Annotated in this window: 51 protein-coding genes (1 of these 51 running past the window's edge); 38 read left to right on the top strand and 13 right to left on the bottom strand. The window is 38.9% G+C overall.

Annotation, left to right across the window (positions count from 1 at the left end; translation table 11 throughout):
• From GJU39_RS11610 to GJU39_RS11590, 6 genes are all read right to left on the bottom strand, one after another.
• Window positions 1–359: the 5' portion of a YjjG family noncanonical pyrimidine nucleotidase gene (locus GJU39_RS11610; protein WP_154280966.1), read on the bottom strand. Its footprint begins 340 nt before the window's first position; the window shows 359 of its 699 coding nt (coding positions 1–359); the start codon lies at window positions 357–359; its stop codon lies beyond the left edge, outside the window.
• A gap of 33 nt (window positions 360–392) precedes the next feature.
• Entirely contained in the window at window positions 393–545 is a 153-nt protein-coding gene (locus GJU39_RS23890) for a hypothetical protein (protein WP_245227823.1), read from the bottom strand.
• A gap of 8 nt (window positions 546–553) precedes the next feature.
• Window positions 554–709, bottom strand: a complete 156-nt coding sequence (locus GJU39_RS23885; protein WP_245227822.1) for an arsenate reductase/protein-tyrosine-phosphatase family protein — start codon at window positions 707–709, stop codon at window positions 554–556.
• Between the two features lie 7 nt (window positions 710–716).
• A complete protein-coding gene (gene upp, locus GJU39_RS11600; RefSeq protein WP_154280965.1) occupies window positions 717–1,361 on the bottom strand; it encodes a uracil phosphoribosyltransferase in 645 nt (214 codons plus the stop codon).
• Between the two features lie 63 nt (window positions 1,362–1,424).
• Entirely contained in the window at window positions 1,425–2,705 is a 1,281-nt protein-coding gene (locus GJU39_RS11595) for a DUF7033 domain-containing protein (RefSeq protein ID WP_154280964.1), read from the bottom strand.
• A gap of 133 nt (window positions 2,706–2,838) precedes the next feature.
• On the bottom strand, window positions 2,839–3,345 hold the full coding sequence (locus GJU39_RS11590; RefSeq protein WP_154280963.1) for a DUF6702 family protein: 507 nt from the start codon (window positions 3,343–3,345) through the stop codon (window positions 2,839–2,841).
• 225 nt (window positions 3,346–3,570) lie between these two features.
• Between GJU39_RS11590 and GJU39_RS11585 the strand changes: the two genes are divergently transcribed.
• Both GJU39_RS11585 and GJU39_RS11580 read left to right on the top strand, forming a co-directional pair.
• Window positions 3,571–4,158, top strand: coding sequence for a HupE/UreJ family protein (locus GJU39_RS11585; RefSeq protein WP_154280962.1), 588 nt, complete (start codon window positions 3,571–3,573; stop codon window positions 4,156–4,158).
• A gap of 5 nt (window positions 4,159–4,163) precedes the next feature.
• Window positions 4,164–6,539: a M1 family metallopeptidase gene (locus GJU39_RS11580; RefSeq protein ID WP_154280961.1), complete on the top strand. Its 2,376-nt coding sequence runs from the start codon at window positions 4,164–4,166 to the stop codon at window positions 6,537–6,539.
• 193 nt (window positions 6,540–6,732) lie between these two features.
• On the opposite strand, the gene GJU39_RS11575 is transcribed toward GJU39_RS11580, so the two are convergent.
• Entirely contained in the window at window positions 6,733–7,725 is a 993-nt protein-coding gene (locus tag GJU39_RS11575; RefSeq protein WP_154280960.1) for a DUF4143 domain-containing protein, read from the bottom strand.
• Between the two features lie 296 nt (window positions 7,726–8,021).
• Between GJU39_RS11575 and uvrB the strand changes: the two genes are divergently transcribed.
• The 3 genes from uvrB (at window position 8,022) to GJU39_RS11560 (ending at window position 10,695) form a co-directional block, all read left to right on the top strand.
• Window positions 8,022–10,064 carry an excinuclease ABC subunit UvrB gene (gene uvrB / locus GJU39_RS11570; protein WP_154280959.1) on the top strand — a complete coding sequence of 681 codons (2,043 nt, stop codon included), beginning with the start codon at window positions 8,022–8,024 and terminating at the stop codon, window positions 10,062–10,064.
• Window positions 10,065–10,131: 67 nt separating this feature from the next.
• The gene (locus GJU39_RS11565; RefSeq protein ID WP_154280958.1) at window positions 10,132–10,329 is read left to right on the top strand and encodes a YwbE family protein; all 198 of its coding nucleotides are present in this window, start codon (window positions 10,132–10,134) and stop codon (window positions 10,327–10,329) included.
• Between the two features lie 114 nt (window positions 10,330–10,443).
• Window positions 10,444–10,695, top strand: coding sequence for a DUF4834 family protein (locus GJU39_RS11560; protein WP_154280957.1), 252 nt, complete (start codon window positions 10,444–10,446; stop codon window positions 10,693–10,695).
• Between the two features lie 36 nt (window positions 10,696–10,731).
• Here the strand turns inward: GJU39_RS11560 and GJU39_RS11555 are convergent, their stop codons facing one another.
• The 5 genes from GJU39_RS11555 to GJU39_RS11535 form a co-directional block, all read right to left on the bottom strand.
• Window positions 10,732–11,184 carry an SRPBCC family protein gene (locus GJU39_RS11555; RefSeq protein WP_154280956.1) on the bottom strand — a complete coding sequence of 151 codons (453 nt, stop codon included), beginning with the start codon at window positions 11,182–11,184 and terminating at the stop codon, window positions 10,732–10,734.
• 4 nt (window positions 11,185–11,188) lie between these two features.
• The gene (locus GJU39_RS11550) at window positions 11,189–12,115 is read right to left on the bottom strand and encodes a TIGR01777 family oxidoreductase (protein WP_154280955.1); all 927 of its coding nucleotides are present in this window, start codon (window positions 12,113–12,115) and stop codon (window positions 11,189–11,191) included.
• 4 nt (window positions 12,116–12,119) lie between these two features.
• Complete coding sequence (locus tag GJU39_RS11545; protein ID WP_154280954.1) at window positions 12,120–12,935, bottom strand: DUF393 domain-containing protein; 816 nt, start codon at window positions 12,933–12,935, stop codon at window positions 12,120–12,122.
• 127 nt (window positions 12,936–13,062) lie between these two features.
• Entirely contained in the window at window positions 13,063–13,569 is a 507-nt protein-coding gene (locus GJU39_RS11540) for a GbsR/MarR family transcriptional regulator (RefSeq protein ID WP_154280953.1), read from the bottom strand.
• Window positions 13,570–13,680: 111 nt separating this feature from the next.
• The gene (locus GJU39_RS11535) at window positions 13,681–14,775 is read right to left on the bottom strand and encodes an alginate lyase family protein (RefSeq protein WP_154280952.1); all 1,095 of its coding nucleotides are present in this window, start codon (window positions 14,773–14,775) and stop codon (window positions 13,681–13,683) included.
• A gap of 129 nt (window positions 14,776–14,904) precedes the next feature.
• On the opposite strand from GJU39_RS11535, the gene GJU39_RS11530 reads away from it, so the two are divergent.
• The 33 genes from GJU39_RS11530 to glyA all read left to right on the top strand — a co-directional run bounded on the left by GJU39_RS11530 (window position 14,905) and on the right by glyA (window position 55,631).
• Window positions 14,905–17,400: a YfhO family protein gene (locus GJU39_RS11530; protein ID WP_154280951.1), complete on the top strand. Its 2,496-nt coding sequence runs from the start codon at window positions 14,905–14,907 to the stop codon at window positions 17,398–17,400.
• Window positions 17,401–17,726: 326 nt separating this feature from the next.
• Window positions 17,727–18,581 carry a UDP-2,3-diacylglucosamine diphosphatase gene (locus GJU39_RS11525; RefSeq protein WP_154280950.1) on the top strand — a complete coding sequence of 285 codons (855 nt, stop codon included), beginning with the start codon at window positions 17,727–17,729 and terminating at the stop codon, window positions 18,579–18,581.
• Between the two features lie 21 nt (window positions 18,582–18,602).
• Window positions 18,603–19,592 (top strand): glycosyltransferase family protein, encoded by a 990-nt coding sequence (locus tag GJU39_RS11520; protein WP_154280949.1) that lies wholly within the window; start codon window positions 18,603–18,605, stop codon window positions 19,590–19,592.
• Window positions 19,593–19,847: 255 nt separating this feature from the next.
• The gene (locus tag GJU39_RS11515) at window positions 19,848–20,828 is read left to right on the top strand and encodes a DUF6427 family protein (protein WP_154280948.1); all 981 of its coding nucleotides are present in this window, start codon (window positions 19,848–19,850) and stop codon (window positions 20,826–20,828) included.
• 148 nt (window positions 20,829–20,976) lie between these two features.
• On the top strand, window positions 20,977–21,711 hold the full coding sequence (locus tag GJU39_RS11510) for a type III pantothenate kinase (protein WP_154280947.1): 735 nt from the start codon (window positions 20,977–20,979) through the stop codon (window positions 21,709–21,711).
• Between the two features lies 1 nt (window position 21,712).
• On the top strand, window positions 21,713–23,005 hold the full coding sequence (locus GJU39_RS11505; RefSeq protein ID WP_245227820.1) for a porin family protein: 1,293 nt from the start codon (window positions 21,713–21,715) through the stop codon (window positions 23,003–23,005).
• On the top strand, window positions 23,005–23,577 hold the full coding sequence (locus GJU39_RS11500; protein WP_154280945.1) for an LptA/OstA family protein: 573 nt from the start codon (window positions 23,005–23,007) through the stop codon (window positions 23,575–23,577). The genes GJU39_RS11505 and GJU39_RS11500 overlap by 1 nt, the downstream gene beginning before the upstream one ends.
• 326 nt (window positions 23,578–23,903) lie before the next feature.
• Window positions 23,904–25,988: a peptidylprolyl isomerase gene (locus tag GJU39_RS11495; RefSeq protein WP_154280944.1), complete on the top strand. Its 2,085-nt coding sequence runs from the start codon at window positions 23,904–23,906 to the stop codon at window positions 25,986–25,988.
• A gap of 66 nt (window positions 25,989–26,054) precedes the next feature.
• Window positions 26,055–26,570, top strand: coding sequence for a DUF2480 family protein (locus GJU39_RS11490; protein WP_154280943.1), 516 nt, complete (start codon window positions 26,055–26,057; stop codon window positions 26,568–26,570).
• A gap of 86 nt (window positions 26,571–26,656) precedes the next feature.
• Window positions 26,657–27,430: a DUF3108 domain-containing protein gene (locus GJU39_RS11485; RefSeq protein ID WP_154280942.1), complete on the top strand. Its 774-nt coding sequence runs from the start codon at window positions 26,657–26,659 to the stop codon at window positions 27,428–27,430.
• 2 nt (window positions 27,431–27,432) lie between these two features.
• Window positions 27,433–27,996, top strand: a complete 564-nt coding sequence (locus GJU39_RS11480; RefSeq protein WP_154281019.1) for a DUF3109 family protein — start codon at window positions 27,433–27,435, stop codon at window positions 27,994–27,996.
• A gap of 301 nt (window positions 27,997–28,297) precedes the next feature.
• A complete protein-coding gene (gene rfbB / locus GJU39_RS11475; protein ID WP_342448203.1) occupies window positions 28,298–29,350 on the top strand; it encodes a dTDP-glucose 4,6-dehydratase in 1,053 nt (350 codons plus the stop codon).
• Window positions 29,350–29,898 (top strand): dTDP-4-dehydrorhamnose 3,5-epimerase, encoded by a 549-nt coding sequence (gene rfbC / locus GJU39_RS11470; protein ID WP_154280940.1) that lies wholly within the window; start codon window positions 29,350–29,352, stop codon window positions 29,896–29,898. The genes rfbB and rfbC overlap by 1 nt, the downstream gene beginning before the upstream one ends.
• The gene (rfbD, locus tag GJU39_RS11465; protein WP_154280939.1) at window positions 29,891–30,745 is read left to right on the top strand and encodes a dTDP-4-dehydrorhamnose reductase; all 855 of its coding nucleotides are present in this window, start codon (window positions 29,891–29,893) and stop codon (window positions 30,743–30,745) included. Before rfbC ends, rfbD begins: the two co-directional genes overlap by 8 nt.
• A 120-nt stretch (window positions 30,746–30,865) precedes the next feature.
• Entirely contained in the window at window positions 30,866–31,726 is an 861-nt protein-coding gene (rfbA, locus tag GJU39_RS11460; RefSeq protein WP_154280938.1) for a glucose-1-phosphate thymidylyltransferase RfbA, read from the top strand.
• 160 nt (window positions 31,727–31,886) lie between these two features.
• The gene (locus GJU39_RS11455) at window positions 31,887–33,170 is read left to right on the top strand and encodes a nucleotide sugar dehydrogenase (protein WP_154280937.1); all 1,284 of its coding nucleotides are present in this window, start codon (window positions 31,887–31,889) and stop codon (window positions 33,168–33,170) included.
• Between the two features lie 278 nt (window positions 33,171–33,448).
• Window positions 33,449–34,585, top strand: coding sequence for a GDP-mannose 4,6-dehydratase (gene gmd, locus GJU39_RS11450; RefSeq protein ID WP_154280936.1), 1,137 nt, complete (start codon window positions 33,449–33,451; stop codon window positions 34,583–34,585).
• Window positions 34,586–34,790: 205 nt separating this feature from the next.
• A complete protein-coding gene (locus GJU39_RS11445; RefSeq protein WP_245227818.1) occupies window positions 34,791–35,588 on the top strand; it encodes a tyrosine-protein phosphatase in 798 nt (265 codons plus the stop codon).
• 184 nt (window positions 35,589–35,772) lie between these two features.
• On the top strand, window positions 35,773–38,286 hold the full coding sequence (locus GJU39_RS11440; RefSeq protein ID WP_154280935.1) for an SLBB domain-containing protein: 2,514 nt from the start codon (window positions 35,773–35,775) through the stop codon (window positions 38,284–38,286).
• A 3-nt stretch (window positions 38,287–38,289) separates the two neighbouring features.
• Window positions 38,290–39,354 carry a GumC domain-containing protein gene (locus GJU39_RS11435; protein WP_154280934.1) on the top strand — a complete coding sequence of 355 codons (1,065 nt, stop codon included), beginning with the start codon at window positions 38,290–38,292 and terminating at the stop codon, window positions 39,352–39,354.
• Between the two features lie 3 nt (window positions 39,355–39,357).
• Window positions 39,358–40,806: a flippase gene (locus GJU39_RS11430; protein WP_154280933.1), complete on the top strand. Its 1,449-nt coding sequence runs from the start codon at window positions 39,358–39,360 to the stop codon at window positions 40,804–40,806.
• The gene (locus GJU39_RS11425; protein ID WP_154280932.1) at window positions 40,806–41,627 is read left to right on the top strand and encodes a DUF5672 family protein; all 822 of its coding nucleotides are present in this window, start codon (window positions 40,806–40,808) and stop codon (window positions 41,625–41,627) included. Before GJU39_RS11430 ends, GJU39_RS11425 begins: the two co-directional genes overlap by 1 nt.
• Before the next feature lie 31 nt (window positions 41,628–41,658).
• Window positions 41,659–42,636, top strand: coding sequence for a glycosyltransferase (locus GJU39_RS11420; RefSeq protein WP_154280931.1), 978 nt, complete (start codon window positions 41,659–41,661; stop codon window positions 42,634–42,636).
• A complete protein-coding gene (locus GJU39_RS11415; RefSeq protein ID WP_154280930.1) occupies window positions 42,585–43,574 on the top strand; it encodes a glycosyltransferase family 2 protein in 990 nt (329 codons plus the stop codon). The genes GJU39_RS11420 and GJU39_RS11415 overlap by 52 nt, the downstream gene beginning before the upstream one ends.
• Complete coding sequence (locus GJU39_RS11410; RefSeq protein WP_154280929.1) at window positions 43,575–44,876, top strand: O-antigen polymerase; 1,302 nt, start codon at window positions 43,575–43,577, stop codon at window positions 44,874–44,876.
• A 1-nt stretch (window position 44,877) separates the two neighbouring features.
• Window positions 44,878–45,864, top strand: a complete 987-nt coding sequence (locus tag GJU39_RS11405) for a glycosyltransferase family 2 protein (protein WP_154280928.1) — start codon at window positions 44,878–44,880, stop codon at window positions 45,862–45,864.
• Window positions 45,861–46,904 carry a glycosyltransferase family 4 protein gene (locus tag GJU39_RS11400; protein ID WP_154280927.1) on the top strand — a complete coding sequence of 348 codons (1,044 nt, stop codon included), beginning with the start codon at window positions 45,861–45,863 and terminating at the stop codon, window positions 46,902–46,904. Before GJU39_RS11405 ends, GJU39_RS11400 begins: the two co-directional genes overlap by 4 nt.
• Window positions 46,904–47,653: a glycosyltransferase family 2 protein gene (locus GJU39_RS11395; RefSeq protein ID WP_154280926.1), complete on the top strand. Its 750-nt coding sequence runs from the start codon at window positions 46,904–46,906 to the stop codon at window positions 47,651–47,653. The genes GJU39_RS11400 and GJU39_RS11395 overlap by 1 nt, the downstream gene beginning before the upstream one ends.
• On the top strand, window positions 47,650–48,537 hold the full coding sequence (locus GJU39_RS11390; protein ID WP_154280925.1) for an NAD-dependent epimerase/dehydratase family protein: 888 nt from the start codon (window positions 47,650–47,652) through the stop codon (window positions 48,535–48,537). The genes GJU39_RS11395 and GJU39_RS11390 overlap by 4 nt, the downstream gene beginning before the upstream one ends.
• Window positions 48,534–49,517 (top strand): MraY family glycosyltransferase, encoded by a 984-nt coding sequence (locus GJU39_RS11385; RefSeq protein ID WP_209437632.1) that lies wholly within the window; start codon window positions 48,534–48,536, stop codon window positions 49,515–49,517. The genes GJU39_RS11390 and GJU39_RS11385 overlap by 4 nt, the downstream gene beginning before the upstream one ends.
• Before the next feature lie 8 nt (window positions 49,518–49,525).
• Window positions 49,526–51,469: a polysaccharide biosynthesis protein gene (locus GJU39_RS11380; protein ID WP_342448202.1), complete on the top strand. Its 1,944-nt coding sequence runs from the start codon at window positions 49,526–49,528 to the stop codon at window positions 51,467–51,469.
• Window positions 51,456–53,087 (top strand): gliding motility protein RemB, encoded by a 1,632-nt coding sequence (locus tag GJU39_RS11375; RefSeq protein WP_154280924.1) that lies wholly within the window; start codon window positions 51,456–51,458, stop codon window positions 53,085–53,087. Before GJU39_RS11380 ends, GJU39_RS11375 begins: the two co-directional genes overlap by 14 nt.
• A 1,272-nt stretch (window positions 53,088–54,359) precedes the next feature.
• Window positions 54,360–55,631, top strand: a complete 1,272-nt coding sequence (gene glyA, locus GJU39_RS11370; RefSeq protein WP_154280923.1) for a serine hydroxymethyltransferase — start codon at window positions 54,360–54,362, stop codon at window positions 55,629–55,631.
• A 541-nt stretch (window positions 55,632–56,172) separates the two neighbouring features.
• Here glyA and GJU39_RS11365 read toward each other — a convergent pair.
• Window positions 56,173–56,871, bottom strand: coding sequence for a ComF family protein (locus tag GJU39_RS11365; protein ID WP_154280922.1), 699 nt, complete (start codon window positions 56,869–56,871; stop codon window positions 56,173–56,175).
• Window positions 56,872–57,671 lie beyond the last annotated feature (800 nt).

Here is a 57,671-nt window from a genome sequence, read left to right as displayed (position 1 = left end):
AGATAAGCCAAAACATGTTCTGCGTCTTCAAACAAATTGGTTTTGGTTGGTGAGATTGATACATAATCATCTTCGAACTGATGTGGAACCACATCAGGGCTAATGCCCAATTGGATAAATGTTTTGCTAAATCGTTCAGCCCGGAGGAAATCTTTTGTAATTTTTCCCAGGTGGTAATCGGCCCAAAGCTGATGGTTATTCTCGGTATAAGCAATGATAAAATCAGAACAGGAATGAAGACCTAAACCTTTCAGGTTGTAAGTCTCGTATAACTCATTCAGCGTTTCTTCTGCATTGCGATCAAAATCCCAAATGGTATGATCCAGATCAAAGAAGATGTGTTTTTTATGTTGATGCATGTTTGCTGGCAAAGGTAGGGGTTATCGGTTGCTTTACAGAAAATCTGAAACTTTTGTGGTTAGTTCTTCAATTAACGCTTCATCCATATACTGATATTCATCAGGAATGTTAAGCACAATTATTTCTGCGTGATTATTTTCATGACTAAACTTTTCTATAATTCTTTGCTTATGTTTCTTCTCCATCACGAAAATTAATCAGCCCAGGTAAGGTGTTTTGCAGAAAGTTTTATTCTTGCTGAGGGTTCGGTTCCTGCAGATCGAACCTGATGGATGGGATGATTTTTAAAAATGCTCTCGGCAGTAGCACTTCGCCATTTGTTCCGGCTACAAACAAAAAGAATATTCATTTACGGGTTAAACTTTTTCACCGTAAGCCAAATCACCGGCATCGCCGAGCCCGGGAACGATATAAGATTTGCTGGTCATTTCTTCATCTATTGCGCCAAGCCATAATTTTGCTTTTGGCAAATTGGCACGCACATGTGCTACGCCCTCTGCACTGGCAATGGCAGCTACAATATGTAATTCGGAAATGTTGTAGCGATTTATCAGTTCCTTACAACACATTACCATACTTTGCCCGGTGGCTAACATCGGGTCGGCCATAATTAAAATTCGTCCGTCAAGGTCTGGCGTTGATATATAATCCATTTGGATAATAAAGTCTCCACCTTTTTCCAGTTTCCTGAAAGCAGAAATAAAACAACACGTTGCCTGATCAAAAATATTGAGCAAACCTTGCTGCAACGGTAAACCAGCCCTTAAAATAGTGGCCAATACCGGCTGTTGTGCCAATACCTCGCAGTTAGATACCCCTAATGGTGTAGTTACTTCCTTGCTTACATAAGCGAGAGATTTACTAATTTCGTAAGCGAAAAATTCTCCAACACGCTCCAGGTTTTTTCGAAAACGCATCGAATCTTTCTGGGTATTTTCATCCCGAAGTTCGGCTATGAAGGTATTGGCTATTGATTTGGTTTTACTTAGATCAAAAATCATGATGTTATTTATCTGTTTAAGGCTAATTAACTGATGGTAAATCTACCAATTTCCTATAAAAGGTTAATTGGAAATTTGGCTTCCCCCGTATTCCAGCATTTGTTTAAAAGCGGTATTTAACTTTTTATACTTCAAATGTGTAGATAGGGTTCTCAATTTCCAGCTACTTACAAGCGTACCTTTTACCACTTTTACCGAATCTATAAAATGTGCTATTAATTCATTAATATCTTGAATATTTAACGGTTCGAGTGCAGAATCGGTGAAGCAGTATGACTTTACACTTAAAGGAGTTACCTTTTCCAGTTGCAGGTCGTACCAGCTAAATGCTGTGCAGGTACCTGCTCTAAAACCCGGCGTTTCAGCATAACCCATAGAATAATCTGAAGTTATGGCACTGTTGAGCAGGTTAAGGTAACAAAGTGGAAACTTCAGTACTTCAAGTTGCTGGCTGTTTAGATTAACCTGTTCGGGAAGTATTTTTTTGAGCTTTGAAAGTCCTGCCTTAACATGACTGATTTTCTGTTTGTCGCTGGCACAAGGTCTTAATAAGCCAACTGGTGCTGCTGTCAGGATTTTAGAGATGCCCGTAATGCCAATATAATCATCGGGTATTTCCGGAAAACCAACAAAGTAAACCGGGCTAATTTTCTTAAGGTTAAAATAGGTAGCAACGCCTTGTAATACCTGCTCAATGTTAATGTCAAGGCCGGTAAGGCGATCAAAACCAGCACTTATAAAATTATTCTCCTTGCTTACAATCGTATTAAAAAAGAACTTGGCTTTATTGGTAAAACCAGTTGGGATTTGCGCAGGAACATCAAAATTAACTGTAGGCTGTTGCGCGAAATTTTTCTCATAAAACTTAAATTGCGGATATTTAGTAAGGATAATATTTCTTAAAATAAGTGCCCATTCATCTATAATAGGGCGATCAAGAATTTTCCATTTATACTGATAACTTTTACTTGCTTTAAAATCTTCCTGCGTTTTCTGTTGATGAAGATACTCTTCGTACCTGCTTACTATAAAAAAAGAAGCGGCAAAAACATCGAAAGGGAGCAGGGAATTTTGAACGGGAAAAGGCACCTGATATTCTCCAAAGGAAGTTATTTTAATTTTTGTTTCTTCGAGCTTATTTGAAAAGAGCAATGCTGAACTTTTAAAAAAGAGTTCATTCCCGAGTGGAACATCACCATAGCTTATTTTAGCCTGCTTACTTTCCAAAAAAAACTGACTATTTCCAGTAAATTCAACCTCAGCCTTGAGGATATCCCTAAATATAAAATTGAAAATATATTTTATCCTGGGGGTTAAAATTGCAGAGAAAACGATTAAATGCATACTTATTTAAACAATTTGGCAATGTATAACTAAGATTATTAATAGTATTCTCACTGGGATGAACATCAGGTTAGCGAGATATTATATGTTAACGGTATTTAACACCAATTTAATATTAATACAATGTACCTTTTTAAAAGTTTGTTGTGAACGTCTTATCAGGAAAAAGAATCTTGGTACTATTGCGTTTTTTCCCATTCGTTACGTGGATGATGCTCATTTGATCATCAAACAGATCATATAAAATGGTGTTCGTAACTTCAGCAGTTTTCATTGTACTAACCTGATCCACTTCCAAATAGATATTGGTGGCTTCATGATCAATTTCAAAACCCACATACTGCAAAGTAACAGCCTTGCCATTCACTTTAACCTGAAGGTGGCTGGTAAGGTATTTCTTTACAATTTCATCCATTTCGGGTTTCATAGATGGCTTGGAAAGATCTGTTTTTCGTTTGTATAGCTTAGCCAGAATGGATTCAAAATCATCAGTGAAAATCCTGCAGCTTACTTCAACTGATTTTTCTTTCGCATTGAAACTCAGTTCTGCTGTACTTACGTGCAGCGGATGCCGAACTGTAGCCGGGAGACTTAAGTAAACCAGGCATAGTACCGGAAGAAGAAACTTTAGTTTATGCATATGTTAATTTAATCTTTATAAATAATTGAAATCAAAGCTACGATATTAATGCCTTTTTTTAATTGTAGAAGCGTAGAAGTAGTCGGTTGGAATGATTTTTACCCTTAATTAGTAACAAGTTTGGTATTTAGGCAGGTGTTTTTAATATAATGTTACATTTCTACACTAAAAAAATTAATTTTATGCCGTTAAAACATAAAGCTTCTATAGATAACCTACTTATCCATGCCTTTACAAGATTTTGTCTTTTATTTTAAGTTAGGTTGGGAACACATTATAAGTCTTGATGCTTTAGATCACCAGCTTTTTATCTTAGCACTGATTGCAATTTATAGTTATACCAATATCAAACAGGTTTTAATCCTCGTTACCGCTTTCACCATTGGCCATTCTGCCACTTTATTGCTTAGTGTTTTAGATGTTATCAGATTTGATAGTGACTGGGTAGAGTTTTTAATTCCTTGTACCATTGTGATTACTGCGGTGAGTAACCTGTTCAGGACGGATTTTGACATGAAATCGGTAAGGATAAATTATTTTCTTGCCCTGGGTTTTGGGTTGATTCATGGAATGGGCTTCGCCAATTCTATTAGAATGATGTTGGCTAAGGATCAAAATATGGGCTGGGGTTTATTTGGTTTCAATGTAGGTTTAGAAGCCGGACAGATTTTTATGGTGTTAATCGTTTTGATCATTACTTTTCTTACTTTTAACTACACAAACATAAAACGAATTAGCTGGGTTCTATTTATATCAGCAGCCGTATTTAGCCTGGCTTTAAAAATGGCTTTAGAGCGAATTCCCTTCAATTAAAAAGCATGATTAATAAACTATTTACATTATCTGGCCTGCTGCTGTTTTCCGGTAGTTTGGCTATGGCTCAAAACACTCAGAATAACCCGGGTAGCAACCACGGGAATAAGTTTGAGCAATTGGGAACTATTTTGCCAACCCCAAATGAGCAACGTACGGCAAGTGGCGCACCGGGGGTGAAATACTGGCAGCAGCGTGCTGATTATAACATTAAGTGTGAACTGGATGAGAAAAACCTGCTTTTAAAAAGAGCCGAAACCATCACTTATACCAACAACTCCCCGGATCCGTTAACTTATATCTGGTTACAGCTTGATGAAAATGAGCACAGCACAAGTAAAAGTGCCAATTATCAGGATGCGACCAAAATGGCAGCCGTTGGAACTACGCAAAGCCTGGATCAACTAAGTGCAAAAGAAGATAACGGGAATGGGATCAATATCTCCAAACTTACCGATGCGCTTGGAAAAAACTTAAAGTATACAGTAAATAAAACCATGATGCGGGTAGATTTACCAGTGGCTTTAAAAACTGGTCAGAAGTTTATCTTCAATATCGACTGGACCTACAAAATTACAGATAGAATGAGTGTTGGCGGTCGTGGAGGATATGAATTCTTCCCGGCTGATGGAAACTATTTATTTACGATGACCCAGTGGTATCCGCGTCTCTGTGTTTATAGCGATTTTCAGGGTTGGCAGAATCATCAGTTTACAGGCAGGGGAGAATTTGCCTTAACTTTTGGCGATTTCAAAGTACAAATGACGGTTCCTGCAGATCACTTAGTGGGTTCAACAGGCGAGTGTATAAATTATAGTGCCGTGTTAACGCCTGCACAACTTAGCAGATACAATTCTGCTAAAACAGCCACTGCCCCTGTAGAAATTCAAACTTTGGCAGAAGCTAAAATTGCAGAAACAAAAAAATCAACAGCTAAAAAAACATGGGTATTCAATGCCAATAATGTGCGTGATTTCGCCTGGACTTCCTCACGGAAGTTTATCTGGGATGCCATGCCACAAAAAATTCAGGCCAATAACAATACCGTAATGTGTATGAGTTTTTATGGCAAAGAAGCTTATAATTTGTATAGTAAATTCTCTACAAGGGCTGTTGCACATACAATAAAAACATATTCTGATTTTACCATCCCTTATCCATATCCTGTGGCGCAAAGCATTGAAGCTGCAAACGGAATGGAATATCCGATGATCTGTTTTAACTACGGCCGTACTGATGCAGATGGAACGTATAGCGAAAGCACAAAAAACGGAATGTTGGGTGTAATAATCCATGAGGTTGGACACAACTTCTTCCCAATGATTGTAAACAGTGACGAACGCCAGTGGACCTGGATGGATGAAGGCTTAAATTCTTTTGTTGAATATTTAACCGAAGAACTTTGGGACAACAAATTTCCTAGTAAAAAAGGCCCTGCCTATACTATTGTTGATTACATGAAATTACCGAAAGATGAATTGGAACCTATTATGACCAATTCTGAAAATATTGCCCGTTTCGGTCCAAATGCTTACTCTAAACCTGCAACTGGTTTGAATATCCTTCGCGAAACCATTATGGGACGAGAATTATTTGATTATGCCTTTAAAGAATATTCAAGAAGATGGGCATTTAAACATCCGGAGCCTGCAGATTTATTCCGCACAATGGAAGATGCCAGTGGCGAAGATTTAGATTGGTTTTGGAGAGGCTGGTTTTATGGAACAGACCCTTGCGATATCTCTTTGGATAGTGTGAAATTTGCAAAAGCAGATTTTCCCAAAGAAGTTCCGGCAGCAAGATCGAGAATGCTTAAAATTGATAAGCCTGCTGTAAATGCCTTTGAAGATATTTCGAAAATTAGAAATAAAGAAGAAAAGAAAGGTAACTTCTATGTGGATAAAAATGCAGCAGCGCAAGATTTTTATTATAAGTATGACAGAGGTTTGGTAAACGTTGATACTACGCTTACCAGTAAAGTAGAAACAGCATTGCCTTTCGAACCCGTGCAAGAAGCGGAACAGGATAAGTATAAAGACAAATTTTTATATGAATTGAGTTTTAGTAACAAAGGTGGTTTGGTGATGCCGATTATTGTGGAGTTTACTTATAAAGATGGAACAAAGGAGATTGACCGTATTCCGGCTCAGATTTGGAGACATAATGAGTTGAAAACAGCCAAATTCTATGTAAAAGATAAAGAAGTAGAATCAATTCTGGTAGATCCGCTTCGTGAAACCGCTGATATCGACACGGCAAATAATAGCTGGGGTGGAAAGGTAAAAGAAAGTAAATTCAGAACTTTCAAAGCAAAAACCGGAGGTGCGGTTCGTGGCCAGTCGGTTGGCTCAAACCCAATGAAGGTTGCTGCGGGCAAGTAATAATTTATAGATCTAATTTTTTGTTAAATCCTCATTGAGTAAATCAATGAGGATTTTTGTTATAAAATTTTTGGTAAGATTACAGAGAGAAAATGCTTAATATTAGTTACTATTATTCCATTTGTTGTTTTGTAGGTTTCACTTTTAGGCGTGATGATGTATTGATGTAAAGGTTCAAGATATTGCGTGCAATTCACAACCCTTTGGAAACTGTTGGTGCATTAGACAGCTTAATTTCTATACATGCTATTGGTTTAACCCCTTGCACAATTACCAAATCACATTCTGCTCCTGTTTGCGTGCGATAAAAAAATAATTCGGTTTGTGCCGTTTTGAGTTGGGCAATTTGTTCAATTACATAGCCTTCCCAGGATGCACCTATTGCCGGGTGACCGTATAAGCTGTCGTAATCCTGAATATTTAATAACCGGTGTAAAATTCCGGTATCGCGTACATAGGTTTTAGGAGATTTTACCAGTCGTTTCTTTGCGTTCACATACCAGGGCTGCAAGCGCCTGATGAGGTAACCACCTTCCAGAAAATCAAGGTATCTGTTAACAGTTGGGGCACTTACACTTAACGATCTTGCGAAAGATTCTCCGTTAAAGAGATTTCCATTTAAATGCGCCAGCATACTCCAGAAATTTCTTAATAATTTAGGTGCTAACTCCACACCAAACATTTTTGCTAAATCCCGCTCTACATAACTTACAATAAAATCATCTATCCATTCTTTACTTGATTGATCGTTTTCTGATAAAAGTGACTCCGGAAATCCACCCCTAAACCAATGTTGCTCAAATGTTATTTCGTCAGGTAGTTCTGTTAAACCAATCGGACTAAGTTCATTATAAGAAATTCTGCCTGCTAAGGTTTCAGAGATGCCTTTTACTAATTCCGGCGAAGCCGACCCAAGAAGTATAAATCTGCCCGGGGTTCTTTTAGCATCAATTAATGGTCGCAATAAGGAAAATAATTCCGGGAGCAATTGTACTTCGTCAATAATCACAGTTTGATCCTGTAGGTTCTCTAAAAAAGTATAAGCATCTTCAAGCTTTGCGAGGTCTCTGGATTTTCCATATCCAGATAAATGTAATGTTCTTCCAGTTGCCTGGCTATCGTTGTTTTGCCAACCTGCCTGGGCCTTAATATGGCTATTGCCGGCGATTTTTTTAAACGAATGCACAATTGGGCAGCTAAATTTCTGATGATTAACATGTCACAAATACATACATTAACCTAGTAAATCGAAAGTTTAACTTTCGATTTACTAGGTTAATGTATGTTTAAGGTTTGTTAGAGCGCTTTTCGTATTTGAAGTATCCTGTAATTTAAGAATTTAAATGAGGGCTTGGTTTAAGAAATTTACCATATTACGTACTGATCAGGATGGTCTATGCTTTTTTATTAAGCCTCAGAAGGCAACTTTCCTGACTTTCTGCTGTTTAGTCTTTACAGTCGAAAACCGTATATTTGATATCCATGAAATTTAAGATCACATCAGAATATAAACCCACAGGAGATCAGCCTGGTGCCATAAAACAGTTGGTTGATGGTGTAAATGCTAACGAACATTATCAAACATTATTGGGGGTTACGGGATCTGGAAAAACCTTTACTGTTGCCAACGTAATTGAGCAAACACAAAAGCCAACACTCATCTTAAGTCACAATAAAACCCTTGCAGCACAGCTTTACGGTGAATTTAAAAATTTCTTTCCGGAAAATTCTGTTAATTATTTCGTTTCCTATTACGATTATTATCAACCGGAAGCCTTCATTGCATCAAGCAATACCTATATAGAAAAAGATTTAAGCATTAACGAAGAAATTGAAAAGCTTCGTTTGCGGACCACTTCATCTCTAATGAGTGGAAGACGAGATATCATTGTGGTTTCTTCTATCTCCTGCATTTATGGTATGGGAAATCCTGAAGATTTCTCCAAAATGGTTTTTCGTTTTGCTGTAGGCTTAAGAATCTCCAGAAATGCCTTTTTACATAGTCTGGTAGAGATTTTGTATTCAAGAACCACAACTGAATTTAAGCGTGGAACCTTTAGGGTGAAGGGCGATACCGTAGATATTTTCCCGGCTTATCTTGATCATGCTTATCGCATTTCTTTTTTTGGCGATGATATCGAAGAACTTTCTGCAATTGATCCGGTTTCTGGAAAAACGATTGAGAAACTCGAGAATATGGCTGTCTATCCAGCCAATCTTTTCGTTACGCCAAAAGATCGTTTTACTCAATCCATCTGGGGCATACAGGAAGAACTGGAGATTAGAAAAAACCAGCTCATTGCAGATAGACATTTGTTAGAAGCAAAGCGTTTAGAAGAACGTACTAATTTCGATATCGAGATGATGAAGGAGTTAGGCTATTGTTCCGGGATTGAAAATTATTCGCGTTTCTTTGATGGCAGAACACCTGGAATGCGCCCTTTCTGTCTTCTAGATTATTTTCCGGAAGATTATTTAATGGTGATTGATGAAAGCCATGTAACGGTTCCGCAAATCAGGGCCATGTATGGTGGCGATAGGTCAAGAAAATTATCATTGGTAGAATACGGTTTCCGTTTACCAGCTGCGCTGGATAACAGGCCGCTCAATTTCAATGAGTTCGAAGCACTGGCGCCGCAAACCATTTATGTAAGCGCAACGCCTGCAGAATATGAATTGGAAAAATCGGAAGGCGTAGTGGTTGAGCAGGTAATCCGCCCAACTGGTTTATTAGATCCGGTAATTGAAATCAGGCCGGCCATTAATCAGGTGGATGATCTTTTAGATGAAATTGACATCACCATTAAAGATGGCGGACGTATTTTGGTAACCACTTTAACCAAAAGAATGGCTGAAGAACTTACAAAATACCTTGACAGGCTAAACATTAAAACAAGATACATTCACTCAGAAATTAAAACGTTAGAACGTGTTGAAATTCTTCGTGGTCTGCGTTTAGGAGAGTTTGATGTACTGGTTGGCATTAACTTGTTGCGTGAGGGACTGGATTTGCCAGAAGTTACTTTAGTGGCTATTTTGGATGCCGATAAGGAGGGTTTCCTTCGTTCCGAAAAATCATTAATTCAAACCATTGGACGGGCGGCCCGTAATGATAAGGGTAGGGTAATTATGTATGCAGACGGAATAACAGATAGCATGGAAAAAACCATATCAGAAACCAATCGCCGCCGGGATATTCAGATTGCCTATAACCTGGAGCATGGTATCACACCGAAAACAGTAGGGAAATCTCGTGAAGCAATTTTGGAACAAACTTCTGTTTTAGACTTCTCACAAAAAGCAAGCGATAATAAAGCCAGGGCGTATGTAGAAAATGCCGAGATCAGTATAGCAGCCGATCCGATTGTTCAATATATGGGTAAAGGCGAGTTGCAGAAAGCAATAGACACCACCAAAAAAGATATGCAAAAAGCGGCAAAAGATATGGATTTCTTACAAGCTGCCAAGCTTAGAGATGAAATGTTCGCACTGGAGAAAATGTTCGCGGAGAAGTTTGGGAAATAAATAATATCAGGATAAATTTCTAATTTCTGGTAAAATGTAGAAATTTGCCAGGCACAATTACAGTATAATGAACGGACAAAACAGAAAAGATATTTATGCAGGATTAGAAGTAGGGATAATTTTAAAAAAAGATCAGCGGTCTGGAAATATTACCTACGGTATAGTAAAAGATTTGCTTACTTCGTCAGCTTTTCACTCGCGCGGAATAAAGGTGCGACTGGACGATGGACAAGTTGGCCGGGTGGCAGAGATTGTAGAAGATTAAAACTATATTCTGCTTACTTACGTTAATTATTTGTAATCAGAATGCAATCAAAGACGTAAAAAGTAACAAAATAAAATCTCATACGTCTATATTTGTAACAACAGTAATTAAAGAATGGGAATAATTAAATTCATTTTCATAGCAATATTGGTGCTTTGGCTTATCAGAATGTTGATTAAGTTAATATTACCTATGCTATTCAGTAACCTGGCAAGCAAAATGCAACAGCAGGCAAGCGGCCAGGCACAGCAGCAGCAAAGACGATCTAAACCAGAAGGTTCAGTATCGATAGATTACATGCCACCAAAACAAACGGGTAAAACTGATAAACTTGGCGATTTTGTAGACTACGAAGAAGTAAAATAATAGGAAGCCCTGAGCAATGTCTCGGGGTTTTTTCGTTTAGCATTTTTCGGCTTCAGCCTTAATCGTTTGGTTGCGTTCTATTAAAAGCTTTTTCATATACTTTTCCAGAATCAGCCAGGTTATGAATCTACCTAATATACCTGCCGGAGCAACAAATTCAAAGATATCTGTCATTTCCGTTTCAGTACCAGAAATTTTAAACAGGTGCTGGTGATGGAGTTTCTTAAACGGTCCGCTTACCATTTCATCAACGAAAAACTCAGGATATTTCATCTTCGTTATCCTTACCTTCATGGTGAAATCCATTTTAAAATGTTTGGCCTTCCAGGTTACGGTTTCATCATAAGTAATTAATCCAGACTGTCTGCCGGCAATAGCTTCTTCTCCCGATGATTGCATGGATTGCAGGTGTAAATCAATGTTTCTGGAAAGATCAAAGCATATTTCTATCGGTGCAGTAATAAATGTTTTTAAAACTATGATCGCCATCTTTTTAAATCCTTAAACTTAAAATATCGTGTACGGCTTCCTCTATTTTACCATACTGGAATTGAAAACCATTATCCAGTAGAATGGCAGGCTTAACCCATCTGCTTTTTAAAATAAGTTCAGTTTCTGTGCCGATAATTTTTGCACCTATGGCAAGTAACCAGGTGGGCGTAGGCAGGCCAAATGGAATTCCATAACCTTTTCTAATGGTTTGCATCAATACCTCATTAGTAACTGCATTTGGAGCTGTACAATTTATTACGCCATTTATCTCTTCATGATTGAGCAGCCATTCAATGGTATGAATCGCATCTTGCTCATGTACCCAATTTACATATTGTTTCCCGTCTCCCTGTCTCCCACCCAGGCCAAACTTAACCAGGTTTAAGAGCCTCGGGAAAGCACCGTCTGCCCTGCCCAATACAATGCCCATCCTTAAGGCAATCTTTCTGGTTTTAGGCAACTCATTTTCAAAAAAGCTATCCTCCCATGCTTTACAAACATCTATTGAAAAGCCATATCCAATATCACCGGTATATTCATCCTGAGCATGATCTTCCGCATGGCGATAAATGGTGGCAGAAGTCATATTAATCCATAATTTCGGAGGTACAATTAAACCTTCGATCGCCTTTCCAAGCAAGCGGGTAGGTACAACTCGTGAATTAATGATCTCTTCCTGGTTTTTAGGAGTGTAGCGACAGTTTACATTTTTGCCACAAAGGTTAATCAGCAAATCTGCATTTTCAAGTTCGCTAACCCAGTTATCCGCTGTTTTTCCATCCCAGGCAATGGTTCTTATATTACCATTTTGTGCTTTCTGTTTTCTGGCTAATATAATTACCTCTTTCGCCCGACTACTGAAATGTTTTGCCAACAAGCTGCCCAGATATCCGTTTCCTCCGGCCAGAATAATTTTTTGATCAGTCATAATATTAAATGCTAAAGATTAAAGCTAAAACAAGCAGACGGTAAATAGCCCAGGTAATGGTCATTAACCAGCCCAATTGCAACAATCTGGTTCTGCGTATATGTTCCAAAAACATAAGTCCGGCCACCATTAAAAAGTAAAGAATATATATAACCGGATGAAGATTAATCATATTATTCACAATCAACGCCACAATAAGTAAAATAGATCCGGCAAATGAGATCGTCATCATGTTTCCGAGATAGTCCCATAGTTTGTCTCTTTTATAGTAGAAAATAATTACTCCCTGAAAGATCATCTGACCGCTACAAATCAAGTATTCCCTGTACGCGCCGCCTAACGGAACATATCTAGTGAGCAAATGGGCATAAACCGTAAGAATGTAAGCGGTAACCAACCCGGTAAACAAGAGGTAAGCAATGCGATAAGTTAATTTAAATGTTGGCTGAATCCTGCCTGGTTTTGCTTTTGCTGGAATAATCACTTTCCGGTTGTAAGATATAAAAGCATAAACTTTAGCCATAAAATAGAGAAATGGCTTAAAGGCAAATAACGGTGCGAATACCGGCATTGCATTTCCTATTATTTTGAAAAGACTTTTGATGCCATAAGTCACTTCACCATTTTCTGTATTTACCATAGCAATTTCATTTGCCGCGCGTTGCCGATCTATTAGCGGACAAATTTGTGGAGGAATTTGTTGATAAGGTTCGCGGCCGTTTTCTGGCAACATGCCTGTGCTAACCAATGCCTTAGTATATAACAGGCACATTGGGCACTCTTCATCAAATAAAATTACATGGTTTTGAAGCATTTTCATTTTTTTAGTATTTATACTTTCAGTAATAAATGAAAGTTACGGTTAAAAAATAAAGCCATATAAAGTATAAGGCTCAAGGTTTAAGTTGATAATGGGTCTTTATACTAGACAACCATATGCTTGCTCCTTATTTGAAAACTTTTAAAATAGATCCCCAAAACCAGTTTTCTTCTGCTTTGAGCATGGTTTCGAGTGTTTTATCTACATTGTTGGCCAGTTTATTAATATCTGCAATCGATTTTTTGAAAGTAATCAATTCAGGGTCCTTCTCATTTCCGGTAACGGCTGATAATTCGTTTAATACTTTTAATACAGGCTCTAGCTCTCTTTTCTTACGTTCTTTAGCAACCTGACGGGCAATGTTCCAAACATCTTTATCAGCAAAAAAGTATTCTTTGCGTTCACCAGCTTTATGTTGTTTTTCTATCAGGCCCCAGCCAATTAAGTCTCTTAAGGTCATATTTGCATTTCCTCTCGAAATGCTTAAATTTTCCATAATTTCCTCAGTGGTTAGGGCTTCTGGCGAGATCAATAACAAAGCATGCACCTGCGCCATGGTTCGGTTAATTCCCCATTCTGAACCAATTTTTCCCCAGGCTTCAATAAATTTTAATTTTGCTGCTGCTAATTCCATAAACAAATATAATTATTTTTTTAAACTTTCAAAAATTATTGAAAGTTTATTTATTTTGTTTTGTGTATTTTAATTAGGTTACGAATAGGCAATGACAATTTGCTGAAATAACTAATTTGAAGAATACCGTTTTTCGTTTTTAATTTGATCGGCAACGCCTAAAATATTATCGCTCCCTTTAAGTCCTTTATATATTTCCGCTAACGAAGGATCAAAATATACGGCCGTTTTTAAAAGTGGCAGGGCAAGCTTCGGATCAAACATTGTTCCCGGTGCAAAACCCGGCTCATTATTTTTGGCCCGTTCACGGTCGAACTTTACAGTAGTGTTTACGTACTCCTCGTGTTGTTTCTCCCCTTTTACATACGGCAAAAGCCAGTCTACAGACTTCTTAATGGAAGAACCTTTTGAAGATTGATAAGTATAGAAGTTATTGCCTTCGCCACGGTTGATCATGATGGCAAGCTTAAGTAAAGGTTCCAGATCATAGAGGTGATAATGCATGGCGTCTCTTTGCTTAAAATCCAAACTTGTACCGTCGGGATATAAATTAATGTTGATGTGACTTTTAAGATTTTCAATAGCCCAGGTGATGAACTCACGGTTATTCAACACATAGCCAATTTCACCAACTTCTTTTAACCGGTGGGCATTCCAGTTATTAATTGCGGTACCTTTTCCAGGTTTCATCCGCTTGCTATTTATTTCTGCCAGGGCTGTTTCGGTTAACCAATTGTTGATCATTCTTTGTTCAGCAATAGGAATTTCCGTTTTGATCAGGTCGTAAGCTTCGATGGCCTTATCCAGGTTGGTGTCGTCTATCGGATCTCCATTTGAGTGATTGATTTTCGCCCATGCACTTAAAAATTTTACACATTTGTTAAGAAAAATTTGATCATTGGTCAACCTGTATTGTATCGCCAAAGCAAACATTTTATTCATATCTGCCAAAGCCAGCTTTGTTTTTTCTTTTCTGGGATCTCCTTTCAGCAGACCCTCTGTGCGGATAGTGTCAATAGGATTTGGAAGATCATTCAGGTAAACAGAAACAGATTTTTGAAAGGCCAGATAGGCTTTTTTTGCAGGTGGGCTATTTTCGATTTCCACTTTTAGCGCTTTGATTTCTCCTTCATTTAAACTAACAATTTGAGCTTTAGTTATCGAATAGGGAATCAATAGCAGTAGTGCGAAAACAAACTTTCTCATAATAAACGGGTTGAATTAGGCTTTGTATTATGCAAAACTAATTTTTATTCTGCTCACATTTAATTTATTCCTTTTTTATACCGCCCAATTTTTTATTTTTGACATTCGTTTAAACTTAAACAAACCTTAATGAATAACTGGTTTAATAAAAATGGTGTCCACCTGGCCATTATAGCAATTTTTGTAGTCATTACATTTGCCTACTTCAGTCCTGTTTTACAGGGTAAAGCACCACAGCAGGGCGATGTTTTGCAGGCGAAAGCGATGCAGAAAGAAATCATGGATGTAAAAGAGGCCACTGGTAAAGGTCCGCTATGGACAAATCAGATGTTCGGAGGGATGCCGGCCTATCAAATTTGGGTTCAATATCCATTAAACATTACAACCTATGGTATCGATATCATTAAGGGGGTATTTCCTGATCCTGTTGGAACGGTAATTCTATATTTACTAGGTGCCTATCTGCTTTTTTGCGTACTTAAAATTAATCCCTGGCTTGCAGCAGCCGGCGCAATAGCTTTTGGATTTACTTCCTATAATTTTATTATTATCGCTGCGGGTCATAGCAATAAGGCTTTAGCGATTGGTTTTTTTGCGCCTATTTTAGCCGCTATCATTTTAACTTTGAGAGGAAGATATTTAGTTGGAGGAAGTCTTTTAGCCTTGTTTATGGCTTTAGAAATTCGTTCGAACCATATCCAAATGACTTACTATCTTTTCATCGCCTTGTTCATTTTGGCTTGTATTGAATTGTACCATGCATTTAAAGCAAAGCAATTGGCTGGTTTTGGTAAATCTATTGCTTTTATTGTAGGCGGGATTATATTAGCAGTGTTAGTAAATGCAGGTACTTTATGGACAACCTATGAGTATGGAAAAGAAACCATTCGTGGAAAATCGAACCTGACAACTGATAAGGCCGAGCCTGCAAATGGGTTAGATAAGGAATATGCTTACCAATGGAGCCAGGGTGTTGGAGAAAGTTTCTCATTCCTGATTCCAAATATTTATGGTGGAGCAAGTAGTATTGATGAGATGATCAAACCTGAAAGCAATACCTATAAAGCTGTAGAAAAAAATCTTCAAGGTGTTGATCCGCGACAAGTGATTGGCTATGTAGCCCAAAATTTAAATACAAACCAATATTGGGGAAATAAACCCGGCACTTCAGGCCCATACTATTTTGGAGCAATTATTTGCTTGCTATTTGTATTTGGCTTATTCATTGTTCAACACCGTTGGAAATGGTGGATTTTGGGAAGTAGCATTTTGCTGTTGTTCCTTTCATTCGGACAAAACTTTCCGTTAATTTCTGATCTTTTCTTTGATTACCTGCCAATGTATAATAAGTTCAGGGCAGTTGAATCAATTTTAGCAGTTGTAGGTTTATTGGTTCCGTTATTGGCGGTTTTAGCTGTTAAGGAAGCTCAGGATGGGAAGTACGATCAAAAATATTTAGTAAAGAGATTAACATGGTCGGCAGGGATTACTGGTGGTTTATCGTTAATCATCGCCATTATGCCAACAGCATTCTTCAGTTTTACTCAATCAAACCAAGCTCAGGTTGTTGATGCCCTAACGCAGGCATTGCAGAACAATAGAGGTGCTGCAATGGAAATCATCAATGGAGTTGTTGCAGATCGTGTATCACTTGCCCGTGCTGATGCCTTGCGTACCTTGTTATTTATCGCAGTTGGTTTCGGTTTAACCTGGGCCTTCATTACCAAAAAAATGAATATGCAGCTGGTTTTTGGCTTATTGGCCCTGTTTGTTTTAGTTGATTTATGGCAGGTTGATCGGCGCTATTTAAACAATCAAAATTTTGTAAGCAAATCTGATTTGAAAGATCATTACAAAGCAAGAGATGTAGATAATTTTATTTCTGCAGATAAAGATCCAAACTTTAGGGTTTTCGATTTATCGCTTGGCGATCCGTTCAAAAGTGCAGAAACATCCTATTTCCACAAAACAGTTGGCGGTTTCCATTCGGCAAGGTTAAAACGTTTTCAGGAGCTGGTTGATAATCAATTAACCAAAAGCATCAATCAGGATGTATTGGATATGTTAAATACCAAATATATCATCACTCAGGATCCACAGAACGGATCGTATAAAATGCAACGGAACCCGACCGCCGCCGGGAATGCCTGGTTTGTGGAAAGCATTCAGTTTGTGAAAAATTCTGATGAAGAAATGAAAGCCATTAGTAGTTTCGATGCTAAGAAAGAAGCGATTGTAGATGAAAGCTATAAAGCATTGGTAGACAGCAAAATTTTAGGTACCGGACAGGAAGGTTTTATCAAATTAACCGACTATAAACCTGAGCATTTAACTTACGAGTATTCAACAGCTAAAGAAGTTGTTGCTGTTTTCTCTGAAATTTATTATAACAAAGGCTGGAAAATGTATATTGATGGTGTAGAGAAGCCATATTTCAGGGCAGACTACGTTTTGCGTGCAGCGAAACTGGAAGCAGGTAACCATAAACTTGAATTTATTTTCCACCCAACATCATATTATGCAGGTGAAAATATTTCTCTTGCCGGCTCAATCATTTTAGTAGCAGCTTTAGGATTTGGGATTTATGCTGAAAACAAAAAGAAAAAACAAGCAGTAAAAGCATAGTATCAATCAATAGTATTATAAACCCATAGGCATGACGCTTATGGGTTTTTTTATGGATTATAGATTTTAACATAAATTATCATTTCGAAGAATAATTTAACAATGGCGTAACATTTGTTTGATAAACAGCATCTTATCTTTATCATGTTAAATCAGATGATATGTTAGAATCACTTTTCGCCATATGCCTGCTTATTGGTGTACTTTATTTTTTCAGCCCATTTGAGGTAAAACTCGATGAGGAAGAAGACTGGTAGCAACATCCCTTTCAGCCTAAACTGCTTTTCTGAAGCGGTGCTAAATCCGTTCCCCCTAAATTTTATTTTATGGAAAAAAGAAATATTGATGTCGTCGTGATTTCCGATGTGCATTTAGGCACCTATGGCTGCCATGCAAAAGAGCTTTTAAAATATCTAAAAAGCATCAGGCCAAAAACATTAATCTTAAATGGCGATATCATAGACATCTGGCAATTCAGTAAAAGCTATTGGCCTGAGTCGCACATGAAGGTAATCCGTAAACTGATGAAATTTGTCTCTGAAGGCGTGCAGGTTCATTACCTTACCGGAAACCATGATGAAATGCTTCGTAAATTCGATGGTATGGAAATGGGTACGTTTCATCTCCAGAATAAGCTAATTATGGAATTAGATGGGAAAAAGGCCTGGTTCTTTCATGGCGATATTTTTGACGTTACCATGCAGCATTCCAAGTGGCTGGCAAAAATGGGTGCCGTTGGTTATGATACCCTCATCCTGATCAATAGTTTCGTAAACTGGGTGCTCACTGCTTTCGGACGGGAAAAGATGAGTTTCTCCAAAAAAATAAAAGCCAGGTTTAAAGACGCGGTAAAGTTTATCAATAGCTTTGAACAAACAGCGGCAGAACTGGCAATTGAAAAAGGCTATCAATATGTTGTTTGCGGGCATATTCACCAGGCAGAGCAACGGGAAATCACGATGGAAAATGGTATGGTCACTTATCTGAATAGTGGCGACTGGGTTGAAAGTTTAACCGCGCTGGAATATCAAAATCAAAACTGGACTATCTTCAAATACGACCATAAAGACTTTATTAAAGACGAAACAGATGAAGGAATTCTTTCTGATGGCGAAGATTTAAAGCGTAAACTGGATATAAATGTTCTTTTACAAAGTATAAAGTATGAAATTGCTCAATAATTTTGAGATATTCGGCACTAAATGAAAATACTTTACGCAATTCAGGGAACTGGAAACGGGCACATCAGCAGGGCAAGGGAAATCATTCCTTTGCTTCAGAAATACGGGGAACTGGATATTTTAGTGAGCGGAACTCAGGCCGATGTTAAACTTAGTCAGCCCGTAAAATACCAGTTGCATGGTTTCAGCTTCATTTTTGGCAAGAAAGGTGGTGTAGATCATTTTAAAACCTGGTTAAGTATGAATCTTTTCCGGTTTAGGAAGGATATGAAACAGCTTCAATTAAAGGACTATAACCTGATTGTGAATGATTTTGAGCCTGTAAGTGCCTGGGCTTGCAAACTTCAGGGCATAGAATGTATTTCACTAAGTCACCAGGCTGCATTTAAATCCAAAAAAGTTCCCCGTCCAAAAACTTTAGACTGGGGTAAACTCATTTTAAGTCGCTATGCGCCAACTAAATACCATATTGGTTTTCATTTCGACCGGTACGATACCTTTATTCACACCCCTGTAATCAGGTCTGAAATCAGGGCAATGAAGCCGGAGAATTTGGGCCATTACACGGTTTATTTGCCAGCCGTTGATGACAAAAGATTAGTACAGCTTTTTATCCAATTGCCGGAAGTAAAATGGCAGGTGTTTTCGAAGCACATTAGTGAAGCTTATCAGGAAGGAAATGTATCTGTTGAGCCGGTAAATAATGAAAAATTTAACAAAAGCCTTGCTACTTGCGAAGGTTTATTTACCGGAGGCGGCTTTGAAGGGCCATCTGAAGCACTTTATCTAAAGAAAAAATTACTTGTTGCACCTATGCGTTTCCAGTTTGAGCAGCAATGTAACGCCTATGCTTTAAAGCAGTTTGGCATCCCCGTAATATGGGGAAGTACGGGCAACTGGCTGCCGATTATTAAAGATTGGGTTGCAAATCCTCAGAAACATGAATTTGATTTCCCGGATGAAACTGCCCGGATTATTGATGATATGGTAAAAAAGTACGCGAGGGTGTAATCTGAATAATCCTTTGGTTTGATAGCCAGTGGATTATCAGCCATCGGATGAATACCGGCAGCATTTTATATTCATCCGATGACTATTAGGTTGGAATGCATTCGATAGCGCATTTAACATTCGGTGTTATGATCAGTCATCGGATAAATACTTGCATCATTGTTATATTCATCCGATGACTATTCACATTACTCATGCAACTGCTATCGCTACTCTGAAATTATTTTCTTTACTTTGCTTGCTCTTTAAAAAGGCATGATTAATCAGTTTAGAAAGCTAAATCCTATTAACCTCATTTTATTATTGGCGTACACATTTTTTATGCGTATTGCCATATTCTATGAGTTGCCGAGTCAGCTGAATTTTGATTTCCTCGAGCCATTTGCCAGATTATTGATTAACGTTGATTTGGATAATGCACTTTCCCCGGCCAGCAACATCTTTTTTGCTGCTACACTCGTTTTCATTCAGGCATTAATTTTTAACCGGGTAATTAATAACCATAATTTACTGGCGAAGCCCAACTTCCTGCCGGGTTTAATGTATGTTACCGGAACAAGCCTGTTTATGCCATTCATGGTGCTAAATCCAGCGTTAATTACCAATTTTCTGCTTATCTGGGTAATTGATAAATTTCTGAAGCTGAATAAAAGTGCAAATTCCATCACCACTGTTTTTGATATCGGAATGATCATAGGTGTGGGAACGCTCATTTATTTTCCTTTTATGGCCATGTTGCTCATGATCTTTTTGGCGCTTTTACTTTTCAGGTCATTCGACTGGCGGGAGTGGGTAGCAGGTATTGTAGGATTTATTTTGATTTTCTTTTTTCTTGCGGTGTTTTATTATTGGAATGATAATATTGTTTCCTTTTACCAGATTTGGCGGCCGCTGGGAAGTAAGTTCCCATCCGTTTTTAAAATAAATTATAACGATTACCTGGTTTTGATCCCCGTAACGGTGATTATTATTCTGGCTTCATTGCAACTTCGCGAAAACTTTTTCAGGAGTTTCATTAGTACCCGAAAAGGATTCCAGCTATTATTCTTTATGTTTATTGTTGCAGGGGCGAGTTTTTACCTTAAACCTAGTTTTCGTACCTGGCATTTTCTGCTTTGTGTGCCTCCGGGAGCAGTGTTATTGGCCTATTATTTTAGCAATGCTAAGGTTCGTTGGTTCTATGAAACATTGTTCGTTTTATTTGTCCTATCCGTACAATATTTTCTTTTTGTTTAACCTTTTTTAACAAAAAACTAGAGCGAAACTTGACAAAGATTAATAGCTTTGTGGCATAAAGTTTCGCATTAAAGCTTTTAAGGTTTTAATCTGTTGGATAAGGGAATGAGTTTCATATCAGAAAATAATCGCATAATTAGCGTCTTATATGCATAGATTAACTATTGATATTGGTAACTCGTCTGCAAAGGTTGCGGTTTTTGATAATCGTGAAATGATTCATCATCTTCGCTTGCTTAAGTTGGGAATTATCGATCTGGCACATTTGATCGATAAATTTTCGCCTGAAAAAGCAATCATTAGTAGTGTAAATCAGGAAATTGCACCATTAGCGGAATTTTTAAAAAAGCGTACCAGGTATACCCGATTTACAACTGCATTAACAAACGGAGTGACGAATCGATACCAAACTCCAAATACATTAGGGCTAGACAGATGGGCCGCAATTTTGGGCGCCAACGGTTTATTTGGTGGATCAGCTTGCCTGGTTGTAGATGCCGGGACCTGTATTACCTATGATTTGCTGACCGGGAAAAATGAATATTTTGGTGGAAGTATCAGTCCGGGGATAAAAATGCGTTTTAAATCCATGCATGAATATACCGGAAGGTTGCCCCTGGTTGATTGGGATCCAAACGAGGATATTCCTGAAGGTGTTGATACGCTTTCGGCCATAAAAAACGGAGTATTACAGGGAACAATAAATGAAATTGAAGGGTATATCGCCTTAAATAATAAAAAAGAAAGTGCTTTAAAGGTGATAATTACGGGTGGCGACGCTAATTTTTTGTATAAGCAATTACAAAACAGCATCTTTGCCCCTCAAATTATAAAAGATCCCTACTTGGTATTAAAAGGATTAAATGAAGCTATTGCAGATTAAAATGTACAAAAGAATAAATTATATTGCAGCCATACTCGTTCTAGTTTGTGGTTTAGGTGCTCAGGCACAGGTTACCACATCATCTCCTTATTCCAGATATGGTCTTGGAAATATAAAGGGTTCATTGCTTCCTCAGCTTAGGGCAATGGGTGGAATTTCTACCGCTGTGAATAAAGTAACCGGGTTCAATTATATTAATATGCAAAATCCGGCATCATACTCTGGTATTACTTTAACCACCATCGATATTGGGATGAGTGCAAGTTTAACCAGCTTATCCCGCAATAATTTATCTGAGTCTAGTTTCAACTCTACGTTTAGCCACCTGGCTTTTGCCATACCGGTAAGTAGAAAATCGGCCATCAGTTTTGGTATTCTACCTTATTCAGATCTTGGATATTCCTATAGAAACAGCGTTAAGATCGATACGCTATCAGTTGATCGGCTTTATGAAGGTGAAGGTGGTTTATCAAAAGCATATTTTGGTTATGGACACCGTTTCGGAGATCATTTGAGAATTGGTGGTAACGTTGAGTATATCTTCGGAAATTTACAAACTACCAGAGCAACGGAGTACAATGCTTTAGGTGCAATTAACGCAAAACTCCAAAATAAAAACAGCGTTGGTGGTTTAAATTATTCATACGGAATTCAGTACGATTTCAATCTGGGAGCTAAAACGCTTTTAACGCTGGGATACTCCGGAAGTTCTGCTGCTAAAATCAACTCTGAGCAAAGTGCTTTCGCAATACAATATACCAGGGCTTTAGATGGAACCGAAAATTTAGCCAGTGATACTTTAAATGTAATCAATAGAGGCAAATCTGATTTGAAGCTACCGCTATCTCACAACTTCGGAATTTCCATTCAACAGAATGATAAATGGTTAATTGGTGCAGATTTTAGAATGAGCAAATGGGCTGCAACAAGCATCAACAATGTAAACTCAGGTTTGCAGGATAGTTGGGGAGCATCATTAGGTGGGCAATGGACACCCGATTACACCTCATACAATAGTTACATGAAGCGTATTGATTACCGTTTGGGTGTAAGTTACGATAAGACTTATATCAAAATAGGCAATCAGGATATTAAACAAATGGGCGCATCGCTGGGATTTGGCTTCCCGCTTCCTACAGCAAATGCCGGTTCAGCATTTTATAAAATCAACTTTACTACCGAATTTGGTCAAAGAGGAACTTTAACAAACAATCTGGTTAAGGAACAATACATTAATTTCCACCTTGGCTTTACCCTTAACGATACCTGGTTCCGTAGATACAGGGTAGATTAATGAAATTAAAAACTTTTTTATATGGTTTGATGCTCGGGTTACCGCTATTTCTGGCAGCCTGTGGAGAAGACGACCTAAAAAAAGCAACCGCGATTTCAGCGAAGAAGATCACTTTTACCCGCGACCGGACTTTAGGGGTAGAAATCATTTATAGCGACTCGGCCAGGGTAAAAGCAAAAGGTACGGCACCAATCATGGATAAGGTTACGCCATCCAGCGGTACCGGATACGAAGAAATGATTAAAGGGGTTAATATAGATTTCTTTAATCCCAATGGCACCATCAGTGGAAATCTGGTGTGTGATTATGCGGTTAGAAAAGAAGAAATCAAGCAAACCATATTCAGGAAACATGTTGTTGTCAAAAACGATAAAGGTGATACTTTTTCTTCTGAAGAATTAATCTGGGATGAAGCTAAAAAGATCTTTTATTCTACCCAAAGGGTTTTTGTGAAAGGTGTAGATGGCAGTATCGGCGATGGGATTAACTTTAAAGCGCCTCAGGACTTCAGTACCTATGAAATGGAAACCGGAAGCGGTCAGCTAAATATGCAGGAAGGCATTGCGCCGTAGAGCGTGAAGGGATTTTGAATTTTGAATGAGTGAATTTTGAATGGGTGAGTTTTGAATGAGTGAATTTTGAAGGAGTGAATTTTGAATGAAAGAATGAGTGAGTTTTGAATTATCTAAAACGCTTATTTTTATTTTTTTCTATTCTCCGGATTTACCATTTTCAATTTCCTTCCTACCTATTTCTCCCTTCTCTAATCCCTGTTTCCCTCCTCCTATTTACTTAAAAATTAAACACTTGATAAATAAAATTTTGTGTTTTCTTTTTTAAGGCAAATTTGTATCTTGCGCCCTCTTAAAAAAAACTAAATAAATTTATAAAGTACAATATGGGATTAATGACATTTTTGCGTAACCGTGCGGGCTATATCCTGGTCTTCGCTATAGGTTTTGCAATTGTTGCATTTTTAGTAGGTGATGCAATTAACGTGGGTAAACCTTTCTGGTCAGCAAACCAAAAGGTAGTAGGTTCTGTAGACGGGAATGACATCAGCATTGATGACTTCCAGCCAAAAGTAGATCAAAGCTTAAATCAATTCAAACAACAATACGGTGGAAGTTTAAATCCGCAGATGACTGCCATGGCAGTAGACCAGGCCTGGAATGCAGAACTTGGGAAAGTATTGTTAACCAAAGAATATGAGCGCTTAGGCCTTACGGTTTCTGAAGATGAATTGTTAGATCTTTTGCAAGGTCAAAATCCAAGTCCATTAATCAAGCAATACTTTGCAAATCCTCAAACAGGACAAGTGGATCGTGCAACGCTGATGAACTTCTTAAAATCTAAAGAACCTCAGGCACTTCAGCAGTCTACGATGTTGCAGCAGGAAGTTACCAATCAGGCATTGCAGACTAAATATTCAAACTTAATCCGCAATTCTGTATATGTAACTTCGTTAGAGGCTACAGATGAGTACACCAACCGCAACAAACTGGCTAACTTCAAATATGTAAGCTTAGACTATACCAGTGTTCCGGATGCATCTGTAAAATTAACTGATGCAGATTATTCTGAATATTATGATCAAAATAAAGCGCGTTTTAACAATCCTCAGGAAAACCGTTCTTTCGACTATGTAACCTTCAGCATCAGTCCTACTGCGGCTGATATGGCAGCAGTTAAAGCACAGATCGAGAAAATTGCAGCAGACTTCAAAGTGGCTAAGAATGATTCTCTTTTTGCGGCAATCAACTCGGAGGTTAAAGTTCCATTTACTTATTTAACCAAAGGTAAATTAGATCCTGCAGTAGATTCGGCAGTTTTTGCATTACCTGCAGGCAGTTTTTATGGTCCGGTTTTATCTAACAACTCTTATAAATTAGTTAAAGTTGTAGATACCCGTTTCTCTCCAGACTCGGTTAAAGCCAGTCATATTTTAATTGATCCGGCTAAAATTGGCGGTGAAGATAAAGCAGTGAAATTAGCAGATTCATTAAAAGCATTAATTGCAAATGGTGGTAACTTCGCTCAACTGGCTCAAACTTACAGTGTGGATGGTTCTAAAGATAAAGGTGGAGAGTTAGGTACTTTCGCCCGTGGTGCCATGGTTCCTGAATTTGAAAATGCAGTGTTCGAAGGAAAAGCCGGTGATATTAAAGTTGTTAAATCTCAGTTCGGCGTACACGTTATCAAAATAGAGAAACAAATTGGTTCATCTAAAGTAGCTAAGCTGGCCTATATTGAGAAAGCTTTAACGGCCAGTAGTAAAACTCAGGCCACAGCTTATAAAGCGGCCAGCAGTTTCTTAAATGATGTAAAAGGAAAAGACTTCGCAGCTTATGCAAAGCAAAAAGGACTTAAAGTTGCTGTGGCTGATAAAATAGCACCAACCCAGGGTTTCGCGCCAGGTTTAGATAACCCACGTAAATTAATTCAGGATGCTTATGCGGCAGATCAGGGTGATGTTTTACCGGAAATCTACACCATGACTAACGCTTACGTTATTGCGCATTTAACTGATATTAAACCAAAGGGTACTTTAACATTAGCACAAGTTAAAAAGGAAATTGAACCAATGGTTCGCAATGCCGTAAAAGCTAAAACTTTAAAAGAGAAATTTAACAGTGCCGGTAAAGCAGGTTTAGCACAAATTGCTTCGAAACTTGGCCGTACGGTAAACCCGGTTCAAAACATCGTTTTTGCTAATCCTATTATCCCGGGCATTGCTCAGGAAAATAAACTGGTAGGAAGCGTATTCGGTTCTCAGCTAGGTAAAGTTTCTGCGCCAATAGATGGAGATCGTGGTGTTTATGTGTTCACTGTTGATGGATTTACCAATCCGGCGCCAATTGCGAACATGTTTAAACAAAAAGAAGGAATGCTTTTAAGCTTAGGCCAGCGTTCTTTACAATCCGCTTTCCAGGCATTACAGGATAATGCGAAGATAAAAGACAATCGTGTGAAATTCTATTAATTAGAAATTACGTAATTTTGTAACCGTTCCGATGTTTAACCGGAACGGTTTTTTTATTTTTAGGCCATGGAGATTCAAGAAAATATCGTTAATAAAGTTGCCAATAGTGGATTAATCACTTTAAATCTGGAAGACTTTTATCATAAAGGTGAAAGAGTACTTTATGATATTAAGGATAATCTTTTTCACGGACTAATGTTAAGGGAAAAGGATTTCAGGGCATTTATAAAAGACCACGACTGGGCGCAATATCAGGGTAAAAACGTAGCCATTATCTGTTCTGCTGATGCCATTGTGCCAACCTGGGCTTATATGCTTTTGACCAATAGAATTAAACCTTATGCTAATGAAGTGGTGTTTGGCGGGTTAGATACTTTGGAAGCAGTAATGTTTGCAAAAGCGTTGTCAAAGATTAATCCGACTGATTATGCAAATGAGCGTGTAGTGGTAAAAGGTTGCGGTGATATCGATATTCCGGTATCTGCATATGTAGAAGTAACGAATCTGCTCACGCCGGTAGTGAAGAGTATCATGTTCGGCGAGCCCTGCTCAACGGTTCCTGTATTCAAAAGAAAAGATTAAATTGGTTTGCTTTTTGTATATCTTTCCTAAAGATTCTTCACGTTAAGTATGATCATGATGAATCTACACCACAGACACAATAAGCAATGAGACGAATATTATTAAGCATCTCGGCAATTTTTTTAACATTGGCGGGTTTTTCACAACAGTTACCCTTAAAGAAAGATGCTGTTTTTCAGGAAGGTGAGGTATTGCAGTACCGGCTCAGGTACGGATTTATTACCGCAGCAGAAGCTACTATAAAAGTAACCAACTCTGATCTTAAGTTCGATAACAGGCCAACTTACCGCCTTTCTGTTGATGCACAGACTTCCGGTACGTTTGATGTTTTCTACAAAATCAGGGATCGTTATGATTCCTATATCGATAAGACCGATCTGCTGCCGTATTTTTATCAGGAAAATATCAGGGAGTCGAGTTATAAAAGGCAGGATAAGGCACGCTTTAATCAAGACGGTAAGAAGGTTGTTTCCAACCGGGGTACATTCACTACACCCACTACGCAAACATTCGATTTGGTTTCTGCCTATTATTTCGCCAGGAGTTTAGATGTAAGCAAGATGAAGGTAGGTGATACTTTTAAACTTAATTATTTTCTACAGGATGAAATTTCTGCCCTGCAGGTAGAATACGTTGGGAAAGAAACCATCAAAAGTAAATTGGGAAATATCCGTTGCTTAAAATTCAGTCCGTCTATTAAGCCGGGTCGGATTTTTAAGAAGGATAGCCGCCTTTACCTCTGGGTAACTGATGATGGAAACCGCGTGCCGGTAAAGGCGCAGGTAGAAATATTGGTAGGGGCTGTAACCATGGAGTTAAAATCAGCCGCAGGCTTAAAATATGCTTTGGCAAAAGAATAATGATGATAGAAGTTGAACAGGTGCTGGTGCACGAAGATGTTTTGAAAGAGAATTTTGTTTGTAATCTGAGCAAATGTAAAGGGATTTGTTGTGTAGAAGGTGATTCTGGCGCACCGTTAGACCATGATGAAACCGCTATCCTGGAAGAGATTTACCCAAAAATCAAACACCTTTTAAACGAAAAGGGCATTAAAGCCATTGAAGAACAGGGTGCTTATGTAATAGACGAAGATGGCGATTTGACAACTCCCTGTGTAGATAAAAATAAAGAATGTGCTTATGTGCTTTTTGAAGGAGGCATTACTAAATGTGCCATTGAAAAAGCTTATGAGCAAGGAATTGTGGAATGGCAAAAGCCTATCTCCTGTCATTTGTACCCGATCCGCATCACTAAATATCCAGAATTCGATGTATTGAATTACGATCGCTGGCACATCTGCCATGATGCCTGTACCTTCGGGAGAGAGTTAAAAGTTCCTGTTTATAGCTTTTTAAAGGGACCGCTGATTAGAAAGTACGGTGAAGAATGGTATAAGGAACTGGAAAGTTCTGTGGCAGCAATGTAATTAAGCGTTACCTCGGGAATCAAAGCTTCATCAGCATTTATTTTATTATGCAGGCATATATATGCCTTAAAATGCGACTATCCTGCAATAGGACAGCAATTGAACATGGCGAGGCCCCTGGGTATCATCCGTTCAAGGTGGTACATCCATTATTTTGTTGTTTACTCAATATTATCTAACAGCGTGCGTTTATGTAATGAACCGTGCTAAGTTTTAACCTCTGAATTCCATAGATTATCGACTTAAGTTGTTTAATTGTAATAACTATGTTATTTTAGCCGATTGTAAACAATTAATAACTGTGAAAAAAATTCTAATCACCGGTGGGGCAGGCTTTATTGGCTCTCATGTAGTACGTCGATTCGTTAAAAACTACCCGAGTTACGAAATCGTAAACCTGGATAAGCTTACCTACGCAGGTAATCTGGCAAATTTAACTGATGTTGAAAATGAACCTAACTATCGTTTTGTAAAAGATGATATCACTGATGCTGTCGCTATGAGTGACTTATTTCAGAAAGAAAACTTCGATGCGGTTATTCACCTGGCAGCAGAAAGTCACGTAGACCGTTCCATCACCGATCCGACTGCTTTTGTCATGACCAATGTGATTGGCACCGTTAATTTATTGAATGCGGCACGCGAACACTGGAAAGGCGCATATGACCAAAAACGTTTTTATCATGTGAGTACAGATGAAGTGTATGGTGCGCTTGGTGAAGAAGGCATGTTTACTGAAACTACTGCTTACGATCCACATAGCCCGTATTCTGCTTCAAAAGCAAGTTCTGATCATTTTGTTCGGGCCTATCACGATACTTATGGAATGGATTGTGTCATTTCCAATTGCTCCAATAACTATGGTTCACACCACTTTCCTGAAAAACTGATTCCGTTAGCCATTAATAATATCAAAAATAACAAACCCGTTCCGGTTTATGGAAAGGGTGAAAATATTCGTGACTGGTTATGGGTGGAAGATCATGCCAGGGCGATTGATGTCATTTTTCATCAATCTAAAACCGGCGATACTTATAACATTGGCGGCCATAACGAATGGAAAAATATTGATCTGATCAATTTGCTTTGCGAAATCATGGATGAGAAGTTAGGTCGTGAAAAAGGCGAATCAGCAAAACTGATTACCTATGTAACTGATCGCGCCGGACATGATTTACGTTATGCCATCGATTCTACCAAACTTCAAAATCAGTTAGATTGGGTACCAAGCTTACAGTTTGAAGAAGGATTAGCGAAAACGGTAGACTGGTATCTTCAAAATGAAGAATGGTTAAATAATGTCACTTCAGGCAATTATCAGTCTTATTACGATAAACAGTACAGCGAAAAATAATGGAAATTGAACAAACAGGTTTAAAAGACTGTATTATCATTAAGCCACGGGTTTTCGATGATCCAAGGGGATACTTCTTTGAGAGTTTCAATAAACAGACATTTGAAGAGAAAACCGGATTATCTGGTGAATTCGTTCAGGACAATCAGTCTTATTCATCCTATGGTGTAATCAGGGGGCTACATGCCCAAACCGGTGCGTTTGCACAAGCAAAACTGGTACGCGTAACCAAAGGTGAAGTTTTAGATGTTGCGGTAGATGTACGTCCGGGTTCGCCAACTTATGGCAAACATGTTGCCGTGCGGCTAAGTGCGGAGAACAAATTGCAATTGTACATTCCAAGAGGTTTTGTACATGGCTTCTCGGTGTTGAGTGAAACTGCTGAATTTCTCTACAAATGCGACAACTTTTTTAACAAAGCGTCTGAAACTGGCGTTATTTATAACGACACTGATTTAAATATTGACTGGTTAATTCCTGCAGACCAGCAATCTGTATCCGATAAAGATCTTTTATTAAAACCTTTCGCAGCACTTAACCATGGGTAAAATATTAGTAATTGGTGCAGGCGGACAGCTTGGACAATGCCTGAAAACAGTAGCTACGAGACGCAGCATCGCAGACATTGTATTTCCATCAGAAACTGATGCGAATATTTTAAATCAAGCAGGTCTTGAAACTTTATTAGCCAAAGAACAACCGGCCTTCGTTATTAACTGTGCTGCTTACACGGCAGTAGATAAAGCAGAAGATGAGGTAGCGCTGGCCAGGGCGGTGAACGAAACCGGTGCTGCAAATCTGGCAATCGCCTGCGCAGCTCATGGCGCCGCATTAATACATGTTTCTACCGATTTCGTATTTGAAGGAAACGAGGTGAAACTTCTGGTGGAGGATGATATTGCAAATCCAATTAATGTATATGGTCAAACCAAACTTGACGGAGAAAAAGCAGTAATTGCTTTATTAAAAGAACATTTCATTCTTCGTACCAGCTGGCTGTATTCTGAATATGCCAATAACTTTGTTAAAACCATGCTGAAGTTAGGTGCAGACCGGGATGAATTAAACATTATTGCAGATCAGGTTGGTACACCAACGTACGCCATTGATTTGGCCAATGCTATTTTTGATATCATCGCAGCTGATTCTGTTGCTTTCGGCGTTTACCATTACAGTAACGAAGGCGTAACATCGTGGTTTGATTTTGCAAAAGCTATTTTTGATATCAGTGAGACCAATGTGAAAGCCAATCCAATTCCGGGATCTGCTTATCCAACAAAAGCAGCAAGACCTGCGTTTTCCGTAATGGACAAAAGCAAAATAAAAAATACGTTTAAACTTACTATTCCCTATTGGAGAGACAGTTTAGTGGCGTGTATAGCAAAATTGCAGTAAACAGTTTTCAGTTGACAATTAACAGTTGGCGATGGAACATAAGAATGAATGGATAATTATTGAGAAATAAGTGGCAGTCATGACTAATCACTACTGAACAAATAAACTAATGACAAAAATATGAAAGGTATAATTCTTGCCGGCGGAAGCGGGACGCGTTTGCATCCATTAACGCTCGCCTGTAGCAAACAAATGATGCCGGTTTATGATAAACCGATGATTTACTACCCGCTATCTACTTTAATGTTAGCCGGGATTAAAGAAGTTTTAATCATTTCTACCCCACATGATCTTCCTAATTTTGAAAAGTTATTGGGTGATGGCTCTGCAATAGGCTGTAAATTAAGTTATGCGGTACAAGCTGAACCTAACGGATTGGCGCAAGCCTTTGTAATTGGTGAAGAATTTATTGGTAAAGATAAGGTTGCACTGGTTCTTGGTGATAATATCTTTCACGGAGATGGCATGGCAAAACTGCTGCAAGCCAGCTCAGATCCGGATGGCGGGGTTGTTTTTGCTTACCAGGTTTCAGATCCGGAGCGCTATGGTGTAGTCGAATTTGATGCCAATAAGAAAGCCATCTCAATTGAAGAGAAACCTGTTTCCCCAAAATCTGATTACGCGGTTCCGGGATTATATTTCTACGACAATGAAGTGGTTGAAATTGCTAAAAATATCAAACCATCTCCACGTGGTGAATATGAAATCACTGATATCAACCGGATATATCTGGAACGTGGCAAATTACAGGTAGGGGTTTTAAGTCGTGGTACTGCCTGGTTAGATACCGGTACCTTTACATCATTAATGCAGGCGGGCCAGTTTGTGCAGATTATAGAGGAGCGTCAGGGCTTAAAGATTGGATGTATTGAAGAAATTGCCTATCGTATGGGCTTTATCAATGCCGAACAACTTAAAGCAATCGCAACGCCTTTGGTAAAGAGCGGATATGGTTCTTACCTGTTGAAACAGATTAAATAACAATGAATTCTTATCAGCCATTTAAATGGATGATGACACTTTAGTATAGTAAAAGAGCCTGGCACCTGCCAGGCTCTTTTACTATACAACGGTACTGTCTAACCGCCTTCATTTCGGAATCAGAAATTATGCCATATCTTTGGCGGGATCACAATCATTAATGGATACGAAAAAAAACATTGCAATCATTGGCCTTGGATATGTTGGCCTGCCCCTGGCTATAGAATTTGCTAAACACTTTAAGGTGACCGGCTTTGATACTAACGAAAGCAGGGTAAAGAGTTTAAATGAATTGGTCGATTTAACGCATGAGGCAAATCTACAAGACCTGAGTTTGGCGCTTAACCGTGCCGGACAAGAAAAAGGCCTTACCTTAACTTCTGATCTGGCTGATCTTTCCAATTGCCAGATTTATATAGTTACGGTTCCTACCCCAATTGATCATTTAAAAAGGCCAGACCTTCAGCCTTTATTAAAAGCGAGCGGAATGATCGGCTCGTTATTAAAAAAGGGCGATCTGGTTATTTACGAATCAACCGTATATCCTGGCTGTACAGAAGAAGACTGCGTACCTGAGCTTGAGCGAATATCTGGCTTAAAATATAATCAGGAGTTCTTCTGTGGTTATTCACCAGAACGCATTAATCCGGGAGATAAAATCAATACCCTTACTAAAATAAAAAAAGTTACCTCCGGGTCTACCCCGGCTATTGCCCTTCAGGTTGATGAATTGTACTCCACCATCATTACGGCGGGTACCCACCTGGCGCCAAGTATTAAAGTAGCAGAAGCATCAAAAGCTATCGAAAATGCACAGCGAGATGTTAACATCTCCTTTGTAAATGAACTGGCTTTGATTTTCGATCGGATGGATATTGATACCGCTGATGTGTTGGCTGCAGCAGCAACCAAGTGGAATTTCTTAAATTATAAACCCGGCCTGGTTGGTGGACACTGCATAGGTGTAGACCCTTATTACCTGGCTCATAAATCAGAAGCTTTAGGTTATAAACCAGAAGTGATTCTTTCCGGAAGACGCGTGAACGATAATATGGGTATGTTCGTGGCAAATAAAATTATCAAAATGCTTGTCGCCCGGAATAAACAGATTCAGGCTGCCAAAGTGTTGATCCTCGGTTTTACTTTCAAAGAAAATTGTCCGGATACCAGAAATACCAAAGTAATCGACATTTATAAAGAACTCCAGTCTTTCAGTATTCAGGCTGATATTTATGATCCCTGGGCAAATGATCAGGAAGTCCACCGTGAATATGGCATAAGCCTGATTCCTGAAGGTGATTTTACGGGTTACGATGCCGTAATTCTGGCTGTGGCACACCACGATTTTAAAGATATAAACTTCAAATTGTTAAAAGATAAGGGCGCAGTCATTTTTGATACCAAGTCTTTTATTAACAGGGAGTTTGTTGATGCGAGGCTGTGAGCGCAGTTGGTAGTTGAAAGCTTATTTATCATCATTAGTAGCTTATTTACGCTTAAACGGTGAAAAGAAAATGAAAAGTATAAAGACCGGAACAGGAACCATTAACAGCATTCGTTAACCCAATTTCTTTTACATTCAGCAGTTTTGCAGGGTGTCCTATTTATTTATAACATTAAATCTTGTATGAAGGACTATTCCTGTGTTCAAAAGCCAAAAGTGTTTTTGTTAATCAAAATAAATTATTCTGTATGTTTGCAATTCAAAATTTAAAATAGTTTATGAAAGTTGCTTTAATTACAGGTGTAACTGGACAGGATGGTGCATACCTAGCAGAATTTTTGCTTAAAAAAGGGTATTTTGTACATGGATTAAAGAGACGTTCCTCTTCCTTCAATACCGACCGTATTGATCACCTTTACCAGGACCAGCATGAAAGCAATGTTCGTTTTAAGTTACATTATGGTGATTTAACCGATTCAACTAACCTGATCAGAATTGTTCAGGAAGTACAGCCAGATGAAATCTATAATCTTGCTGCCATGAGCCATGTTCAGGTAAGTTTTGAAATGCCGGAGTATACCGCGAATGCAGACGGAATCGGAACCTTACGTTTACTGGAGGCCGTCAGGATTTTAGGCTTAACGGAAAAAACAAAAATATATCAGGCATCTACTTCTGAGTTATACGGTTTAGTGCAGGCGGTTCCGCAGAGCGAAACGACTCCTTTTTATCCGCGCTCCCCTTACGCCGCCGCGAAAATGTATGCCTACTGGATTACTGTAAATTACCGGGAGGCTTACAACATGTTTGCTTGTAATGGTATTTTGTTTAACCATGAAAGTCCGTTGCGGGGTGAGACTTTTGTAACCAGAAAAATAACAAGAGCATCATGTAAAATTGCTTTAGGCCTTCAAAGCTGTTTATATTTAGGTAACCTTTCTGCGCAAAGGGATTGGGGCCACGCCAAAGATTATATTGAGGCGATGTGGTTAATCCTGCAACAAGAACGTGCGGAAGACTTTGTAATTGCTACAGGTGTTACCACCACTGTTCGTGATTTTGTTAGAATGAGTTTTGCTGAACTGGGCATTGAAATTGAATTTTCAGGAAAAGATGAACATGAAAAAGGCGTAATTATCGATGTCGATGAACAAGTAATTAAAACGCTTGGTTTAAATAGCGAATTGCTAAAGCCGGGACAAACCGTAGTTCGGGTAGATCCAAAATATTTCAGACCAACAGAAGTAGATTTATTATTGGGCGATCCTACAAAATCTAAAACCCAATTGGGTTGGGAGCCTAAATATGATCTTCCCTTGTTAGTTAAAGATATGATTTCATCTGATCTGAATTTAATGAAAAAGGATGAATACCTCAGGCAAGGTGGTTATAAAACGCTAAATTACTTTGAATAACAGTAAATAATAATGAGGTATCTTTGAAAATTAGTTAAGTCTGGCAGGAATGCTTCATGATTCCGCGACATCAGTTCTACTATTAATAGGTATTTCAGGGATTTTGTTAGTATTAGCTGCTTTTTTTAGTAATTTTGTGGATTGCATTTCAAGAAAGACAAAAACTAATCCACAATGTTTATTAACAGGTGTAAGTGGTTAGGGAATGATCAAAATTGCCGCATCTCAAACCATATTTCCATATTCTGATAAGATGTTTAACTTTTTTACCAAAAAAAATAAAATTACTGATATTTCCTGGTTGGGAATTGACATGCACTCCCATATTTTACCAGGAATTGATGACGGGTCTCCGGATGTAGCTACTTCTTTAAGGTTTGTAAAGGCTTTGGAAGATTTAGGCTTCAGTCAGCTTATCGCTACGCCGCATATTTTCAAAGAATTATATCCAAATACTAAAATCACCATTGATCAGGCCAGGTTTGCTTTGCAACTTGCCATGGATCAGTCGCAGGTATCCCTTAAATTAGATTCGGGGGCCGAATACATGATTGATCAGGATTTCGATCTGGAAGCAGAGATGTGTGCTATTCAGGAAAAGTTTCTTTTAATAGAGATGTCTTACCTCAATGAAAGTCCGAATATTAGTCAGAGGGTGTTTGATGTGGAAATTAAGGGTTACAGACCTATTTTAGCCCATCCGGAACGGTATACTTTTTATTTTAAAGACCGGGCCAGGCTAAATCGCTTTAAAGAAAAGGGATGTTTACTTCAGCTTAATCTCTTATCGATAGTTGGTTATTATGGAAAAGAAGTAAAACAGTTTGCAGAGTACCTGTTAAAAGAAAACATGTATGATCTGGCTGGAACAGATTTACACCATGATAAACACCTGCATACCTTAACCGATGCTGTTCAAAGTGGAAAACTATATGATCTGATTGGGCAATATCCTTTTAAAAACAATGAGCTGTTTGGTCAGGGCTTAACTGAAACCCTGTAAAATTTCTAATCTATTGCTGCATTAACATCCTTCCTAAAAACGGGTGTTAATGTTTTATGCTGCTGCCTCATGCAATGAAATAATTTTGTATTTTTGGGGCAACATAGCATATAAATAAAATGATATTGTGTATGGTAAGGGTTTGATAAGAACTTCTCTGCATAATTTCATAAACTACCTACACATGAAGTTTAAAAATTTACTTAAGGCACTTTTAATTTTTTGTGCCTTTATCCTTTCTCAATCTCTATATGCTCAAACCAATTATGCCGATGTAAAGGTTGATGAACTGAGTGATGCAAAAATCAGAGAGTTGATGCAACGCGCAGAATCTATCGGGTATAATGATACACAGCTGGAGCAATTGGCATTGGCACAAGGTATGCCACAAACCGAAATAGAAAAACTTCGTGGAAGGGTAGAAAAAATCAGAAAGCAGGATGGTACGGGTACTACCAATACGAATAGTGCTCAAACTGTAAATAAACCCTTTGTAGATGTAGAACGTTCGCGGGTAAATAGTTCGCAAAGTAAAATTGATTCATTGAAAAAGATCAATGCAGCCTTATCTGCTCAGGCGTTAGCCAATGCAGAAGAACTTAATAATCTTAAAATATTCGGGGAAGAACTTTTTGGCTCGAGTACGCAAACTTTCGAGCCAAACCTGAGGATGGCCACGCCAAAGAGTTATGTAGTGGGGCCGGATGACGAACTGTTAATCGATATCACAGGCGATAATGAAGTAAGTTACAAATCGAAGGTTAGTCCGGATGGCACGATAAGGGTACAGTATGTAGGCCTCATTTCTGTTGCAGGTCTGAATATCGAACAGGCAACTTCAAAAATCAAATCATCCCTTTCAGGCACTTATCCAGCCATAAAATCAGGAAGGACTTCTGTTTCCATTACGCTGGGGAACATTAAAAGTATTTCCATCACCGTTATTGGAGAAGCGACCAAGCCCGGAGCCTACACCTTATCGTCCTTATCATCTTTATTTAATGTATTAAGTAGCGCAGGCGGGCCAAATAAAAACGGAACCTACCGGAATATTCAGGTCATTAGAAATAATAAATTAATTTATACTGTAGATATTTATGACTTTTTATTAAATGGGATTCAAAAGGGCAACATTCGTTTGCAGGATCAGGATGTCATTAATATTCCGGTATATCAAACCCGGATTGCTTTATCAGGACGGGTAAAACGTCCGGCTTATTTTGAAATTAAAGAAAGTGAAACACTGGCAGATGCTTTGCGTTTTGCTGGCGGCTTTGCTAATGATGCCTATTCGGCACAAATCAAAGTGCTTCAAAATACCAACAGGGAACGTAAAATTACAGATGTTCCTGAATCAGAATTCAATACCTATAAACCGAAAAACGGCGATAAGTATGTGGTGGAGCGTATCCTAGACCGCTTTGCCAATCGCGTTGAAATAGATGGTGCGGTGTTCCGTCCGGGACAGTATGAACTTGATGATCAATTGACGCTTAAAAGTCTGATTCAAAAGGCTGACGGAATTAAAGAAGAAGCTTTCTTAAACAGGGGATACATCTCCAGGTTAAATGCAGATAACAGTCTGGCCCTGGTGTCTTTTGATTTGGGTAAAATTATGGACGGTACAGCACCGGATATTAAATTGCAGCGGGAAGATAAAGTGAGTATCAAATCGATATTTGAGTTACGTGAAGAATTCAGGGTAACCATACAAGGTGAAGTAAGGCAGCCGGGTACTTTTGTTTATGCAGATGGAATGAATCTGGAATCATTGATTCAGATGGCCGGCGGTTTTAGGGAAAGTGCTACACCGAACAGAATTGAAATTTCCAGAAGGATTAAAAATAGTGATGCGATGTCGGTATCGGCACAAACGGCCGAGGTATTTACGGTAAATGTAGATCCGGATCTGAAAATACAGAACCAGGACTTTGTACTAAAGCCATTTGATATTGTGTCCATCAGAAGTTCAGAAAGTTATCATACGCAACGGCAGATCCGGATAGAGGGTGAAGTATTATATCCGGGGATTTATACCGTAACCAAAAAAGATGAAAGAATCTCCGATATCATTAAGCGGGCCGGAGGTTTGAGTCCGCTAGCTTATGTAGAAGGAGCATCCTTACGCAGAACCGGTAAAGGAGATTTGAGAATGGATAGTTTAGAAACCAGAAGAGAAGAAAGAGAGAAACTTTTGAATCTCCAGCGTTTAAAACAATCAGGCGCAAGAGATACCACGAGTCTTGATAAAGACCTGGAAATCTTGAGAAGTGATCTTGTAGGTATAGATTTAAAGAAAATTATGAGTAAGCCTTTATCCAGAAATGATTTAATCATAGAAAACGGAGATGTAATCAGGGTACCCAAAGAGCTTCAAACGGTTCGTGTTACCGGTGAGGTGCTGAAACCAAATAGCATTGTTTATACCAAAGGAAAAAGTTTTACCGGTTACATTAGCGGTTCGGGCGGTTTCAGCTATAATGCCTATAAAAAAGGTGCATTTATTGTTTATTCAAACGGATCAGTGGCGGCAAACCGGAAGTTTTTATTCTTCAACAATTTCCCACAGGTAAAGCCGGGCGCCGAAATTTTTGTGCCTAAAAGAGCGGAACGCGAAAAATTAAACGCAGCCACCTTTATAGGTATATCAACAGGGATAGCCTCACTGGCAGCCATTATTGTTAGTTTATTACGTTAAGCCATGTCTGAAACCAATCATAAAGAAATTACGCTGAAAGAACTGGCCATTAAATCGAATGAGTGGTTATCCTACCTTCGGTCAAAATGGCTCGTTATTCTTATCGGTTGTTTAATTGGCGTAGCATTAGGATACCTTTATGCCTCCTATAAAAAACCAAAGTATGTAGCGGCAAGTATTTTTGCGCTTGAAGATGCAAACGGAGGCGGAAGCCTTGGCCAAATGGCAGGCCTTGCTTCTATGGTTGGGATTGAAATCGGAAGTTCAGGAAATGGTGGGGTATTTCAGGGCGATAACCTGATTGAGTTGTATAAATCGCGGACCATGATTCAGCAGGCACTTTTATCTGAAGCAGACTTTAACGGAAAGAAGCAGTTGCTTATTGATCGTTATCTGGATTTCAATAACCTGAAAGCAAAATGGCCGCAACATCCTATATTAAAAAACATCAATTTCAAGGTCGATCAGGATGCCCGCTTAAACCGTGCTCAAGATAGTATTCTGGGCGAAGTGGTTAAAGAAATTGGTAAAAACAACCTGGTAGTTACCAAGCCAGATAAAAAATTAAGCATTTTAAAGGTTCAGGTCACTTCTAAAGATGAGTTGTTTTCCAAGACATTTGATGATGAGATTGTAAAAACCGTAAATGAGTTTTACGTACAAACGAAGACAAAAAAATCGCTGCAAAATGTGGCTATTTTACAACATCAGACAGACTCTGTTAAACGAGCGTTAAATGGCGCACTGGCTGGAATGGCATCCTTAACCGATGCTAATCCGAATGCTAACCCTGCCAGGCAAATTTTAAAAGTACCTTCACAGCGGAGACAGGTAGATGCGCAGGCCAACACTGCTATTTTAACCGAACTGGTTAAAAACCTGGAAATGTCTAAGGTATCGCAGCGGAAAGAAATGCCATTAATACAAATGATCGATGCACCGGTTCTGCCTTTAACCAGGTTAGCAACGACTAAAACACAAGGTATGGTTTCTGGTTTTTTTCTTGCTGGGTTTTTAATGTCGGCTATGTTGCTGTTAAGACGTGGATTTTTATTGATGATTAAATAATGCATGTCGGGATTAAAGAAAAATATTGCCTTTAATACGCTCTTATCCATCTCTCAAATATTATTTCCGCTTGTTACTTTTCCCTATGCTTCCAGGATACTGGGGCCAGCGGGTATGGGCGCTGTAAATTTTGCAGATAATTTTATCACTTACTTTTTAATTTTCTCGGCCCTTGGCATTCCATTATATGGGGTTAGAGAGATTGCAAAAGTGAAAAATGATACGATAGCCCTTGGGCGTGTTTTCTCTGCACTTATCTTTATTCACCTCATTACTTCGGTAATCTCTATTGTCATCTTACTGGTGATTAGTTTATCTACCGAAAAGCTATCGGCAAATTTTCAGCTTTATCAGATTGGGATGGCCATTTTGCTGGGCAATGTTTTTATCGCAGAATGGTTTTTTCAGGGGGTAGAGAAGTTTAAATATATTGCCATTCGAACGGTTTCAATCCGTCTGTTTACCATACTTTTACTTTTTGCTTTGGTACATTCTATAGCCGATCGAAATACTTATTATGCATTGAATCTGGTTGCTACGCTGCTGGCCGCTGCAACCAATATGTATTCAGTGAGTAAGATGGTGAAGATTTCTTTCAAAAACCTTGAATTGAAGCATCACCTTAAGCCGCTGTTCATCATATTTTCTAACAGTATTATTACGACCATTTACCTGGTTTTTGACACGATTATTTTAGGCTTTTTAACAGGCGATGTTCAGGTAGGGTATTATGCTGCTGCCATGAGGATAAGTAAAATTTCGCTCGCGGTTATTGGCGTTTTATCAGCGGTGCTACTGCCCCGGCTTACCATAGCTTTTAAAGAAAAAAACTGGTCTGAAGCGAAATTGTTATTAAATAAGTCAATCAACTTCGTGGTATTTCTCAGTATACCCATCGCCATCGGAACCTATTGCCTGTCAGAAGAAATTATCCGTTTGTTTGCGGGGCAACAATATTTACCGGCCGTAAGCGCCCTTCAAATTCTTTGCTTTATTGTGGTGTTTGTTGGGATGGCACAAGTATTTGCCCATCAAATCCTCCTGCCTTTACACCAGGAAAGAAAGATCCTTTATGCTTCACTTTTTGGCGTAGTGGTTAGTCTCGGGCTAAACTTTCTTTTAATCCCAGTCTATAAGCAGAATGGTGCAGCCATCAGTTCACTGGCTACTGAATTTAGTGTTACCCTCCTGTTATTTTACTTTTCGCTGAAGTTGTTTAAGGTGAAATTTCCTTTTTTAGAAACGCTGCAGGCATTGCTTACTTCTGCATTATTTTTTCTGATCAAGATGTTGGTTTTAAAGATTAGTACGTTACCAGTGGTAGTGGTGATGATCACAGTACCATTATCTGGTTTGGTTTACCTGTCCATGCAGGTATTTGTTTGGAAGAATAAAAATGTAGTGGAGATTTTGTCAGGTTTTGGTCCTTTAAAGTTTCTTCAAAAAATATAATGATGAGCGTTTGTGTGGTTATCCCGGTTTACAGTAATCAGATTCGTTCGTTTGAACAAATTTCGATGGATCAGTGTTTCCGGATTTTGGGTGAACACGACATCTATTTTATTTTACCTAAAAGGCTGGAGTCGTTTATCAAAAATAATAAGTATGTGCTTGCCAACCAGGCAAAATATAAAACCTTTGACGATCATTTTTTCGCGGATATACCTGCCTATAACCGGTTAATGAAATTTAACGGGTTGTATGAAAGTTTTCTTCCTTATGATTTTATGCTCATTCATCAGCTGGATGCCTTTGTTTTTAAAGATGAGCTCACAGCATGGTGCCAAAAAGGTTATGATAATATTGGAGCACCTTTATTTGAAGGGCATGATTTAGCACTGTCTAGCAGCCCCCTGGTGAGTTTAGGCAATGGTGGATTCTGCCTGAGGAACGTTAAAAAATGCTATGATGTAGTTACGCGGTTTAAAAAACTTGAATTTACGAGGACATTTGATGATGAAAACAGGCCGTTTTACATCAATTTCTACCGTTACATCAAGCATCAGCTGGTGTATATTTATTCGGGCTATCCTTTCCAGCCGATCATCAATGAAGATCTCTTCTGGGCGGAAGTTATCCCTCACAATTTTCCTGATTTCAAAATGCCTGATATAAAAGAAGCCATGAAATTCAGCTTTGAAGTTAATCCGGAGGTACTTTTTGAGTTGAATAACCATGAATTGCCTTTTGGATGCCATGCCTGGTGGAAATACAATCTTGGTTTTTGGCAAAAGCATATTAACCAGTTTGGCTATGATATTAAGGTTGACTAAAGTTTTATAAAAATTTGCACATTTGTAACCTATGGGAATAAAACTGCGCCTGTTGCAATCCAATGATGAAGAATACTTTCTTGATTGTATTGATGAATTATACAGTACGATAGAAAAAACGCCCTCGATATTTGAAACCGAAAGGATGCCTGTTAAACATTCCCGGTTTAAATCTTTTTTAGTTAGAAAACTGGCAAGCTATCCTGCTTTATTTAAATTAAAGCTCAGGATGGGAAATAAAAAAGCAGTGAATTTTGTTTCGATGATTAGTGGCGATTTCCGGTTGCTCATTCCTTATGCCTTTACCACCAAACTGAACTTTATTTACATGTATGATGTATGGCCAAGGTTTCACCGGTGGATATTTCCACTGCTCGACTTTTTCCATGTGCGGTATGTTTTCTTTTCTTCCAGGCAGGTGCTGGAAAATTTTAATCAAAAGTATAGTCACGTAAAATGTAAAGCGATGTGGCTTCCCGAAGCTTTATTGGTGCAGGATTACGGTTTCAACAGTTTTAAGGATAAAACTATTGATGTGCTTGAATTCGGGAGGATGTATGATGCATATCATGATTTAATCGTTGCACCATTGGCTGCGCAGGGAAAAAAACATATTTATCGAAAGCCAGATATGAACCTGCTTTTTCCTGATAAGAAAAGCTTTTCAGCTGCTTTGGCTTCCGCAAAGGTTGTCATCTGTGTACCGTCTAATATTACCCATCCCCATCGGGCAGAATATATTTCTTCTATGACGTTAAGGTATCTGCAGGCCATGGCCTCAAAATGCCTAATTGTTGGTGTTTTGCCATCAGATATGGAAGAATTGTTTGGTTACAACCCGATTGTAGAAATTGATTTGGAAAATGCCGGAAACCAGATGCTGGAAGTTCTGGCTCAATATAGCGACTACGAATCACTTATCGAGCGAAATTATCAGCATGTAATCCGTCATCATCAATGGGAGAACCGCTGGAAAATCATTCAGCAAAAAATACAGGAAGCTTTATGATTGAGCCATTGGTAAGTATTATTATCCCATCTTTTAATTATGCGCACCTGATTGTTGAAACACTGGAAAGCATCATTAAACAGCGTTATGCAAACTGGGAATGTATTATTGTTGATGATGGCTCTACCGACCACACTGCTGTAGTTGTCAGGCAGTTCATCGCCGCGCACCCCGGCTATCACATCATTTTCCATCCGGTAAAAAATGGAGGTACATCTGCTGCGAAGAATACCGGAATAGCACTTTCGAAAGGTAAGTACCTGCAATTTTTAGATGCGGATGATTTGTTAAGTGAGGATAAATTAAGTATTCAGGCTGACCTTGCTGAACGGTTCGGTGCCGGACTGGTGTTCTCTAAAGCAGATTATTTCGTCGATGACGCTGCCGGACGGAACATCGTTCAAAAATATCCGGAAGGTTTTTTAGCAAAAGAGACCCTGAAAGATTTTGCGCTTTTTAAAAGAATCATTGTAAATAATGTACTCACCATTAATAGTCCACTGGTAGAGAAAAAGCTCATCGTAGCTGCCGGGATGTTTGACCCGGAGTTAAAAAATAATGAAGACTGGATGCTGTGGTTTAAGGTAGCCCTTCTTCACCCTCATTTCATTTTTGATGGAGACGACCGTTCTGCCGCATTGATTCGCCTGCATGGAAACAGTGCCATTAATAATAAGAAAAATATGTTTTTAGGCGAAGTTGTTGTTCGAACGAATATAGATGCGGCGCTTTCTCAATTAGAAGTGGGTCATGAAAACACTTATTTAAAAAGATTAAATCTCGATCTGCTTGCACTTCATGAAGTTCGGTCTCTTCAAATTTCAAAAGGTCTCCGTTATATTTTCAGTAGTTTTGCAGGCAACCCGTTGCATGGGGGGGGCTTATTAATGAAAGGCATGTTAAGATTAGGCATCAGGTTATATAGAAACGTAAGATAAATGGTTATTAAACCCTACATATTAATCCTGATTATTGCCGCATTTCTATTTGTAGATGTCTACCTGCTGGTAAGATATGCATCCTGGGGCTGTGCCATTGAAGAGTTGGTTCCCTTTGCTGTATTTTTACTCATTGCAGAAGGGTTGTCTATCTTTTCTATTGTTCGTTTCGGACAAATCATTAATCCGTTTACCATCTATAGTATTTTCGTTTATATTGCTGGTTTTTCATTTCTCCTGGTTTCAGACCGGCAGGTAGATTACGAATTACAGTTTGCCCTGATGATGATTCTCAGTGTGGCATTCTTCGTTATTGGCGGTTTAGTATCCATGAAAACCTATTCTTTTAGTTTTAGAAACTATATCCCACCGCTCAGTACCAGGGTAAGTTTAGCCTTTTTACTGCTTGTATTTGTTGCGGGTATCGGTGTATTTGTACTGGAGGTTGGCCAGTTGGGTTATTTGCCTGTTTTAAATTTAGGGAATGCTGCAGTATACCAGGATCTTAATGAAAATGATGTAACGCCATTGCACAATTTTATCGTGTTAAATTCGGTATTGCCAGCCATGTTCTACATTCTTTTTAAAAAGAAAACCTTACGTTTCTGGCAATTTATCGCACTCAGCATGGTTTGTGGTTTCATCATCCTCAATTTTTTTAGCAGGCAGATTATTGTGCTGTTTTTCTTCTCTATGCTAATTGCCTACAGTTATTACAAAACCATTCCGCTGTTAAAATTATTCTCTATTGGTGCAGCCTGTATTGTGTTGTTTATCGTTTTGGGGCAATTGCGGGGGAGCTCATCCGATGAGGGTAATGAAATGTCTGTAAATGAATTTTTAAGAGATTATGGCGATATTACCAAGCCTACCAATATCATAGAAACCTACCTTTCTTTATATGGTGCCGTAAATTTCTCTGCCGGAAACGAAATCGTAAGCACGGCCTTGCGGGATGATTACATTAGTTATGGGGTGTATTCGGCCAGACCGGTAATCACCGTTTTGCCTATCGATAAAAATGCACTCTATCCGCCATTATACAGTTCTTACGTTAAAATCGGAACGTATATTGTAGACCCCTTTCTTGATTTCAGGTGGTTTGGCGTGGTGGTGCTGAATTTTCTTTACGGGTTTCTATCCATGAATTCTTTCAAGAACTACATTGCTAAAAATGGCGAATACTATATTGTGGAATGGTCATTGTTCATTTTCTGCATCTTTATGAGTTCATTTACCAATTTCTACCACATGTTTTTCGTGGCTTTCTTTTTTATCGTTAACCGGATTGCCATCAAATAAGATGAGTAAAGCGCCTGTTTTAACCCTCCTCATGGCCACTTATAATGGCGCAGAATACCTGGAAAGGCAGCTTGAGAGTATTTTGAACCAATCTTATCCTACCTGGGAATTGATTATCCGCGACGATCAATCCAGTGACGGTACATTACAGATTATAAAAGCTTACGTTGAAAAAGATCCCCGGATTAAATTGATTCATTACGGATCAGCGCATGGATCGGCTTGCCGTAATTTCTCTGCACTTTTCGACTGGGCTTATGCAAACGACAAAGGGTATATCTTGTTTGCAGACCAGGATGATATCTGGTTACCCCAGAAACTGGAAAGATCTTTAGCCGGAATTATCAGGCATGAAAACGCCTATCCGGCAAATTTCCCTTTATTATGCTATTCCAATCTTAGTTTTATTGATGAGCAAGACCAGCAGATTGATGCCCGATTACCGTTACCTCAGGAATTAAAACTGGAGGTACTGATTAACGAAAACTATGCATGGGGTTGTACCATGATTTTAAACCGGGCTGCCATTCAAAAGATTCAGCATATCCCGGCCGATTCTGTAAACCATGATTATTATGTGGCCCTGGTGGTTTCTGCTTTTGGCAAAAATATCTTAATAGATGAAGACCTGATCCTATACCGGCAGCATCAAAAAAATGTGAGCGGTAATGTAGGTAAGATGACTTCTATGAGTCGTTTTAACCGTTATTTTAAAGATACGGAATCCATGTTGACGCCATTAATCGATAACTATAACCTGGTTCAGTCGTTTTTTAACCGTTATCAGGTTGAAATGAACAGTCAACAAAGGGCGATGGTTGGCCGCTTTTTGCAGCAATATAAAAGAAGCTTTCCTGCATTGTTTTTGGCCATGTGGAAACACAAAATTTTTAAAATAGGATTGGGTAAAAATGTAGTGTACTTTTACACTTTATATCTTTTGAGGAAAAAGGTGATGGCGCATGTTAAAGCGGGAAGTACCTCATGAAAATACATTTCGATAATATTATTTACAGCCTGCAAAGGGCCGGAGGAATTTCTACCTATTGGACAGAACTCATTTCCAGGCTGCTGCGCGATCAGCATGAGGTATCTTTTACGGAGTTGCCGCATCAAAATATTTCGCGGCTGGCGTTAGATATTCCCGAACAATATTTATCGGTAACAAAAGGGAAGCGTGTGCTGCTCAACCGCTTTAAAGTATTGCCGCTGGTAAAAGAACAAGATCCATTTATCTTCCACTCCAGCTATAACCGCATTACGGGAAATCCTCATGCCAGGCAAGTGATTACCATTCACGATTTTGTACATGAGAAATTTTATCGCGGTTTACGCCGGTACCTGCACCTTTATCAAAAAAATAAAGCCATCATTGCTGCTGAAAAAATAATTGTCGTTTCAGAAAATACCAGGCAAGATCTTCTGCACTTTCATCCTTATTTAAAGGAGGAGCATATTTCTGTTATCCATAACGGGGTTTCAGATGAATTTTATCCACTGGCAACCAGATCCGATACTTCCTCCAGGCCCTACCTTTTATTTATCGGTTCCAGGGCATACTATAAAAACTTCCATTTTGCTATTGATTTATTGAACAGGCTAACCGACTTTGATTTTTGCATTGTGGGATCAGCATTATCAGCGCAGGAAACCCTGTTACTGAATCAAAAAATTCAGGGGCGCTGGAAAATGTTTGCCAACATAGACAACCAACAGCTGAATCAGGTATATAATGAAGCTTATGCGTTAATTTATCCATCTTCATATGAAGGCTTTGGCATTCCTTTACTCGAAGTGATGAAAACTGGAACTCCTTTTGTGGCGTTAAATAAATCTTCCATTCCGGAGGTAGCCGGAAAAGCCGGGATTTTGGTTGACGAGCTTGATCTTGATGCTTTTGAACAAGCTGTTCTCCGTATTCAGGGGAACGAAGCATCGTTTAACGCCCTGGGGCAACAACAAGCCAGTCAATTTTCCTGGGAGAAGTGTTTCCAGGAGACTTTACAGGTATACCACAAATTAATATAATGAAGATTTCAATCATCACGGTAGTTTACAATAATCATAAAACGATAAAAACAGCAATCGATTCTGTTTTAGGTCAGCATTATCAAAATATAGAATACATCATTATAGATGGGAACTCTACAGATGGAACAACAGACTTCATTTATAGTTATGGCGATTCCATCAGCAAGGTCATTTCCGAGCCCGATAAAGGGATTTATGATGCCATGAACAAAGGGATTGCCCTTTGCACCGGCGAAGTGATCGGCATTTTAAATTCTGATGATGTTTATGCCCATCGCAACGTTTTAAGCGAAGTGATGAAGCAGTTTACTGAAGATGCAGCATTGGATCTGGTTTACGGTGATCTGGTTTATGTTAAAAATAACGATCTTGATCAGGTGGTTCGAACATGGATTTCCAAACCTTACTATCCGAAATTCTTTGAAGACGGGCATGTTCCGCCACATCCTTCCCTGTTTATTAAAAGGTCAGTTTATCAAAAAGTAGGTTTGTTTAACCTGGAAATGCGGCTGGCCGCAGATTATGAATTTATGCTGAGGCTTTTTAAACTGCATCAATATAAAAGTAAATATTTAAACCATTTATTGGTGAAGATGCGTTTAGGCGGAGCCACAAATGCGAGTATTAAAAACATTGTTAACGGCAACCTGGAAATTTTAAGGGCATGGAAAATTAATCACCTGAAAGCCCCTTTTCTCCTGATGCCCAGGCGAATTGCCAAAAGACTAATTCAGTTTGCAAAATGAGGATTATTTTAACCGGCGCAAATGGCTTCCTTGGGAAAGCCATTTATCATCATTTTTCGGCAGAGACTGTTTTTAGATTAGGCCGGACAGCAGGTGAACTGATTGTAGATTTGGAACATGATCTTCCAGCACTTCCGCCTGCTGATTTAGTGATTCATGCAGCAGGCAAAGCGCACTCAGTTCCGCGGACACCAGCGGAAAAGGAAGCTTTTAAAAATGTAAACGTAGCAGGTACCAGGCGTTTACTTACGACTTTGAAACAAGCAGACGTTCTGCCAAAGTATTTTGTATTTATCAGTTCAATTGCGGTTTATGGGTTAGAAAAGGGTACATTAATAGATGAAAATCATCCTTTGGCGGCTACCGATCCATATGGCAGGAGCAAAATTGAGGCAGAAGCTTTAGTATCCGCCTGGTGCAAGGAAAATAATGTAGTGTGTAGTATTTTGCGGTTACCGCTTTTGGCGGGTACAAATCCTCCGGGCAACCTTCAATCTATGATCAAAGCCATTAAAAAAGGTTATTACTTCGATGTAAATGTGCCAGATGTAAAAAAAAGTATGGTACTCATTGATGATGTAGCCGTTTTTATAGAGCAGGTTCACCAACTTGGGGGAATCTTTAATTTAACTGATGGTTATCACCCTACTTTCAGGGAAATTTCCAACCTGATTGCTCAACAGCTTCATCAAAAAAATGCAGTAGTTATGCCTTATCTTTTCATTAAAGCCCTTGCGTTTGTGGGGAATTTTTTGGGACCGAAGTTTCCTTTGAACAGCAAAAAACTAGATAAGATTACCAATACATTAACTTTTACCGATCAAAAGGCAAGAACAGTTGCAGGCTGGCAACCTAAAGCCGTGCTTGAAAACTTTACGATATGATTGATTTTACCTTAATTATCTTTACTGTTTTTTTGTTTGCTATAATGTGGTTATACCTCTACATTGCAGAAAAAAACGATATTATAGACCGGCCCAATGCCCGAAGTTCTCATTCGGTTCATACCATCAGGGGCGGGGGAATTATTTTTCCATTGGCCCTGGTTTTTGAGTATGCTTATTCTGGCTTTCATTATGGCTGGTTTATACTGGGTTTAGTACTGATTAGTGCAATAAGTTTTCTTGATGACCTTAAACCGCAGGATTCTAAATTGCGGTTTAGCATACACCTCATGGCTGTTGCCTTATTGTTTTATCAGCTTAACCTCTTTACTTTCCCCTGGTACCTGATTGTTGTGGCCCTGTTTTTTGTGATTGGAAGTATCAATGCCGTAAATTTTATGGATGGCATTAACGGAATCACCGGTAGTTACGCTTTGCTCACTTTGCTTACCTTACTCTATATCAATAATAATGAAACGCTTTTTGCAGATCAAATGGTGCTGATCATCGCCATTATTGCTGTTCTGATTTTTAACTTCTTTAACTTTCGCAAAAACGCAAGGTGTTTTGCAGGCGATGTAGGAAGCGTGAGCATTGCTTTCATTATTTTATTTTTCATTTTGAAACTCATCATCGCAACTGAGAACCTGAGTTATATTTTATTGCTGCTGGTGTATGGATGGGACGTAGTGAGTACCATCCTTTTCCGGTTGATCAGAAGAGAAAATATCAGTGAAGCCCACCGGACGCACTTTTATCAGTTTCTCGCCAATGAGAAAAAAATTCCCCATTTAAACGTTGCAATCGGCTATTGCCTGGTTCAGCTGGGGGTTAACGCCTGCTTAATTTATCGTTCAACAAACAATTTATCTTATCTTGCGCTGATTTTAATCATAACAGGTACGTTTATTGTGGTGTTGCGGTTGATTATTCAGGGCAGACGCCAGTTAATACACAGTAACCATGCAGATAATAGTTAAAGAAACCGGTGTTTAGCAAAGTTAATATAGTTCCCCGCTGGCTCATCTTCATCATAGATTTGATGATTTGCCTGATCTCCCTTGGAGCCGCCTATTTTATTAGGTATAATTTTGATATCACCGATTTAGATGTGATCTTTTTTAGCCGTAGTGCATTGGTTACCATTGCAATTAATATTGTTGTTTTTCTATCCGTAAAATCCTATAGTGGGATTATTCGTTATACCAGCGCTCAGGATACCTTGCGCATTTTGTTTGCTGTGGTATTAAGCAGCGCAATTTTATTTGTGCTAAATGTAACTATTCTCGCGTTTAGTGCTAAGATGCTCATCTCCAACATCATCGTGGTGGTTTATGGTTTAGTGAGCTTTGTATTGCTGATCACTTATCGGATTTTAATCAAATACTTTTTCACTTACGTTAAAAACCTCCACCTGGATAAAATGCGGGTGGTTATTTATGGCGCGGGCGAGGCCGGTGTGGCCACCAAAAGAACGTTTGATCACGATAACCGCGTGAATAAAAACATTGTTGCTTTTGTAGATGATGATGTTCGGAAAGTAGGGAAAACCATCGATGGGGTGAGGATTCTGGATGCAAAGGAATTAAGGCTTTTGATCTCCAACAGGGAGATAGACGAACTTATTTTTGCTTCCTTCAGTATCCCGATTGAGGTGAAAAATGAAATTGTTGATGCCTGCCTGGCTTATGATGTCGTGGTGTTAAACATTCCACCTTCCAACGTCTGGATTGACGGGAAATTACAATCTTCCCAAATTCAGAACCTGAATATTGAAGATCTGCTTAACCGGAAAACCATCGAAATCGACGTAGAAGGCATCCGGAGCCAGATTAAAAATAAACGAATCTTAATTACGGGCGCTGCCGGTTCTATTGGCAGTGAAATTGTGCGCCAGTTGCTGAAGTTTGAACCCAGCCTGATTATCCTGAATGATCAGTCTGAAACTGCCCTCCACGACCTATACCTCGAGCTGGAAGAGTCTAGTCAGAATGCCAACTATCATGCCGCCGTAGGCGATGCACGCGATATCAACAGAATGGAATACCTGTTTCAGACTTACAAACCACATTTTGTTTACCATGCAGCAGCATATAAACATGTGCCTTTAATGGAGGATAACCCTTGCGAAGCCATAAAAACCAATGTGATGGGTACCAAAATCCTTGCCGATTTATCCGTAAAATACGGGGTACGTAAATTTGTAATGATCTCTACCGATAAAGCCGTTAACCCTACCAATATCATGGGTGCGTCAAAAAGAATTGCGGAGATTTATGTACAGTCTTTAAACAATACTTTAATTAATCAAAACCATATCTTTAGCAACGGATTAAGTTATATTAATGACCTGAATGTTAAGCCCATTACGAAGTTTATTACCACAAGGTTTGGCAATGTACTGGGCTCTAATGGCTCGGTGATTCCCCGGTTTAAACACCAGATCGAAAAGGGAGGGCCGGTTACAGTTACGCATCCGGAAATTACCCGTTATTTTATGACCATTCCAGAGGCTTGCCGTTTGGTACTGGAGGCCGGAAATATGGGTGTTGGGGGCGAGATTTACATCTTTGATATGGGTAAATCGGTTAAAATTGTAGAGCTGGCCAAAAAGATGATTCGTTTAGCCGGACTGATCCCTAACCAAGACATTAAGATTCAGTATAGTGGTCTCCGTCCCGGTGAAAAATTATTTGAAGAGTTATTAAATGATAACGAGAATACCATGCCTACCCATCACCATAAAATCATGATCGGGAAAGTAAGGGAATATATATTTAATGATGTAGAACAACACATCTACAAACTGATCAACTGTGCCAAATCAAACGATAACAGACAGGTGGTGGTGATGATGAAACAACTGGTACAAGAATACAAGAGCAATAATTCAATTTACGAAGAACTAGACCATACGGATGAAAAGAACTAATACCCCGCTTATAATCTTATTGTTTGCCATCATTACATTATTTGCGATAAATAATGTAGCCTTTGCGCAAACTCCAAATCAAAATATTCCATATTCTTACCAGTTTTATCAAAAATTAAATCCTTCTGTTTATGATATTAACTCCAGCTTCCACAGTTCTATAAGGGGTTTTTATGCTGATGATAGCTTGTTGGTGGGTCAATACCAGTCTTTAATGAAAATGGGCGTAGATAGCCTGAACAAAAGAAGCTGGGTAAGAAGAAAACTGACAGATGAGCATCTGGTCAATTTTAATGGTGATGATTACAACGTTTATATTGATTTCCTGCCTGATTTCCAGATCGGAAGGGAGTTTAAAGAAAGTAAAACGACCTGGTTAAACACCCGGGGCTTCCAGATTGGTGGCGACATTGGCAAGCAGTTCTCCTTTTATGCCAGTGCTTACGAAAATCAAGGGGTATTTGCCAACTACGTCACCGACTTCATTAACACCAACCAGGTGGTGCCAAGTGAAATGACCGGTAAATTAGATGGCAAAACAAAAGATTGGTCTTACGCTACTGCATTGCTTTCTTTTACTGCCAATAAGCATTTAAACATTGCCTTAGGTTACGATAAAAATTTTATCGGTGATGGTTACCGTTCCATGTTGCTTTCGGATGTTGCTGCAAACTATTCCTTTTTAAGGTTAAGGGCTACTTTGGGGAACGTGCAATACCAAACCATTTTCGCTTATATGTTAGATCCCGGTGCGGAAAGGTTTACAGAAGACCGCAGGCTGGGCGATCGTGGTAAGTGGATGGCTGCGCATTACCTGGACTGGAACATTACCAAACGTTTCTCTGCAAGCTTTTTCCAGGCAGTAACCTGGGCTGATGCCGAAAAGGAAGGGAAAAGAGGCTTCGATTTTAATTACGCACACCCGTTTATATTCCTGCGTTCTGTAGAAAGTGCCAATACCACTTCTCCGGACAAAATGCGTTTGGGTGTTAATTTAAAGTATGAAATCCTGGATAAAACGACCATTTATGGTCAGTTTATGTTTGATGAGTTTACAGCTAAAGAAATATTTTCAAGCAATGGCTATTGGGCCAATAAACATGCCATTCAGGTGGGTTTCAGGGGTTCAGATTTATTTAAGGTACCCCGTTTAAATTACCTGGCAGAATTTAACACTGCTAAACCTTATACCTACGCCCACTTCGATCGTGTTTCAAATTACGCAGCCATGAACCAGCCCCTGGCTCACCCCTTTGGCGCCAACTTCAGGGAGTTTTTGGGTTTGTTGAATTATAGCTATAAACGATTTGATTTTCAGGGTCAAATGATTTATGCCAACTATGGTGCAGATCCGGCAGGCTTGAATTATGGAAAAAATATCTTTTTAAGTTATGAAACCCGGGTACAGGATTATGGTGTGAGTACCGGTCAGGGAATAAAAACAAACTTATTCTTTACAGAAGCAAAGGTTTCTTATCTGATCAATCCAAAATACAACCTTCGCGCTGAAATAGGCGGAATCATCAGAAGGGAGTCTTCCGCATTAACTACTCAAAATACCGGCTTAGTAACGTTTGGTGTAAGAAGTACCTTCAGAAATTTATACAGAGATTTTTAGATTCAATCTGGCTATTTCAGGAAGAGTTTACGAAGGTTTCGGAGTGTGTTCGTTTTTCGTTGCTCGTTGTTCGTTTGATGGGATACAAGGTATAGATAAACGATTATGTTCAAAAAATCGCTGCGAACTGAAGTGGAGTGGAGTGAAGGTGTGAAGCAATCTATCTTATTGTGGCTTATCAATCATTTGGCCGCTGCGCTGGCTTGCCTCGGCTGGCCGCCGAAAGGCTCTTACTTTTTTGCTTGATCAAAAAAGTAACAAAAAAATCAAGGCTTGGAACTGATGTCGGATAAAATCGTTAAAGCTTTTTTTCGGCAGCACAAGCACCCGATGAAGAATCGGGAGAGAACGCGCTGCCTTGGGTTGTGGTGGTTTGAAAGGTTGTGGGAGAAGCTTTAAACGTTTTCTCCTTCCATCATTTCCCAGGCCGGAGGGCAGGGTGGAAATAGCATCATGGAAATAGCGATGTGCTTCATTAGATTCATGAGGTTATTGAATGTAAACATTGTTTTCGCCATTGCATGAACAGTGGGTTAAAGCGGTAGTCCTTCTGAACTTAATTCAGGACCTATTCCTTATACGAAAAATCATTGCGAACTGAAGTTGGGGTTGAGTGAGGGTGTGAAGCAATCTATCTTATTGTGGCTTATCAATCATTTGGCTGCTGCGCTGGCTTGCCTCGGCTGGCCGCCGAAGGGTTATCTTCTTTTTCTTGACAAAAAGAAGCAAAACTCAAGGCTTGGAACTGATGTCGGATAAAATCGTTAAAGCTTAATTTCGGCAGCACAAGCACCCGATGAAGGATCGGGAGAGAACGCGCTGCCTTGGGTAGTGGTGGTTTGAAAGATTGTAGTCAAAGCTTTAAACGTTTTCTCCTTCCATCATTTCCCAGGCCGGAGAGCAGGATGATGATAACAGGGTTCGCCCTCTCTGTAGTTCTGAAGGATGTTGATTATAAAAAATCAATATGATGAATTGCCTGATGTATTTGAGGTGTAGATGTTTAAAAATAAACTGTTAAGGCAGGCATTCTAATAACAAGCTCCTGTGTTTCTTAGTGCCTTTCTCGGTATTCTTTGTGGTTTATTTTTCCATTGCTATCCACGTAATAACGCCGGTAAGCAGAAATGCAATCTGTATCACAAGTCTAAATTTCTCTGTCTATATTTCGAATCTTTTTGGGTGAACATTTATCCTGTAATTATCTCATATTCATCTCTGCGTTAAGGATTAATTTCTTACTTTTGCCAAAAAAACACAAACCTAAACAGGATGATACGCGATACCAAAATCTTTGAACTAATTGATAAGGAATTAAACCGCCAGGAACATGGTTTAGAACTTATTGCATCTGAAAACTTTGTAAGCAAGCAAGTGATGGAAGCTGCCGGTTCAGTTTTAACAAACAAATATGCTGAAGGCTTACCAGGGAAACGCTATTATGGCGGTTGCCAGGTTGTTGATGTGGTAGAGCAAATTGCTATTGATAGGGCAAAAGAATTATTTGGTGCAGCATGGGTAAATGTTCAGCCGCATTCTGGCGCACAGGCAAATGCAGCGGTAATGCTGGCTGTTTTGCAAGCCGGAGATAAAATTTTAGGTTTTGATCTTTCTCATGGTGGCCACTTAACACACGGTTCGCCTGTAAACTTTTCCGGAAAACTTTATCAGCCCTTATTTTATGGTGTAGAAAAAGAGACTGGATTAATTGATTATAAAAAGCTGGAAGAAGTTGCTTTAGCAGAAAAACCGAAATTAATTATCTGTGGCGCTTCTGCTTATTCCCGTGAGTGGGATTATGCCTTCATTCGTTCGGTAGCAGATAAAATCGGCGCTTTGGTTTTAGCTGATATTTCTCACCCTGCCGGGTTGATTGCAAAAGGTTTACTGGCAAACCCACTTCCTCATTGCCATATTGTAACCACTACCACACATAAAACTTTGCGTGGTCCACGTGGTGGGATGATTATGATGGGGAAGGATTTTGAAAACCCATGGGGATTAAAAACACCGAAAGGCGAAACGCGCATGATGAGCAATTTGTTGGATATGGCTGTTTTTCCAGGTACGCAGGGTGGGCCGCTAGAGCATATTATTGCGGCTAAAGCCATTGCTTTTGGCGAAGCCTTAACTGAAGAATATGGTACCTATATTAAACAGGTTGCTGCGAATGCACAGGCGATGGCAAAAGCTTTCGTGGCTAAAGGTTACGGAATTATTTCTGGTGGTACAGATAATCACTTGATGTTAATCGATTTGAGGAACAAAAACATTACCGGAAAGGCTGCAGAAAATGCATTAGAGAAAGCTGAAATAACGGTAAATAAAAACATGGTTCCTTTTGATGATAAATCTCCTTTTGTTACTTCTGGAATTCGTGTAGGTACAGCGGCGATTACCACACGTGGTTTGAAAGAATCTGAAATGGAAAAAATTGTTGATCTGATTGATCAGGTGTTAACTCATCCAGACGATGAAGCCAATTTAAATGCAGTTAAAGATGAAGTGATTAAACTGGTAAGCGCTTTTCCTTTATATAAATAATATCAAACCTTCGCGGTTAAATAATATGGAGCTTTGCATTAATTTGTAAAGCTCTTTTTGATTACCAGATTGTGATGATCCATCCGGTTGATTAAATTGCGCTAATTTTATGGTTAGATCCGTAACCTTATCTTCCAAGAGGTTCTGGAAATCTTAGCAAAAAGTAAAGGGCCGATATCCTAAAAAGAAATATCGACCCTTACCATCTAAATTAACGCTCTCGGTATAATAACACGATGGCGTGCTAATAGTTTTTGAAACTTAACAAAAACTTAATATATCTCGTAACAACCTTATGTAGAAGGAAATTTTTTTGTTTTTCTTTCAGGTCTTTTTGTAGATAGCCACTGAAGTTTGCATTTTGATTTTTATTTATCTGGTGATCGAACCTTGTGAAGTGAAAATGGTATCATTTCATTTATTTTAAAACCAATTGTATCGAAGGATCAAATGTTGACTGTCCGCGTTTGCTGCATGCCGAAACCAGAAACATAAAAAGAAACCCATCAATCCTTTGGCGCGTGATGTAAAGAGGCGAAAATTATTCTGCGAAAGCTACCGCTGCAATACTAACTTTTAGGGCGCCATGAGCTAATAAAATGTTCGCGCAGGATTCGAGGGTAGCGCCGGTGGTAATCACATCATCTACTAATAAGATATGTTTGCCTACAATTAAATCACCTTTTTTAATTTTGAAAACAGCTTTCATATTCTCATATCTGCTAAACCGCGTTTTTTTCGTCTGACTTTCTGTAGCAACCGATCGGATCAAAATGCTTTCATCTGCAGGGAGATTCATATGCGCTGCGATACCATCAGCAATAAAACTACTTTGATTATAGCCCCTTGATCGTAATTTATGTTTGTGCAGGGGTACGGGGATAATAAAATCGATATCCGAATAATGCGGACTTGCATTTAACCGTTCCCCGATCATGGTGCCCAATAAAATCCCTACATCTGTTTTACCATTGTATTTTAAACTATGAATCAGTTTTTGAGCTTTTGCACCTTTCCTGAAATAAAGCATTGCCATGGCGGCATTTAAAGGCACCCTACCCCATAGCTGTTTAATTACCCTGTTCTCTTGATAAAGGTGATAATCTGTGAAAGGGAGGTCAAATAAGCATTTTGTACAAATAAGCTTTTCGCTATGGAACAAGCTGGTTCCACAGGCATTGCAAAGATTTGGAAATAATAAGCCCAACAAATCATTTCCCCAACGAGATATTAATAGCATTTAACTAAGCTATTGATTATAGCGATAAGTTGTACGGGATTGGTAGGGATTTTATTCATGTCCTGCCCGGAAAGGCTTGTTTTCTTTTGGCGCCAAAAGAAACAAAAGTGCCGGCTCGCAATTTTTCTATCTAAGTCAGTAGTTAGGCTTGGACAGTGCCATCCCAAAAAATTGACCATGCCGGTCTAAGAGCAGAACGAAGAAACAATGGTTTGGCCTTGTTAGGTGGTTACAGCGATCGCTATACGCGTTAAGTCATCGTGTGAAAATAAACACTAGATTTTTTACCCTCTGCATTTAGTGTAAGTCAGGCTTAGTTAGTGCCAACCCTAAAAATTGACCAGGCTTTCGCATCCCAAGCTAAGCATTACAGGTTTTTGTTCTGCTTAATCCCCCACGTACCTGGGTCGCTGCTTTTTCTTACACTATATTATATAAGGTATCAACTATAACATCACTATCTTACGAAAGCATGAATCATCTCAAGCTATAAATCACAAAGCTCTATTATCCGGCTAATCCATTACCTAAATCAACTTTTACCTGCCTGAAAATTCCTCTCAACCATATACGATCGATCGCTACTAACCCGCTAACCTTTTTTCAACCAACCCCTCAAAACCCCCTTCTTTCCAAAAGGTTTTACCTTTTTTAGATTTTTCCCTGATGATTTCCAGCTGCTTACGGTTTTGGCTTCATTTTATCCTGTTATTGATTTGTGGCGGTGGTAATTTTTGCTACCTTTGCATCCCGCTTCGGAGGAAACGGATGGGCTGAAAAGCAGGTTAATGATGTTGTGA

Origin of the sequence: Pedobacter petrophilus (genome assembly GCF_009674725.1) — a bacterium.
GTDB lineage: Bacteria > Bacteroidota > Bacteroidia > Sphingobacteriales > Sphingobacteriaceae > Pedobacter > Pedobacter petrophilus.
This window is presented reverse-complemented; position numbering and strand designations above follow the sequence as displayed.

What these genes read in the sequence shown, in the direction of transcription:
- GJU39_RS23890 (WP_245227823.1), bottom strand. Translation starts at nt 545, where the DNA reads ATGGAGAAGAAACATAAGCAAAGAATTATAGAAAAGTTTAGTCATGAA.
- GJU39_RS23885 (WP_245227822.1), bottom strand. Translation starts at nt 709, where the DNA reads ATGAATATTCTTTTTGTTTGTAGCCGGAACAAATGGCGAAGTGCTACT.
- upp (WP_154280965.1), bottom strand. Translation starts at nt 1,361, where the DNA reads ATGATTTTTGATCTAAGTAAAACCAAATCAATAGCCAATACCTTCATA.
- GJU39_RS11595 (WP_154280964.1), bottom strand. Translation starts at nt 2,705, where the DNA reads ATGCATTTAATCGTTTTCTCTGCAATTTTAACCCCCAGGATAAAATAT.
- GJU39_RS11590 (WP_154280963.1), bottom strand. Translation starts at nt 3,345, where the DNA reads ATGCATAAACTAAAGTTTCTTCTTCCGGTACTATGCCTGGTTTACTTA.
- GJU39_RS11585 (WP_154280962.1), top strand. Translation starts at nt 3,571, where the DNA reads ATGCCTTTACAAGATTTTGTCTTTTATTTTAAGTTAGGTTGGGAACAC.
- GJU39_RS11580 (WP_154280961.1), top strand. Translation starts at nt 4,164, where the DNA reads ATGATTAATAAACTATTTACATTATCTGGCCTGCTGCTGTTTTCCGGT.
- uvrB (WP_154280959.1), top strand. Translation starts at nt 8,022, where the DNA reads ATGAAATTTAAGATCACATCAGAATATAAACCCACAGGAGATCAGCCT.
- GJU39_RS11565 (WP_154280958.1), top strand. Translation starts at nt 10,132, where the DNA reads ATGAACGGACAAAACAGAAAAGATATTTATGCAGGATTAGAAGTAGGG.
- GJU39_RS11560 (WP_154280957.1), top strand. Translation starts at nt 10,444, where the DNA reads ATGGGAATAATTAAATTCATTTTCATAGCAATATTGGTGCTTTGGCTT.
- GJU39_RS11555 (WP_154280956.1), bottom strand. Translation starts at nt 11,184, where the DNA reads ATGGCGATCATAGTTTTAAAAACATTTATTACTGCACCGATAGAAATA.
- GJU39_RS11550 (WP_154280955.1), bottom strand. Translation starts at nt 12,115, where the DNA reads ATGACTGATCAAAAAATTATTCTGGCCGGAGGAAACGGATATCTGGGC.
- GJU39_RS11545 (WP_154280954.1), bottom strand. Translation starts at nt 12,935, where the DNA reads ATGAAAATGCTTCAAAACCATGTAATTTTATTTGATGAAGAGTGCCCA.
- GJU39_RS11540 (WP_154280953.1), bottom strand. Translation starts at nt 13,569, where the DNA reads ATGGAATTAGCAGCAGCAAAATTAAAATTTATTGAAGCCTGGGGAAAA.
- GJU39_RS11535 (WP_154280952.1), bottom strand. Translation starts at nt 14,775, where the DNA reads ATGAGAAAGTTTGTTTTCGCACTACTGCTATTGATTCCCTATTCGATA.
- GJU39_RS11530 (WP_154280951.1), top strand. Translation starts at nt 14,905, where the DNA reads ATGAATAACTGGTTTAATAAAAATGGTGTCCACCTGGCCATTATAGCA.
- GJU39_RS11525 (WP_154280950.1), top strand. Translation starts at nt 17,727, where the DNA reads ATGGAAAAAAGAAATATTGATGTCGTCGTGATTTCCGATGTGCATTTA.
- GJU39_RS11520 (WP_154280949.1), top strand. Translation starts at nt 18,603, where the DNA reads ATGAAAATACTTTACGCAATTCAGGGAACTGGAAACGGGCACATCAGC.
- GJU39_RS11515 (WP_154280948.1), top strand. Translation starts at nt 19,848, where the DNA reads ATGATTAATCAGTTTAGAAAGCTAAATCCTATTAACCTCATTTTATTA.
- GJU39_RS11510 (WP_154280947.1), top strand. Translation starts at nt 20,977, where the DNA reads ATGCATAGATTAACTATTGATATTGGTAACTCGTCTGCAAAGGTTGCG.
- GJU39_RS11505 (WP_245227820.1), top strand. Translation starts at nt 21,713, where the DNA reads ATGTACAAAAGAATAAATTATATTGCAGCCATACTCGTTCTAGTTTGT.
- GJU39_RS11500 (WP_154280945.1), top strand. Translation starts at nt 23,005, where the DNA reads ATGAAATTAAAAACTTTTTTATATGGTTTGATGCTCGGGTTACCGCTA.
- GJU39_RS11495 (WP_154280944.1), top strand. Translation starts at nt 23,904, where the DNA reads ATGGGATTAATGACATTTTTGCGTAACCGTGCGGGCTATATCCTGGTC.
- GJU39_RS11490 (WP_154280943.1), top strand. Translation starts at nt 26,055, where the DNA reads ATGGAGATTCAAGAAAATATCGTTAATAAAGTTGCCAATAGTGGATTA.
- GJU39_RS11485 (WP_154280942.1), top strand. Translation starts at nt 26,657, where the DNA reads ATGAGACGAATATTATTAAGCATCTCGGCAATTTTTTTAACATTGGCG.
- GJU39_RS11480 (WP_154281019.1), top strand. Translation starts at nt 27,433, where the DNA reads ATGATAGAAGTTGAACAGGTGCTGGTGCACGAAGATGTTTTGAAAGAG.
- rfbC (WP_154280940.1), top strand. Translation starts at nt 29,350, where the DNA reads ATGGAAATTGAACAAACAGGTTTAAAAGACTGTATTATCATTAAGCCA.
- rfbD (WP_154280939.1), top strand. Translation starts at nt 29,891, where the DNA reads ATGGGTAAAATATTAGTAATTGGTGCAGGCGGACAGCTTGGACAATGC.
- rfbA (WP_154280938.1), top strand. Translation starts at nt 30,866, where the DNA reads ATGAAAGGTATAATTCTTGCCGGCGGAAGCGGGACGCGTTTGCATCCA.
- GJU39_RS11455 (WP_154280937.1), top strand. Translation starts at nt 31,887, where the DNA reads ATGGATACGAAAAAAAACATTGCAATCATTGGCCTTGGATATGTTGGC.
- gmd (WP_154280936.1), top strand. Translation starts at nt 33,449, where the DNA reads ATGAAAGTTGCTTTAATTACAGGTGTAACTGGACAGGATGGTGCATAC.
- GJU39_RS11445 (WP_245227818.1), top strand. Translation starts at nt 34,791, where the DNA reads ATGATCAAAATTGCCGCATCTCAAACCATATTTCCATATTCTGATAAG.
- GJU39_RS11440 (WP_154280935.1), top strand. Translation starts at nt 35,773, where the DNA reads ATGAAGTTTAAAAATTTACTTAAGGCACTTTTAATTTTTTGTGCCTTT.
- GJU39_RS11435 (WP_154280934.1), top strand. Translation starts at nt 38,290, where the DNA reads ATGTCTGAAACCAATCATAAAGAAATTACGCTGAAAGAACTGGCCATT.
- GJU39_RS11430 (WP_154280933.1), top strand. Translation starts at nt 39,358, where the DNA reads ATGTCGGGATTAAAGAAAAATATTGCCTTTAATACGCTCTTATCCATC.
- GJU39_RS11425 (WP_154280932.1), top strand. Translation starts at nt 40,806, where the DNA reads ATGATGAGCGTTTGTGTGGTTATCCCGGTTTACAGTAATCAGATTCGT.
- GJU39_RS11420 (WP_154280931.1), top strand. Translation starts at nt 41,659, where the DNA reads ATGGGAATAAAACTGCGCCTGTTGCAATCCAATGATGAAGAATACTTT.
- GJU39_RS11415 (WP_154280930.1), top strand. Translation starts at nt 42,585, where the DNA reads ATGGGAGAACCGCTGGAAAATCATTCAGCAAAAAATACAGGAAGCTTT.
- GJU39_RS11410 (WP_154280929.1), top strand. Translation starts at nt 43,575, where the DNA reads ATGGTTATTAAACCCTACATATTAATCCTGATTATTGCCGCATTTCTA.
- GJU39_RS11405 (WP_154280928.1), top strand. Translation starts at nt 44,878, where the DNA reads ATGAGTAAAGCGCCTGTTTTAACCCTCCTCATGGCCACTTATAATGGC.
- GJU39_RS11400 (WP_154280927.1), top strand. Translation starts at nt 45,861, where the DNA reads ATGAAAATACATTTCGATAATATTATTTACAGCCTGCAAAGGGCCGGA.
- GJU39_RS11395 (WP_154280926.1), top strand. Translation starts at nt 46,904, where the DNA reads ATGAAGATTTCAATCATCACGGTAGTTTACAATAATCATAAAACGATA.
- GJU39_RS11390 (WP_154280925.1), top strand. Translation starts at nt 47,650, where the DNA reads ATGAGGATTATTTTAACCGGCGCAAATGGCTTCCTTGGGAAAGCCATT.
- GJU39_RS11385 (WP_209437632.1), top strand. Translation starts at nt 48,534, where the DNA reads ATGATTGATTTTACCTTAATTATCTTTACTGTTTTTTTGTTTGCTATA.
- GJU39_RS11375 (WP_154280924.1), top strand. Translation starts at nt 51,456, where the DNA reads ATGAAAAGAACTAATACCCCGCTTATAATCTTATTGTTTGCCATCATT.
- glyA (WP_154280923.1), top strand. Translation starts at nt 54,360, where the DNA reads ATGATACGCGATACCAAAATCTTTGAACTAATTGATAAGGAATTAAAC.
- GJU39_RS11365 (WP_154280922.1), bottom strand. Translation starts at nt 56,871, where the DNA reads ATGCTATTAATATCTCGTTGGGGAAATGATTTGTTGGGCTTATTATTT.